The sequence below is a fragment of the Nonomuraea sp. NPDC052265 genome, assembly GCF_044547985.1.
In the GTDB taxonomy this organism is placed as follows: domain Bacteria; phylum Actinomycetota; class Actinomycetes; order Streptosporangiales; family Streptosporangiaceae; genus Nonomuraea.
The window spans coordinates 1-54805 of record NZ_JBIUBJ010000031.1 but is presented as its reverse complement, the minus strand read 5'-3'; the positions used below and the strand labels follow the sequence as shown (position 1 = coordinate 54805).

The 54805-nt window shown below is 72.3% G+C and carries 56 protein-coding genes and 1 pseudogene (1 of these 57 cut by a window edge); 32 read left to right on the top strand and 25 right to left on the bottom strand.

All coding sequences use genetic code 11. From position 1 onward, the window contains the following. The 4 genes in view from ACIHAD_RS44720 to ACIHAD_RS44705 are tightly spaced (each overlapping or abutting the next) and all read right to left on the bottom strand, a layout consistent with a single transcriptional unit that may run on beyond the window. On the bottom strand, positions 1-781 hold the 5' portion of the coding sequence (locus tag ACIHAD_RS44720) for a S41 family peptidase (protein ID WP_397360936.1). Its footprint begins 638 nt before the window's first position; 781 of the gene's 1419 nt are visible here — the first part of the coding sequence; its start codon is at positions 779-781; its stop codon lies beyond the left edge, outside the window. Beyond that, positions 778-1824, bottom strand: a complete 1047-nt coding sequence (locus tag ACIHAD_RS44715; RefSeq protein ID WP_397360935.1) for an ABC transporter permease — start codon at positions 1822-1824, stop codon at positions 778-780. The genes ACIHAD_RS44720 and ACIHAD_RS44715 overlap by 4 nt, the downstream gene beginning before the upstream one ends. Continuing rightward, complete coding sequence (locus tag ACIHAD_RS44710; protein WP_397360934.1) at positions 1821-2708, bottom strand: ABC transporter ATP-binding protein; 888 nt, start codon at positions 2706-2708, stop codon at positions 1821-1823. The genes ACIHAD_RS44715 and ACIHAD_RS44710 overlap by 4 nt, the downstream gene beginning before the upstream one ends. Continuing rightward, on the bottom strand, positions 2705-3109 hold the full coding sequence (locus ACIHAD_RS44705) for a GntR family transcriptional regulator (RefSeq protein WP_397360933.1): 405 nt from the start codon (positions 3107-3109) through the stop codon (positions 2705-2707). Before ACIHAD_RS44705 ends, ACIHAD_RS44710 begins: the two co-directional genes overlap by 4 nt. A 484-nt stretch (positions 3110-3593) precedes the next feature. On the opposite strand from ACIHAD_RS44705, the gene ACIHAD_RS44700 reads away from it, so the two are divergent. Then, positions 3594-4184: a hypothetical protein gene (locus ACIHAD_RS44700; RefSeq protein ID WP_397360932.1), complete on the top strand. Its 591-nt coding sequence runs from the start codon at positions 3594-3596 to the stop codon at positions 4182-4184. A 305-nt stretch (positions 4185-4489) separates the two neighbouring features. Here ACIHAD_RS44700 and ACIHAD_RS44695 read toward each other — a convergent pair whose 3' ends face one another. Next, on the bottom strand, positions 4490-5779 hold the full coding sequence (locus ACIHAD_RS44695; RefSeq protein ID WP_397360931.1) for a hypothetical protein: 1290 nt from the start codon (positions 5777-5779) through the stop codon (positions 4490-4492). Positions 5780-6047: 268 nt separating this feature from the next. Here ACIHAD_RS44695 and ACIHAD_RS44690 point away from each other — a divergent pair, with 268 nt between their 5' ends. Further along, on the top strand, positions 6048-6818 hold the full coding sequence (locus tag ACIHAD_RS44690; protein WP_397360930.1) for a class I SAM-dependent methyltransferase: 771 nt from the start codon (positions 6048-6050) through the stop codon (positions 6816-6818). A gap of 152 nt (positions 6819-6970) precedes the next feature. On the opposite strand, the gene ACIHAD_RS44685 is transcribed toward ACIHAD_RS44690, so the two are convergent. Both ACIHAD_RS44685 and ACIHAD_RS44680 read right to left on the bottom strand, forming a co-directional pair. Further along, positions 6971-7867, bottom strand: a complete 897-nt coding sequence (locus ACIHAD_RS44685; RefSeq protein WP_397360929.1) for a polysaccharide deacetylase family protein — start codon at positions 7865-7867, stop codon at positions 6971-6973. A gap of 35 nt (positions 7868-7902) precedes the next feature. Then, positions 7903-8094 (bottom strand): hypothetical protein, encoded by a 192-nt coding sequence (locus ACIHAD_RS44680; RefSeq protein WP_397360928.1) that lies wholly within the window; start codon positions 8092-8094, stop codon positions 7903-7905. 423 nt (positions 8095-8517) lie between these two features. Here ACIHAD_RS44680 and ACIHAD_RS44675 point away from each other — a divergent pair, with 423 nt between their 5' ends. From ACIHAD_RS44675 to ACIHAD_RS44660, 4 genes and pseudogenes are all read left to right on the top strand, one after another. Beyond that, positions 8518-9012, top strand: a complete 495-nt coding sequence (locus ACIHAD_RS44675) for a hypothetical protein (RefSeq protein ID WP_397360927.1) — start codon at positions 8518-8520, stop codon at positions 9010-9012. Continuing rightward, a pseudogene (locus tag ACIHAD_RS44670) lies at positions 8948-9169 on the top strand (cytochrome P450); the annotation flags it as partial. The gene ACIHAD_RS44675 and the pseudogene ACIHAD_RS44670, both read left to right, overlap by 65 nt. A 104-nt stretch (positions 9170-9273) precedes the next feature. After that, entirely contained in the window at positions 9274-11070 is a 1797-nt protein-coding gene (locus tag ACIHAD_RS44665) for a CocE/NonD family hydrolase (protein ID WP_397360926.1), read from the top strand. 237 nt (positions 11071-11307) lie between these two features. Next, positions 11308-11697 (top strand): PPOX class F420-dependent oxidoreductase, encoded by a 390-nt coding sequence (locus ACIHAD_RS44660; RefSeq protein WP_397360925.1) that lies wholly within the window; start codon positions 11308-11310, stop codon positions 11695-11697. Positions 11698-11710: 13 nt separating this feature from the next. Here ACIHAD_RS44660 and ACIHAD_RS44655 read toward each other — a convergent pair whose 3' ends face one another. Then, a complete protein-coding gene (locus ACIHAD_RS44655) occupies positions 11711-12292 on the bottom strand; it encodes a TetR/AcrR family transcriptional regulator (RefSeq protein ID WP_397360924.1) in 582 nt (193 codons plus the stop codon). A gap of 116 nt (positions 12293-12408) precedes the next feature. Here ACIHAD_RS44655 and ACIHAD_RS44650 point away from each other — a divergent pair, with 116 nt between their 5' ends. Further along, entirely contained in the window at positions 12409-13557 is a 1149-nt protein-coding gene (locus tag ACIHAD_RS44650; protein WP_397360923.1) for an FAD-dependent oxidoreductase, read from the top strand. A 16-nt stretch (positions 13558-13573) separates the two neighbouring features. Here the strand turns inward: ACIHAD_RS44650 and ACIHAD_RS44645 are convergent, their stop codons facing one another. Beyond that, positions 13574-14344, bottom strand: coding sequence for a methyltransferase domain-containing protein (locus tag ACIHAD_RS44645; RefSeq protein ID WP_397360922.1), 771 nt, complete (start codon positions 14342-14344; stop codon positions 13574-13576). Positions 14345-14793: 449 nt separating this feature from the next. Between ACIHAD_RS44645 and ACIHAD_RS44640 the strand changes: the two genes are divergently transcribed. The 4 genes from ACIHAD_RS44640 (at position 14794) to ACIHAD_RS44625 (ending at position 18660) form a co-directional block, all read left to right on the top strand. Beyond that, on the top strand, positions 14794-16431 hold the full coding sequence (locus ACIHAD_RS44640; RefSeq protein ID WP_397360921.1) for an ABC-F family ATP-binding cassette domain-containing protein: 1638 nt from the start codon (positions 14794-14796) through the stop codon (positions 16429-16431). Positions 16432-16547: 116 nt separating this feature from the next. Then, positions 16548-16688 carry a hypothetical protein gene (locus tag ACIHAD_RS44635; protein WP_397360920.1) on the top strand — a complete coding sequence of 47 codons (141 nt, stop codon included), beginning with the start codon at positions 16548-16550 and terminating at the stop codon, positions 16686-16688. Beyond that, positions 16685-17968, top strand: a complete 1284-nt coding sequence (locus tag ACIHAD_RS44630; RefSeq protein ID WP_397360919.1) for a sensor histidine kinase — start codon at positions 16685-16687, stop codon at positions 17966-17968. Before ACIHAD_RS44635 ends, ACIHAD_RS44630 begins: the two co-directional genes overlap by 4 nt. 20 nt (positions 17969-17988) lie before the next feature. Next, a complete protein-coding gene (locus ACIHAD_RS44625) occupies positions 17989-18660 on the top strand; it encodes a response regulator (RefSeq protein ID WP_397360918.1) in 672 nt (223 codons plus the stop codon). Between the two features lie 2 nt (positions 18661-18662). On the opposite strand, the gene ACIHAD_RS44620 is transcribed toward ACIHAD_RS44625, so the two are convergent. Further along, a complete protein-coding gene (locus ACIHAD_RS44620) occupies positions 18663-18941 on the bottom strand; it encodes an antibiotic biosynthesis monooxygenase family protein (protein WP_397360917.1) in 279 nt (92 codons plus the stop codon). A 58-nt stretch (positions 18942-18999) separates the two neighbouring features. Between ACIHAD_RS44620 and ACIHAD_RS44615 the strand changes: the two genes are divergently transcribed. Together ACIHAD_RS44615 and ACIHAD_RS44610 are read left to right on the top strand one after the other, a co-directional pair. Beyond that, positions 19000-19596 carry a TetR family transcriptional regulator gene (locus ACIHAD_RS44615; RefSeq protein WP_397360916.1) on the top strand — a complete coding sequence of 199 codons (597 nt, stop codon included), beginning with the start codon at positions 19000-19002 and terminating at the stop codon, positions 19594-19596. 277 nt (positions 19597-19873) lie between these two features. Beyond that, a complete protein-coding gene (locus ACIHAD_RS44610) occupies positions 19874-20617 on the top strand; it encodes an SDR family oxidoreductase (protein WP_397360915.1) in 744 nt (247 codons plus the stop codon). Between the two features lie 33 nt (positions 20618-20650). Here ACIHAD_RS44610 and ACIHAD_RS44605 read toward each other — a convergent pair whose 3' ends face one another. Continuing rightward, positions 20651-22141 (bottom strand): FAD-dependent oxidoreductase, encoded by a 1491-nt coding sequence (locus ACIHAD_RS44605; RefSeq protein WP_397360914.1) that lies wholly within the window; start codon positions 22139-22141, stop codon positions 20651-20653. A 48-nt stretch (positions 22142-22189) separates the two neighbouring features. On the opposite strand from ACIHAD_RS44605, the gene ACIHAD_RS44600 reads away from it, so the two are divergent. The 3 genes from ACIHAD_RS44600 to ACIHAD_RS44590 all read left to right on the top strand — a co-directional run bounded on the left by ACIHAD_RS44600 (position 22190) and on the right by ACIHAD_RS44590 (position 26200). Further along, positions 22190-22807, top strand: coding sequence for a TetR/AcrR family transcriptional regulator (locus ACIHAD_RS44600; protein ID WP_397360913.1), 618 nt, complete (start codon positions 22190-22192; stop codon positions 22805-22807). Between the two features lie 178 nt (positions 22808-22985). After that, entirely contained in the window at positions 22986-25373 is a 2388-nt protein-coding gene (locus ACIHAD_RS44595; RefSeq protein WP_397360912.1) for an ATP-binding cassette domain-containing protein, read from the top strand. Further along, complete coding sequence (locus ACIHAD_RS44590) at positions 25370-26200, top strand: SDR family oxidoreductase (RefSeq protein ID WP_397360911.1); 831 nt, start codon at positions 25370-25372, stop codon at positions 26198-26200. The genes ACIHAD_RS44595 and ACIHAD_RS44590 overlap by 4 nt, the downstream gene beginning before the upstream one ends. A gap of 17 nt (positions 26201-26217) precedes the next feature. Here ACIHAD_RS44590 and ACIHAD_RS44585 read toward each other — a convergent pair whose 3' ends face one another. From ACIHAD_RS44585 to ACIHAD_RS44575, 3 genes are all read right to left on the bottom strand, one after another. Continuing rightward, on the bottom strand, positions 26218-26631 hold the full coding sequence (locus tag ACIHAD_RS44585) for a VOC family protein (RefSeq protein ID WP_397360910.1): 414 nt from the start codon (positions 26629-26631) through the stop codon (positions 26218-26220). A gap of 94 nt (positions 26632-26725) precedes the next feature. Beyond that, complete coding sequence (locus tag ACIHAD_RS44580) at positions 26726-27268, bottom strand: hypothetical protein (RefSeq protein WP_397360909.1); 543 nt, start codon at positions 27266-27268, stop codon at positions 26726-26728. A gap of 131 nt (positions 27269-27399) precedes the next feature. Further along, positions 27400-27714, bottom strand: a complete 315-nt coding sequence (locus ACIHAD_RS44575) for a hypothetical protein (RefSeq protein WP_397360908.1) — start codon at positions 27712-27714, stop codon at positions 27400-27402. 258 nt (positions 27715-27972) lie between these two features. On the opposite strand from ACIHAD_RS44575, the gene ACIHAD_RS44570 reads away from it, so the two are divergent. From ACIHAD_RS44570 to ACIHAD_RS44555, 4 genes are all read left to right on the top strand, one after another. Beyond that, the gene (locus ACIHAD_RS44570) at positions 27973-29130 is read left to right on the top strand and encodes an AI-2E family transporter (protein ID WP_397360907.1); all 1158 of its coding nucleotides are present in this window, start codon (positions 27973-27975) and stop codon (positions 29128-29130) included. Positions 29131-29231: 101 nt separating this feature from the next. Next, positions 29232-29705, top strand: coding sequence for a hemerythrin domain-containing protein (locus ACIHAD_RS44565; RefSeq protein WP_397360906.1), 474 nt, complete (start codon positions 29232-29234; stop codon positions 29703-29705). Between the two features lie 75 nt (positions 29706-29780). Continuing rightward, complete coding sequence (locus tag ACIHAD_RS44560; RefSeq protein WP_397360905.1) at positions 29781-29966, top strand: hypothetical protein; 186 nt, start codon at positions 29781-29783, stop codon at positions 29964-29966. Positions 29967-30089: 123 nt separating this feature from the next. After that, positions 30090-32285 (top strand): SulP family inorganic anion transporter, encoded by a 2196-nt coding sequence (locus ACIHAD_RS44555; RefSeq protein ID WP_397360904.1) that lies wholly within the window; start codon positions 30090-30092, stop codon positions 32283-32285. Positions 32286-32324: 39 nt separating this feature from the next. Here the strand turns inward: ACIHAD_RS44555 and ACIHAD_RS44550 are convergent, their stop codons facing one another. Continuing rightward, positions 32325-33284, bottom strand: coding sequence for a YbgA family protein (locus tag ACIHAD_RS44550; RefSeq protein ID WP_397360903.1), 960 nt, complete (start codon positions 33282-33284; stop codon positions 32325-32327). A 72-nt stretch (positions 33285-33356) separates the two neighbouring features. Between ACIHAD_RS44550 and ACIHAD_RS44545 the strand changes: the two genes are divergently transcribed. Further along, positions 33357-33878: a hypothetical protein gene (locus ACIHAD_RS44545; RefSeq protein WP_397360902.1), complete on the top strand. Its 522-nt coding sequence runs from the start codon at positions 33357-33359 to the stop codon at positions 33876-33878. Between the two features lie 18 nt (positions 33879-33896). Next, a complete protein-coding gene (locus tag ACIHAD_RS44540; protein WP_397360957.1) occupies positions 33897-34112 on the top strand; it encodes an ester cyclase in 216 nt (71 codons plus the stop codon). Here ACIHAD_RS44540 and ACIHAD_RS44535 read toward each other — a convergent pair. The 7 genes from ACIHAD_RS44535 to ACIHAD_RS44505 all read right to left on the bottom strand — a co-directional run bounded on the left by ACIHAD_RS44535 (position 34109) and on the right by ACIHAD_RS44505 (position 39305). Further along, positions 34109-34801 carry an SDR family oxidoreductase gene (locus ACIHAD_RS44535; RefSeq protein ID WP_397360901.1) on the bottom strand — a complete coding sequence of 231 codons (693 nt, stop codon included), beginning with the start codon at positions 34799-34801 and terminating at the stop codon, positions 34109-34111. The genes ACIHAD_RS44540 and ACIHAD_RS44535 overlap by 4 nt on opposite strands. Before the next feature lie 130 nt (positions 34802-34931). Further along, entirely contained in the window at positions 34932-35930 is a 999-nt protein-coding gene (locus tag ACIHAD_RS44530) for a TIGR04500 family putative peptide maturation system protein (RefSeq protein WP_397360900.1), read from the bottom strand. Next, positions 35927-36886 (bottom strand): MvdC/MvdD family ATP grasp protein, encoded by a 960-nt coding sequence (locus ACIHAD_RS44525; RefSeq protein ID WP_397360899.1) that lies wholly within the window; start codon positions 36884-36886, stop codon positions 35927-35929. Before ACIHAD_RS44525 ends, ACIHAD_RS44530 begins: the two co-directional genes overlap by 4 nt. A 52-nt stretch (positions 36887-36938) precedes the next feature. Beyond that, positions 36939-37088 (bottom strand): hypothetical protein, encoded by a 150-nt coding sequence (locus ACIHAD_RS44520; RefSeq protein WP_397360898.1) that lies wholly within the window; start codon positions 37086-37088, stop codon positions 36939-36941. 102 nt (positions 37089-37190) lie between these two features. Next, positions 37191-37361, bottom strand: coding sequence for a hypothetical protein (locus ACIHAD_RS44515; RefSeq protein WP_397360897.1), 171 nt, complete (start codon positions 37359-37361; stop codon positions 37191-37193). Between the two features lie 109 nt (positions 37362-37470). Continuing rightward, on the bottom strand, positions 37471-38133 hold the full coding sequence (locus ACIHAD_RS44510; RefSeq protein WP_397360896.1) for a response regulator: 663 nt from the start codon (positions 38131-38133) through the stop codon (positions 37471-37473). Next, positions 38130-39305 carry a sensor histidine kinase gene (locus ACIHAD_RS44505; RefSeq protein WP_397360895.1) on the bottom strand — a complete coding sequence of 392 codons (1176 nt, stop codon included), beginning with the start codon at positions 39303-39305 and terminating at the stop codon, positions 38130-38132. The genes ACIHAD_RS44510 and ACIHAD_RS44505 overlap by 4 nt, the downstream gene beginning before the upstream one ends. A 301-nt stretch (positions 39306-39606) precedes the next feature. Here ACIHAD_RS44505 and ACIHAD_RS44500 point away from each other — a divergent pair, with 301 nt between their 5' ends. The 8 genes from ACIHAD_RS44500 to ACIHAD_RS44465 all read left to right on the top strand — a co-directional run bounded on the left by ACIHAD_RS44500 (position 39607) and on the right by ACIHAD_RS44465 (position 49201). Further along, complete coding sequence (locus tag ACIHAD_RS44500) at positions 39607-39945, top strand: hypothetical protein (protein ID WP_397360894.1); 339 nt, start codon at positions 39607-39609, stop codon at positions 39943-39945. A 39-nt stretch (positions 39946-39984) separates the two neighbouring features. Next, entirely contained in the window at positions 39985-40233 is a 249-nt protein-coding gene (locus tag ACIHAD_RS44495) for a hypothetical protein (RefSeq protein ID WP_397360893.1), read from the top strand. Between the two features lie 267 nt (positions 40234-40500). Beyond that, positions 40501-42579 carry a hydantoinase/oxoprolinase family protein gene (locus ACIHAD_RS44490; RefSeq protein WP_397360892.1) on the top strand — a complete coding sequence of 693 codons (2079 nt, stop codon included), beginning with the start codon at positions 40501-40503 and terminating at the stop codon, positions 42577-42579. Further along, positions 42576-44291: a hydantoinase B/oxoprolinase family protein gene (locus tag ACIHAD_RS44485; protein WP_397360891.1), complete on the top strand. Its 1716-nt coding sequence runs from the start codon at positions 42576-42578 to the stop codon at positions 44289-44291. Before ACIHAD_RS44490 ends, ACIHAD_RS44485 begins: the two co-directional genes overlap by 4 nt. 40 nt (positions 44292-44331) lie before the next feature. Beyond that, complete coding sequence (locus ACIHAD_RS44480; protein ID WP_397360890.1) at positions 44332-45660, top strand: MFS transporter; 1329 nt, start codon at positions 44332-44334, stop codon at positions 45658-45660. Then, on the top strand, positions 45657-46841 hold the full coding sequence (locus ACIHAD_RS44475; protein ID WP_397360889.1) for a glycine C-acetyltransferase: 1185 nt from the start codon (positions 45657-45659) through the stop codon (positions 46839-46841). Before ACIHAD_RS44480 ends, ACIHAD_RS44475 begins: the two co-directional genes overlap by 4 nt. Further along, positions 46838-47632: an SDR family NAD(P)-dependent oxidoreductase gene (locus ACIHAD_RS44470; protein ID WP_397360888.1), complete on the top strand. Its 795-nt coding sequence runs from the start codon at positions 46838-46840 to the stop codon at positions 47630-47632. The genes ACIHAD_RS44475 and ACIHAD_RS44470 overlap by 4 nt, the downstream gene beginning before the upstream one ends. A 75-nt stretch (positions 47633-47707) precedes the next feature. Then, positions 47708-49201 carry a CoA-acylating methylmalonate-semialdehyde dehydrogenase gene (locus tag ACIHAD_RS44465; RefSeq protein WP_397360887.1) on the top strand — a complete coding sequence of 498 codons (1494 nt, stop codon included), beginning with the start codon at positions 47708-47710 and terminating at the stop codon, positions 49199-49201. A 59-nt stretch (positions 49202-49260) separates the two neighbouring features. Here the strand turns inward: ACIHAD_RS44465 and ACIHAD_RS44460 are convergent, their stop codons facing one another. After that, entirely contained in the window at positions 49261-50031 is a 771-nt protein-coding gene (locus tag ACIHAD_RS44460) for a GntR family transcriptional regulator (protein ID WP_397360886.1), read from the bottom strand. Positions 50032-50138: 107 nt separating this feature from the next. Between ACIHAD_RS44460 and ACIHAD_RS44455 the strand changes: the two genes are divergently transcribed. Further along, complete coding sequence (locus ACIHAD_RS44455) at positions 50139-51311, top strand: pyridoxal phosphate-dependent aminotransferase (protein WP_397360885.1); 1173 nt, start codon at positions 50139-50141, stop codon at positions 51309-51311. Between the two features lie 31 nt (positions 51312-51342). Here ACIHAD_RS44455 and ACIHAD_RS44450 read toward each other — a convergent pair whose 3' ends face one another. Then, the gene (locus ACIHAD_RS44450) at positions 51343-51762 is read right to left on the bottom strand and encodes an ATP-binding protein (protein ID WP_397360884.1); all 420 of its coding nucleotides are present in this window, start codon (positions 51760-51762) and stop codon (positions 51343-51345) included. Between the two features lie 315 nt (positions 51763-52077). Between ACIHAD_RS44450 and ACIHAD_RS44445 the strand changes: the two genes are divergently transcribed. Further along, a complete protein-coding gene (locus ACIHAD_RS44445; protein ID WP_397360883.1) occupies positions 52078-53928 on the top strand; it encodes an endo-1,3-alpha-glucanase family glycosylhydrolase in 1851 nt (616 codons plus the stop codon). Between the two features lie 54 nt (positions 53929-53982). On the opposite strand, the gene ACIHAD_RS44440 is transcribed toward ACIHAD_RS44445, so the two are convergent. Further along, positions 53983-54417: a nuclear transport factor 2 family protein gene (locus ACIHAD_RS44440; protein WP_397360882.1), complete on the bottom strand. Its 435-nt coding sequence runs from the start codon at positions 54415-54417 to the stop codon at positions 53983-53985. Between the last annotated feature and the right edge of the window lie 388 nt (positions 54418-54805).

The following is a 54805-nucleotide window of genomic DNA, read 5'->3' as shown; positions in this document are numbered from 1 at the left end:
GCGTCACGTTCCAGCGGCGGCCGGTGCTCTGCCGCAGGAGCCGCAACCGTACCGGGCGCGCCCGCGGGTACGCCGGGTAGAGGGCGGCGATCGCGGGGGTGGCCTTCCCGTCGATGAAGGGCGCCGATCCGTTGACCGACTCGATGACGTCGCCCGGCCGCAGCCCGGCCGCCCGCGCCGGGCCACCCTGCACGGCGGTGACGAACAGCGGGGGGAGGGCGACGCCGGGGTTGCCGTCCACCTGCGGGCCGTAGACGTTCGCCAGGAGGCCCAGGCCGTAGCCGTCGCCGTCGTAGTGGTCGAGGGGCTGTTCGATGTCGTGCGCCCAGCGGGCGTGGTCGTCGCCGAGGCCGGCCACGATGGCCTCAAGGGTGACGACGGCCAGTTTGTCGCGAAGGTCGGGGACCCGATCGGTGGTCCTGCGGTAGGCGGCCTCGAAGGCGGCCCAGTCGGCTTTGCGGTCGCCGGTCAGCGCCGGCATGGTGGCCTCGGGCAGGTCGCGTCCGTTGCGGTTGAGCTCTTGGACCAGGGCGGCGAATCCGGCGCTCAGCAGCGAGCGGGCGTCCAGCGTGGCGCCGCTGTAGTAGGTGCCGAGGATGCAGAAGTAGGCCTGTTCGATGACGTCGATCGTGGTGGCCGTCTCCGGCCCGGGAGCTCCCTGGGGCGGCGCGCAGACCGCACCGCCTGCCGTCCTCGCCTCGCCGCGCGGCGGCGTCGGGGCCGTGCAGGCCGCCGCCAGGAGGAGGGCCAGCCCGGCGGCCGCGATCCTGGTGACGGTCATGACAGGCGCCTGCGGATCCACCAGAAGCAGAACCACGACAGGACGAGGGTGAGCAGGGCGTAGATCCCGGTCTCGATCCACTGGAAGGGCCAGAAGCGCTCAAGGGGCTGGTAGGTCGCCCGCTGCCGATAGCCGAGCCGGTTGATCTCGACCATGCAGCCGTCCCCGGCGCCCGCCGACGGCGCGCAGGGCCCCGACGTGGTGGACACCCGGGCGGCGCCGAAGCCGCCGTCGCCGCCGAGCACGCGCCCGGACGGATCGAGCAGGTCGGTGGACAGCACCCAGGCTCCCGCGTGACCGGGAACGGCCGACCTCAGTTGGATCTCCACATATCCGCCTCGGTCCCGGTTGATGCCGATACCGTCCACGTTCGCCTTGCCGAGTTCGAAGGTCGCGGTGATCGGGGGCATCAGGTGGGGCCGGACCAGCAGCGGCACGGCGAACTGGAAGGCGGCGAAGACGGCCAGCGTGAGCGCCATGGCGGGCAGGGTGCGGCGTACCAGCATGCCCACGGTCACGCCGAGGACGAAGGTGAAGGCCGCGTACCCCATCGGGGTGATGCCGCGCGCGCCGAACACCAGGGGAGCCATCATGGCCAGGTTCTCGGCGGCCGACTTGTCCAGAGGGCCGGACCACCAGGTCACCATGAGACCGCACAGGCCGGCGACGGCCACGGCGGTCAAGCCCATGAGCCCGAGCTTGACCGCCAGCCAGCGGCCGCGGGTGATGCTCTGGTTCCACACCATCAGGTGCGTGCCCGCCTCCAGCTCGCGGGTGATCAACGGCGCTCCCCAGAAGAGCCCGGCGAGGGCGGGCAGGAGCAGCACGACCAGGGTCAGGGCCATGAACGAGGTCTCGTGCCCGCCGAAGAAACGGTTGTAGAAGCGGTCGCAGGTGTCGTCCTGGACGCAGGCCGCGATCCCGGCGGAGTAGTCGGAGGCCAACCCGGGGCCGGTCAGGGCCAGGACGACGCCGAGGACGACGAGCAGGGCGGCCGTCGCCGCGGCCGAGCCGCGGAACTGGCGCCAGGTCAGCCAGATCATCGCCGCACCTCCAGGGCGACTCGCCGGTCGGCGGTGCGCTTGTCCATATAGGCCAGGACGAGGTCCTCCAGACCCAGTGGGGTGACCGTCCAGGCGGGGTCGTGGATCGGGGCCTCGGTGCGGATCACGTACGTGCTCTGGCGGTCGGTGTGGCGCGCGCAGACCACGTGCTGGTCGGCGGGCAGCCGGTCGGGATCGCGGCGCGGGCCGGTGAGCCGGTGATGGGTGGCCAGCAGGTGCTCGACCTCCCCGGACACCTGGACGCGGGAGTCGACCAGCACGATCAGGAAGTCGCACACCCGTTCCAGGTCGGAGACCAGGTGGGAGGAGAGCACCACGCTGAACTCGTGCTCGACCGTGGCCTCCATCAGTCCCTGGAGGAACTCGCGGCGGGCCAGCGGGTCGAGCGAGGCGACCGGCTCGTCCAGGATCAGCAGCTCGGGCCGCTTGGCCAGGCCCAGGGTGAGGGCGAGCTGGGCGCGCTGGCCGCCCGACAGCCTGCCCGCCCGATGGGCGGGATCGAGACCGAGCCGCGCGATCCGGTCCCGCGCCATGGCGGCGTCCCAGCGGGGGTTGAGCCGCGCGCCCAGCCGCAGGTGGTCGGCGACGCTCAGCCCGGCGTAGACGGGGGTGTCCTGGGCGACGAACCCGACCTTGGCCAGTTGCGCCGGGCCGCCGGCGGGACGGCCGTCCAGCACGGTGATGCCGCCCGCCGACGGCTCCAGCTGGCCGCTGGCCAGCTTCAGCAGCGTCGTCTTGCCGGCTCCGTTGGGACCCACCAGCCCCACGACGTGGCCCGCCGGGACGTCGACGGTGCACTCGCGCAGCGCCCAGCGCCTGCCGTACTTCCGGCCCAGTCCCTGGGCCTTCAAGACACTGTTCACGCTATGTCCTCCTGAGTGGCGGTCCGAAAGGTGGTCATGAAGAGGGCCTCGATGCTCTCGTCGTCGAGGCCGGCGCGGCGGGCCTTGGCGAGCCAGCGCCGCAGTTCCAGCCGGAGCGGGCCGTGCGCGGCCAGCGAGGCGTCGGTGAGCGTCGCCGTCACGAACGTCCCCACCCCCGGCCGGGCGGCGACCAGGCCCTCGTGCTCCAGTTCCCGGTAGGCCTTCAGGACGGTGTTGGCGTTGATCGCCAGGTGGGCCACGACCTCCTTGACGGTCGGCATCTGGTCGCCCTCGCGCAGCACGCCGAGCCGCAGCGCGTGCCGTACTTGGTGGACCAGCTGCAGGTACGGCGAGACACCCGACCTGCTGTCCAGGTGGAACTCGATCACCGGCTTCTCCATTTATCTAGCCTGCTAGCACTTTAGAGTCCCAGATGTTAAAGGATCATAAGGAGCGCTGTACAGGCGGCGTGGAGCGCTGGTCGGGAGGCGAGGAAGTCGAAGCGGAAGCCGAGGAGGAACAGTGCCAGCGCGACCCGGCGCAGCGCGTGAGCCGGGCGTGCTGAGCACCGGCATGTGGCCGACGAAGGCCACCGGGTTGTCCACCGGGACGAAGAATTAACCGCATGTGCCGGAAATCGGCCCCGGCTGAGCGGGCGCCCATAATCGGCATATCCAGAAAATTCCTCTTTGTCATAAACGCGCTTGGGCTCTTTTGTTCGACCATTCTTTGTCATTGCCTATTCTGTTCGCGTGCGATGGAACTATGATTTGATTTACCGCATTCCGGCCGGGATGTTTGGCGACAGATTTGCGACATGAATGGACATGTCCGTTTCGTGTCTACGGGATCGACATTTCGCTCAATCGACGGAGGAAGATCGCCATGTTCAAAAAACTGTTGCGTTTCCTTCCCATCGGCCTGGCGGCGGGCTCGCTGCTGGCCTCCGTGGCCCTGTCCGCTCCGGCATCGGCGTCAGCCTCTCCGGCCAGGACGCGGCAGAACGTCGTCACCGTCCTCGGCTACAACAGCACCGACTGGAAATACCTCCAGGTGCCGCCCGCGGACAACGCCCCGCTCTTCTACGCGCCAAACTTCGACGACAGCGGCTGGTCGACCGGGCAGGAGGGCTTCGGCACCACCAACGGCATCTGCGCCTGGAACAACTCCACCAACGTCAAGACGTCCTGGGCGGTGAACACCGACATCCTGGTACGCCACTGGGTGCACATCCCGCGCGACGCACGACTGGTCCGCATCCAGGGAACGATCGACAACGACGCGCAGGTCTACTTCAACGGCCGCCTCGTCCAGACCGTCAAGAGCGGCGGCTGCGCGGCGGGCGCGATCAACGTCGTCGTCCCCGCCAGGGCCATGGAGCGCTGCAACCTCCTGGCCATCCGCGGCCACGACTACGGCGTCGGGACGTACCTGAACGTCGAGGTCAGCTACATCAGGCGGACCCCTTCCGCCTGAACGAGCACCCCAACACCGCCGCGAGCCCCCGGCCCCCCTCGAACTGCGAGGGGCCGGGGGCCTTCTCCACGCCCGGAGAACCTGCATGACGGGTTTGTCGGTGCGCGGCGGGGGTCAGGTCGCCTGTGATCCGCAACCCCGTTCGGCCCCCCGTCAAGGAGTGACGGGCTCGAACGGCGCGTGGTGGACCTCGGCTCGACTGCGGGATCTCTGAGAAGACCGAAGCCATGGACGCCGGGACGCCGCGGCCGGCGCCTGCCGGGACATGGCCCCTGCAGATCGGAGGGCGGGTTCGTCGCCCGGCCTCACCGCTTCGGCCGGAAGTAGTGCCTGACCATGTACGCGGTGACCTGGGCGCCGATCTTGGCGCCCTGCACGTCCGCCGCGCGGGTGTGGATGCCGCCCCAGATGCGGGCCTCGACAACCTCGGCCAGGGCATGGGAGAAGCCGCGGAAGTTCCTGGTGGTGCCCGAATCGGAGCTGTAGCCGCTGAAGGGGATGTCGTCCCTGCCGAAGAAGGAGGCCAGCGCCGACATGCTGGCCGCCGTGAAGCACGTGTGCCCGGAGGTGTAGTCGGGGTGCGGCGGGGTGACGAGCAGCGGCGTCCAGGCCGGGTCGGCCACGGTGCCGGGGTTGCCGTCGGTGTCGGCCAGGCGGATCGCGGTGATCGGCCGCCAGCGGGTCCACGCCGCCTTCTCGTTGAAGCAGGCGGTCGTGGCGTCGGCCTCGGCCAGGTCGACCATGGCGAACATCCGGGCCGCCTGAAGGGGGTTCAGCCGCCGCGTCGTGGCGAGCCGGCGTTTGATCTCCCATTCGGCCAGGTGCCGGTCGTGCCACCAGATCGCGGCCTCGGTCTGGTCCTGCGTCCTGACCGTGCTGTTCGCCGCGCCGATCCGCTTGAGCTCGTTGAGGTCCTTGGCGTAGCGGGAGCTGGTGAGCGCGGGCGGGCCCGAGGTGCGGAACATGGACGCGCCGGGGATGAGGAACGGCTTGAGGTGGCCGACCCAGGCCCCGTCCGAGGCGGACGTGGGCGGCGTCGGCCGCCACTGGCCGGGCTGGTCGCCGATGGGCCAGGTCTGGTCGCCGAACGCCCCGTCGTTCTCCCTGGCGGCGATCATCGCGGCCGCCGCCTGCTCGCCCACGGCGATGCCGCGCCGTTTCGCGCCGCCGTCGGCGATCGTGGTCAGGTACTCGTCGTACTGGGTGGTCAATCGTGCTTGCTGGGCCGGGAAGAGCTTGCTCAGCACGCGGAAGGCCGCGGTGGCGACGGCGGCCTCCGTCGATTCCCCGCCGTCGGCCGAAGGCGCGGTCAGGTACGGCTGGTAGGGGGTGCCGGCGATCGCGTTCACCGCGTCGTAGACGGCTCCGTGCACCATGGCGAAGCTGCGGGCCTGGACTTGCGGCTGCTGGCCGGCGACGTCCCAGATGGCGGTCTGGGCGTTGCGGTCCCAGACGATGACGGCGTTCTCGGGAGGTTGTGAGTGCGACGCGTGCGCGGCTGACAAGCCCGGTCCCGCCTGGATGCCGGCGGCGATGACGAGGACGGCCAGCCATCGTGCGATGACCGGCCGGCGCCTACCACGTGATTGAGGCATTGGAGCAAATTACTATGTCCCGCCATGGCCGTTAAGTGGCTTCGTAATCGAAAAATCGATATCGACACAGCCGAAAACCGTCCGTTCCAAGGGCGGCACAGCCGAAGGGGCGTGCCGGGACGGCGGCACCGCCGCCTCCTGCCCCGACTGCTCCCGGCGCCACTCACCTGAAACCCGGCACCCGCCCGATACGGCCTCGGCGCGCGACTCCCGACCGGCCATGGCGGGCGGGCCGTATGCCTGCGCATCCCGTAACGGACGGGCCAGAATGGGTCGCATGACGACTATGCCGGAGAACCCTATTAAGAGCGCACATTCGTCCCGACTCAACGACTACGACAGCATCGCCGAGGGGTACACGGCCGAGAACGAGACCAGCCTCCTGAACGCGTACTACGAGCGTCCCGCGATGCTGGAGCTCGCCGGGGACGTGACCGGCCGGCGGATCCTCGACGCGGGCTGCGGCTCGGGTGTCCTGTTCGCCGAGCTGGTCGACCGAGGCGCCATCGTCACCGGCATCGACGCGAGCGCCGGGATGCTGGAGCCGGCCCGGCGGCGGCTGGGCGCCGACGCGGACCTGCGGGTCGCCGACCTCGCCGACCCGCTGCCCTTCCCCGACGACGCGTTCGACGACGTCATCGCGTCCCTGGTGCTGCACTACCTGGAGGACTGGGGGCCGACGCTGGCCGAGCTGCGACGTGTGCTGCGGCCTGGCGGCCGGCTCCTCGCCTCGGTCGAGCATCCTCTCGCCATCACCATCACGCAGCACACGGCCGGGGAAAGGCCCAGCTACTTCGGAGTTCGTGAGCGGATCGAGGAATGGACCATGGGAGGGCAGACCGCCCGGCTCGGCTTCTGGGACCGGCCGCTGCACGCGATGACCGAAGCCTTCACCGCGGCGGGCTTTCGCATCAGCGTCATCAGCGAACCGCCGTTCGTGCCGGAAGCCCGCGAGCTGTTCCCCGAGGAGCTCCGCGAGATCGAGCCCACCCGCACGAGGTTCCTGGCCTTCCTGTTCTTCGTCCTGCAAGCGGACTGACGGCGTGCAGGAGGCCGGCGGGGGCGGGTGGGGGCGGGCGGTCCGCGGCAGCGGGCATGAGCGTGGGGTCGCCACCCGGGCCCGTTCGCCATCCCGTGGACGACCATGGCGACCCCGATGAGCGCGGGACCGACCCCCGGCCGCGCCTGAGGTCAGAGACGTTCCCCGCGCTGCACCGCCCGCAGGTCCAGCCAGCCGATCAGCTTGACGTCCTCGCCGTCCAGGACCTCGCGGACGTCGGGGTCGGTGAACAGGGCGAGCTCCCAGCCGCGCTTGGCCGCGCCCGGCATGATCGCGCGCAGCTCGTCGGTGTCCTCGAAGGGGTGGATGTAGATCTCCGTCACGCCCGGACGCAGCGAGCGCAGCAGCCCGATCATGTCCTTCTTGAGCGAGTCGTAGTCGTCGCCGTCGGCCTGCTGGAAGGGCAGCGACCACAGGCGGTCGAGGATGACCACCCCGGCCTCGTCGGCCATCGCGGCCAGGGCCCGCGCCACGGGCTCCAGCTCCTCCGGCGCGCCGGTGCCCTCCAGCGAGCGGGGCAGGCGGAAGGGCAGGCCGAACTCGGCGCACACCGGCAGGACGACGTCCAGGAAGTGGCGGCCGGTGGCCAGGCCGTACAGGCTGCCCATGTGGTTGTCGGCGTGCGAGGGGTCCAGGCCGAGAGCGACGGCCTTGCGGATCTGGTTGACGATCTCCACGCGGACCTCGTCGGGGTCGGCGGACCGTTCGAAGGAGGCGCAGTCGCGGGGGAAGTAGCCGGTCTCGTCCACCAGCGTGGAGACGGGGTGGTCGCGGGTGACCGGGCCCCAGCGGTAGCCCTCCCACTCACTGGTCAGGGTCAGGTGCACCCCGACGTCGAAGCCCGCGGCCTCGGCGGCGGCCTGCGGCGCCCACGGGCAGGGCGTCATCACCGTGGCCGAGCTGATCGCCCTGGCGCGCAGGAGGGAGGTGATGCCGAGGTTGGCCGACCGGCTCATGCCGTAGTCGTCGGCGTTGACGATGAGCAGCCGGTCGTCGGGGGCGTGGCCGAGCCGGGAGGCGAGCGTCATCAGGGGACCCTTCGTAGGTGGAGGCCGGTGGACGGTCAGGGGGCTGTGGCGACGGCGGTGCTGAAGGAGGCCTCGCGGGCGAGCACGGACCGGACCGGATCGAGCAGGGCCGGATCGCCGGACGGCCCGCCGATCACGACGAGCTCAGGCTCGATGACCAGCGCGATGGACGCGATCACCACCGCCAGCCGCTCCGCCACCTGCACCAGGACCCGCCGCGCCCGCACGTCCCCTCACGGGCCAGGGCAGCCCAGCGGCCCCTCGTGGTCGATCGCCTCCAGGACGGCCCGCGCGTTCAGCGCCCACAGCGCCCGCTGGGCGCCCGCCTGGTACCGCTGGCTCAAAGGACCTCACGCGCCGTAGGCCGGAAAGCTTCCTACCGATCGTGCAGCAGCAGAACAACCTCCGTCAATGGCGATCGCCGCGCCGGGGACGCGAGGCCGCGCCGGGTCCGGGTGGCGTACTTGCCGGGCGGGCGTGTGCGCGAGACGGCGGCCGGGTGGCTGACATCCCCGGTCCCCCTCCCGCGGCAGACGGCGGACTGAGCGCCATCGCGGCCGCCGGCGGCCTGCACACCTACCAGCTCCGGCTTCGTCACCCTGGCCACCGAGCCGGCCGACCGCTGGGAACGCCGCGCCGCCGACGGCCCGGTGACGTTCCAGCAGGACCTGAGCGAGCTGTCCCTGCGCATGATCGCCCAGTACGCCCTGGGCGGCGGCCTCGCCGACCCGGCCCGGGTGGTCAGCGCGTTCGAGACCGTGCTGACCATCCACCTGGGCCGCCTGTACGAGCGCGACGACGACCCGGCGCGCGGCGAGCGGGCGCTGGCGTATCTGCGCGAGGTCGTGGACGGGGTCCTGGCCCGCGGCGGCAGCGAACTGGTGACCGCCCTGGCGAAGGCGGACATGTCACCCGCCCGGATCCGGGTCACCGTACTCATGATCATGCTCGCGGCCCACCACACCGCCGGCGTGGCCGTCTCCTGGACCCTGCACCTGCTCGCACGCAACCCCGGCCCCGCCGCGCCACTGGCCGGACCCGCACGCGTTCAGACCCGCCAGGTTCACCCACGAGGAGCAGGCCGCCCGCCACCGCTACGCCTACATCCCCTTCGGCCTCGGGCCGCGCGGCTGCGAGGGCGCTAGCCTGGCCATGGTCGAGGCCGAGCTGGTGCTCGCCGTGCTGCTCAGGAGGTTCGCCTTCGAGCCGGTCGAGGACCACCCCGTGACGCCGGCCGAACGCTTCGTGCTGTGGGCCGAGCACGACATCCGCATGCGCCTGACCACCCGCCGCCCCCTCTGACACTCCGGACGGATGTGGCGGGCCTTGCCTCGGCGTGCCCGCTGGCATATGAGTGATGCACGCTCGTTCGGACGCCGCCCGCACACCGATGCACGGGAGAGTCGATGAACATCCGCGGAAAGGCGACGGCCACTGTGGCGGCCGCCGCCCTGGTCACCCTCACCGCCCTCACCACGGGCGGCCCGCCCGCCTCGGCCCTGACCGCGGCGCCGGGGGTGACGCACGAGGAGAACCCCCGTGTCCCCGTGGGCGCAGCCTGGACCGAGGCGTACTTCCCCTCCTCCGACGGCAGCGGCGTCGAACTCCACGCCGACGTGCTGCGCCCGGCGCACCTGCCGGCCGGCGCGCGGACGCCGGTGATCGTCTCGGTCGGCCCCTACTTCGCCCACGCCGGGCAGACCGGCCCCGAAGGATGGGACCGGGTCGGCCCGTCGGCGCGTTTCCAGGACTTCGTCGACGGCGCCGGGCTGATGGCCCGCGGCTACACCTTCGTGATGGTCGACCTGCGCGGCTTCGGCGGCAGCACCGGCTGCCTGGACTGGGTGGGCCCCGGCGAGCAGGCCGACGTGCGGGCCGCCGTCGAGTGGTCGGCCGCCCAGCCCTGGTCCACCGGCAAGGTCGGCATGTACGGCAAGTCCTACGACGCGGTCACCGGCCTGGTCGGCAACAACCTCAGGCTGCCGGGCCTGAAGGCGGTCGTCGCCCAGGAGCCGGTCTGGAACATGTACAACTACCTGTTCAGCAACAAGGTCCCGCGGCCCAACGTCACGGGCACGCCGGAGGCGTACAACTCGATCGCCACGATGCCGCCGATGGCCGGCGACAGCGACCGGTACAAGGCGAACGCGCAGTACGAGGCCGCCCACCCCGCCTGCCTGACCGACAACATCACCAACAACAACAATCCCGACCTGCGCTCGGCCTACTGGAGGGCGCGCAACCTGGCCGACCGGGCGGCCGGCACCAGCACGCCGCTGCTGGTCACCCAGGGCTTCATCGAGCCCAACACCAAGCCCGAGGACATGGAGGTCTACCTCGCCAACCACCGGGGCCGCGAACGCGGCTGGCTCGGCCAGTGGGAGCACGTGCGCGGCAACGACACCGACGCCCAGGGCCGGCTGTTGCAGGGGCGCGCGGGCTGGTTCGACGAGGTGATGCGGTTCTACGACCAGTACCTGCGCGGCGTGCGTCCCTCGGTGGCCGACCCGGCGTACGCGATCGAGGACAGCCTCGGCCTGTGGCGTGCCCAGCCGGCCTGGCCGGTGGTCACGACGTCGTACGAGGCCCGGCTGTCCGCCGGCGCGTACGTGGACGACGGCGGCGGCGCCGCGACGGCGACCTCGACCCCCTCGGGCCGCTGGGACATGGAGCACGCGCCGCCGCTCGAACCGCTCTCCACCGCCGAGAAGAGCTCGGCCAGGCAGAGCGCGTCCGCTTCGAGCAGCTACTGGACCTGGTCCACGCCCGCCGCCGAGAAGCTCAGGCTCACCGGCACGCCGAGGATCAGGCTGGACGCGAGCACGAACGGGAACGTCATGGTCCGCCTGTGGGACGTTGCCCCCGACGGCCGGGCGACCATGTTCGACGAGAACGTCGCCCTCCTGGAGCGCGGCGGCCCGGTCGCGTTCGACCTGAAGTCGCCCGACTGGACGTTCGAGCGGGGCCACCGGCTGGGCGTCCAGATCGGGACCATCGAGTCCAACGGCTGGCTGGACGTGCCCTCGGGCAACACGATCAAGGTCTCCGGCGCGCGGCTGAGCCTCGACCTGTTGTCCGCGCGGCCCGACGTGCCCACCCAGGGGGACCGCTCGCCGTACCTGGACCGGTACCTCGCGGCCTACACCACCACGCTCGGCGGCGTCGGCGCGGGCACCTTCCCGCTGCGGCCGTCCCGCCGCTGACCGGCCCGGGCCGGTCAGCGGCAGAGGGCCGGAGGCCGAAGCGCTCCGCGGCGTCCGGCCTTCGCCCGGCCGCCGCGGAACCGAGAGCTGGGTTGGAGACCCTCGGCCGCGGGCCGTCACGCCTCGACGTCGTGCCGGTCGCACAGGAGATGCCGGTCACCCGGCGCCTGTGACAGTGATCCACGCCACATGGGGCGATTTGGGGTGACGCCGGTGTCAAGGTTGCATACTTTCCGCATGATTTTCACGCAGGCAGAGCTCGACTACCTGGCCGGACAGCACCTCGGCCGCCTGGCCACCGTCTCCCCGTCCGGAGACGTGCAGAACAACCCCGTGGGCTTCTTCGTGGACGCCGCCTCCGGCACGATCACCATCGGCGGGCACGCGATGGGGGCCTCCAAGAAGTTCAGGAACGTCCAGCAGGGCAGCACGGTCGCCCTCGTCGTGGACGATCTGGCCTCGGTCGACCCGTGGGTGGTGCGCGGCATCGAGATCCGGGGCACGGCGGTGGCCTCGGCCGACCATGAGCCGCCGGTGCCGTACTTCTCGCGGGAGGTCATCACGATCACCCCCGTGAGGATCATCTCGTGGGGGATCGACGGAGGACGGTCGTCCCGGATCGTCTGAGAAGCGCGGGCCGTCAGCGCGGCGGGCGCCAGCCGTGCGCGAGGAGGTCGAAGACCTGCTCGACGGCCCCGCGAAGATCCTTGCGCCCCCGCGTGAGCGCCGGCGTCTCCAGGACGAACCGGGCGAGCGCGTGGCAGGCGACGTCGTCGGGGTCCACGCCCGCGTCCTCGGCGACGGCCGCGCCGAGGGCGGCGGCGTGCCGGGTCCACATCCGTTCGTAGTACTCCAGCAGCGCCGGCGTGGACTCCACGAGCGCGGTGAACTCGGCCCGCAGCGGATGGCCCGCGACCGGCGGCCAGGACGCCAGCACGTGCGCGCGCAGCGCCTCGACGACGCTCTGCCCCTCGGGACGCCCGCGCACCGCCGCCACCAGCTCCGCCTCCCGGTCCTCCTCCTCGTCGAAGACCAGCGCCTCCTTGCTCGGGAAGTGCTTGAACAGCGTGGTGGTCGACACGTCGGCCGCCTCGGCGACGTCCCTGACGCTCACCCGGTCGTAGCCGCGCTCGAAGAACAGCCGCAGGGCGGCGTCGGCGATGGCCTTGCGGGTGGCGGCCTTCTTGCGTTCGCGGCGGCCGGTGACGGGTGGCGTGTCCATGCCGCCCACCCTAGCAAAAGGTGGCATGAGGCAATAAGTGGACCTGTTGCACTTTTGTATTCGTTCTGGTTTTCTGGGTCCGTACCCACCCGGAACCGTGAACGAGAGGTTCAGCCATGCGCTCACCCGCACCCGCCGCCGCGCGGATCCACGTCGTCGGGGCAGGCCCCGGAGGGCTCACCTGCGCCCGCGTCCTGCAGCGGCACGGCATCCCCGTGACCGTCCACGAGCGCGACCCCCACCCGCGGGCGCGCGACCAGGGCGGCACGCTCGACCTGCACGCCGACGACGGGCAGGTGGCCCTGCGCGAGGCCGGCCTGCTCGACGACTTCTTCCTGCTGGCACGCCCGGAAGGGCAGGAGATGCGCCTGCTCGACCCGGCCGGACGGCTGCTGGACCACCACGTCCCGGCCGAGGACGAGTTCTTCAAGCCGGAGATCGACCGGGGCGCGCTGCGCGACCTGCTGCTCGGCTCGCTAGAGCCGGGGACCGTGCGGTGGGGCCGGGCCGTCGAGCGGGTCACCGGCCCGGCCGGCGGCCCGCGACGGGTGCACTTCACCGACGGCACGTCCGTCGAGGCGGACCTGGTCATAGGGGCCGACGGCGCGTTCTCCCGGGTGCGGCCGGCGGTCTCGGCGGCCGTGCCGCGCTACACCGGGGTCACCTTCCTGGAGGCGTGGTTCCAGGACGTCGACAACGCGCACCCCGACCTCGCCGCGCTCGTCGGCCAGGGCGGCGCCACCGCGGCCGACGGCGACCGCGCCCTGTTCGCCCAGCGCAACGGCGGCGACCACATCCGCGTCTACGTCATCCAGCGCCTGCCCGCCGGCTGGCTCGCCGCGAACGGCCTGAACGCCGGCGACACCGACGGGATCCGCTCCTGGCTGCTCGACGCCTTCTCCGGCTGGTCGCCGTCCCTGCTGCGGATGATCACCGGCAACGACGGGCCGTACGTCGATCGTCCGCTGTTCGCGCTGCCCGTCCCGTACGCGTGGGAGCGGTCGGCGAGCGTGACCCTGCTCGGCGACGCCGCCCATCTCATGCCGCCGCTCGGCGTCGGCGCCAACCTGGCCGTGCTGGACGCCTGCGAACTCGCCCTCGCGCTGGCCGGCTCCGCCACGGTGGCCGAGGCCGTGGCCGCGTACGAGACGACCATGCTCCCGCGCGCGGCGGACGCGGCCCGGGCCCTTGAGCACGGCGCCGAGGCCCTGCTCGAACGGCACCAGAGCGGCGAGCTCGCCACCCTCGCCCCGCCCCGCCGCTGACCCCGGCGCCCATGGGCTAACGCGTGGCCGCGGTCACGAACATCGGCAGGGCCAGGAACAGCCGCCCGGTCCGGCCCCGCTCGCGCTGCTCGGCGAGCCAGCTCTCGGCCTGCGCGTCGGTGACCGCCCCGGCCGCGCTCGCCTTCCCGGCCAGGTCGGCCAGCGCGGGCACCATCGTCGCGTCGGTGCACACCCTGGTGCGGACCTCCACGGTGACGTCGGTGAGGCCCGCGTCCAGCAGGAGGTTGCGGGTGCGGCGGACGACGCGCGGGGATCTGACGAGGTCGGCGCGGGCGTGCACGATCCGGCGGGTGAGCCCGGCGTCGCCGGAGTCGATGACAAAGGTGTCCCAGTCCTGCCCGAGCAGCACGATCCGCCCGCCGGGGGCGAGCACGCGCCGCGCCTCGGCGACGGCGCGGGCGGGGTCGTCCAGGACGTGGTACACCTTCTCGGCCCGGTAGCCGCGCAGCTCGCCGTCGGCGAAGGGCAGCTCGTACGCCTGCGCCACCCGGAACTCGGCGTCGGGCCAGCGCCCGCCCGCCACGCTGATCATCCGCTCGTCGGGGTCGATGCCGATCGCCCGCGCGCCCCGCTCGGCCATCTCCGCCACCGCGCGGCCGGATCCGCAGCCGACGTCGGCCACCGCCGCCTCCGGGACGAGGTCGAGCAACTCGTAGGAACGCGCACGCAGCTCGCTCGCCCCGGGCATGCCGTCCCCGATGTCGAGCAGGGCGATGAGCGCGTCGGTCTCCTCGCCGGTGCGGCCTGTCGTCTGGTTCTTGGTCATGTGCGGCATCCTGCGGCTTCAAGTCCGCTTGAAGTCAAGCGGCCGTCCCTAGGATCACCGGTCCTGGGAAGAGTGCTCCGCTCCTCCGGCGGCCGAGGTGCGGGCATGGCGGGGTGCGGCCGGTCCGAGGACCGGTCCCGACGAGGAAGAGCGGTGATCACGCGATGAAGGCTGTGCGGTTCCACGAGTACGGCGGGATCGACGTCCTGCGGGTGGAGGAGGTCGAGCGGCGGCCGCCGGGGCCGCGTAGGCTACGGGGGAATCTTGGTGATCCACGGTCAGGAGACCAGACATGGCAGGTGACGACGACATCTCCGGGTGACACCGGAGGGTGATCGGCCCCGGCGTGAGCGCTTGAGCGCCGCCGGCGTGGCCCTGTTCGTCGTCCCCGAATCCCTGTTCCCCTTCCGGGCGGCTTCGGCGTGCCCGCTTCCTCCTCCGAGGTTCACATGGTCTCCAACCCCTGCCCGCCGGTCAGCGACGCGCTGCTGGCCCACGATCTCGTCCGGACGCTCGGCACGCGCCGCGTGCTCGACGGCCTGTCGCTCACCGCCGCCCCCGGCCGCCGGATCGGGCTCATCGGCGAGAACGGCGCGGGCAAGTCGACGCTGCTGCGCCTGCTGGCCGGCGTGGACGAGCCCGACTCCGGCACCGTCGTACGCCCCGCCGACCTGGGCTTCCTGCACCAGGAGTTGCCGTTCGCGGCCGGTGACACGCTCGCCGGCGTGCTCGACGACGCCCTACGGGAGGCGCGGGCGGACCTGGCCGAGCTCGACCGGCTCACCGGCGAGCTGGCGATGTCGCCGGACGACGCCGCTCTGCTCGAAGCGTACGGGGCCCGGCTCGACCAGGCGCAGCAGCGCGAGTCCTGGGACGCCGACCGGCGCGCGGAGATCGTCCTCGACCGGCTGGGCCTGGGCGGCGTGCCGCTGACGCGGGCGCTCGGGTCGTTGTCCGGCGGGCAGCGCGGCCGGCTCGCCCTGGCGGCGCTGCTGGTCAGGCGGCCCGCCGCGCTCCTGCTGGACGAGCCGACCAACCACCTCGACGACGACGCCGCCGTCTTCGTGGAGGAGGAGCTGCGCGGGATGACCGGCGTGGTGGTCGTGGCCAGCCACGACCGGGCCTTCCTCGACGCGGTCTGCACGGACCTGCTCGACCTCGACCCCGCCGTGGACGGCCCCGTCCGGTACGGCGGCGGCTACAGCGCGTACCTGACCGGGAAACGCGCCGAGCGCGAACGCTGGGAACGGCGTCACGCGGCCGAGCAGGAGGAGCTCGGCGAGCTGCGCCGCGCCGTCGCCGTGACCGCGCGGCGGGTGGCGCAGGACGGGCTGCGCCGCGACAACGAGAAGATGGGCTACGGCCACCGCGCCGGACGCGTGCAGCAGCAGATCTCCCGGCGGGTGCGCGAGGCCGCCCGCCGGCTCGCCGAGCTGGAACGCGAGCAGGTGCCCGCCCCGCCACCCCCGCTCCGCCTCACCGCCCCCCTCCTCATAGCGGGGGAGGACCGTGGTGACGAGCCGTTGTTGTCGGTGCGGGGCGTCGAGGTGGCCGGGCGGCTCTCGCTCGACCGGCTCGACCTGCGCTCCGGCGACCGGCTGCTGGTCACCGGACCGAACGGCGCGGGCAAGTCCACCCTCCTCGCGGTCCTGGCCGGCGACCTGGAACCGGCTGGGCGGGTACGGCGGCGGCCGGGGCTGACCGTCGGCCTGCTGCCTCAGGACACGGCGTTCGAGCACCCCGGCCGCACGGTGCGGGAGACGTACGAACAGGCCCTCGGGCCGGAGTTGGCCGGGTCCGTGCCGCTGCGCTCGCTCGGCCTGATCCGCCCGCGCGACACGAACCTGCGCGTGGGGGAGCTGTCGGCGGGCCAGCGCCGCCGTCTCGCGCTGGCGCTGCTGATCGCCGATCCGCCCGACGTCCTGCTGCTCGACGAGCCCACCAACCACCTGTCGCCGGGCCTGGCCGACGAGCTGGAGGCCGCCATGGCCGAGGACGGTCCCGGCGCGGTCGTGGTGGCCGGCCACGACCGCTGGTTGCGTGCCCGCTGGAGGGGCCGCCACCTGCGCCTGCCCGCGGACGGCTGAGGTACATCCCGTAGTACCCGAGAGCTACGCGGGAAGTGAGCTCCCCAGCGGGAGGCCCGCGAGCCGGGGGGATCCGTAGCGTCGGGGGACCGTCCCCCAAACCGGAAGGACCCCTCATGGGCACCCGCGGCCACAGCGACTACCTGGCGGCCGGATCGACGGCGCTGGCCAACCTCGCGCGGATCGTGACCGGCCGACCCGTAAGCTGGACCAAGGGTGCAAGACAGGGCAGAAGGAACGTGGGCGAGGGCGGATGAGCAGGCTGCGGAAAGCCCTCGCGACCCTGCGCGCGGACCTGTGGACGACGGCCCGCGACCCCCTGCCCCGCATGGGCGGGCCGCGCGGCCTGTCCCGGCTCCCGCACGTCCTCGTCGTCCTGTACGCGCTGGCCATGGGCATGTACCCCGCCGGGGAGGGCATCGACTCGACCGTCCCGCTGCTGGCCATGGCCATGGCGGGGGCCCTGGTGCTGGCGATGTGGCGCCCGCTGCCCGCCTGGTGGGCGACGATCGTGCTCATGGTCGCCGGGGCGCGGTCAGGGATGACGTACGTGTCGCAACAGCTCAGCTTCCCCTGGACGGTGCATCCCGAGGCGTACGAGAGGCTGCCCTTCACCTACGACAACCCGCTCGCCTTCCCGTGGACCGGCTCCGGCGTCGCGTTGCAGTCCGGCGTGCTGTTCCTGCTGGCGCTGCGGGTACGCCCCCGCGTCGCCGTCGAGGCGCTGGCGATGACCGCGCTGACGGTGGTGGTGATCGTGGTGCTCATGCCGGAGGCCAACGGAGGCGGCCTGGGGATGACGGCCCTGCTGGCCGACGCGGTCGCGGTCGCCGTCGGGTCCGGGGTGCGCCAGCTCAGGACGACCCGTACCCGGCTGGAGGCCCAGGAGGGGTTGACGGCCGAGGAACGGGCCCGCCGCACGCTGCTGGAGGAGCGCAGCAGGATCGCCCGCGAACTGCACGACGTGGTCGCCCACCACATGTCGGTGATCTCCATCCAGGCGCAGGTCGCGCCGCACCTGGTGGACGACCCGCCGCAGGAGCTGAGGGAGAACCTGGCGGGCATCCGCGAGAACGCCGTCGAGGCGCTGACCGAGCTGCGCCGGGTCCTGGGCGTGCTGCGCGCGCAGGACCAGCCGGCCGACGCGCCGCAGCCCACCCTCGACCGGCTGGAGGAGCTGGTGGCGAACGTGCGCGGCGCGGGCGTCACGCTCTCCGCCGAGATCGCCGGGGAGGCGCGCCCGCTGTCGCCGGGCGTGGAGCTGTCGGCGTACCGGATCGTGCAGGAGGCGCTCAGCAACGCCATGCGGCACGCCCCGGGTGCGGCGGTGGCGGTCCGGCTGGCGTACCGGCCCGGAGCCCTCGCCATCCGGGTCGTCAACGATCCGCCCGGCAGGCCGGCGCCGTCCTCGCCCGGCGCCGGGCACGGGCTGCTCGGCATGCGCGAGCGCGCCGCCATGCTGGGCGGCGACCTGGTCGCCGGGCCCACGCCGGAGGGCGGCTACGAGGTCAGCGTGTTCCTGCCGGTCGATTCATAGAAAGGCATCCAGACCACCTCATGACGAGCATCCGCGTGCTCATCGCCGACGACCAGATCATGGTCCGCCAGGGCTTCACCGTGCTGCTCAACGCCGAGCCCGGGATCGAGGTCGTGGGCCAGGCCGTCAACGGGCTCGACGCCGTCGCCAAGGTCGCCGAGCTGGACCCCGACGTCGTCCTCATGGACGTGCGCATGCCCGAACTCGGCGGCATCGAGGCCACCCGCCGGATCGCCGCCCGTCCGGACGCGTCGGCGAAGGTGCTGGTCCTGACCACGTTCGACCTCGACGACTACGTCTACGAGGCGCTGCGCGCCGGGGCGTCCGGATTCCTGCTCAAGGACGCCTCGGCGGCCGAGCTGGCCCACGCGGTGCGGGTGGTGGCGTCCGGCGACGCGCTGCTGGCCCCGAACCTCACCAAGCGCCTGATCGCCGAGTTCACCCGGGTCAGCGGCTCGCGGCGGGTGCCGCTGAAGGAGCGCGTGGGCGACCTGACCGAGCGCGAGACCGAGGTGCTGTCGCTGATCGCGCAGGGCCTGTCGAACGCCGAGATCGCCGAGCGCCTGGTGGTCGCCGAGCAGACGGTCAAGACCCATGTGAGCCGGATCCTGGTCAAGCTCGGGCTGCGCGACCGTACCCAGGCGGCGGTCTTCGCGTACGAGACGGGGCTGGTCCGCCCCTCGGGCTACTAACCTCAGGCGGCGGCCAGCCGGACGATCTCGCGCGGCCGGGCCTCGCGCTCGTCGAAGGCCACGTCGACGTCGGCGGTCCCGAGCGCGGCCAGCGACGCGGCGAACGCCTCGTCGGACTCCCAGCGCACGATGGAGACCACCGCGTCCTCCGACAGCCAGCACTCGGCCGACAGGCAGCCGGGCATGCCCCGGAACACCTCGGCCACCTTGCGCACCCGCTCGACGAACTCCTCCCGGTAGGCGGCGTGCGGGTAGTGCGAGGCGATCATGGCGACGTTCACGGAACTCTCCTCTGTGTTGGCCAACATAGAATACGATTGTTAGCACAGAGGGGGTGGCGTGACAACGCGACGGGAACAGACCAGCAACGAGAGCCGCGAGCTGATCCTCAACGCGGCGGCCGAGCTGTTCGCCGAGAAGGGCTACCGGCAGACGACGTTCCACGACGTGTCCCAGCGTTCGGGCATCAGCCGCGGCTCCATCCCGTGGCACTTCGGCAGCAAGGAGGGCCTGCTGCTGGCCGTGCTCGAACGTTCGGTGGCCAGGGTCCGCGACGGCCTCGCCGCCGTCCCCGAGTCCGGCGATCCGGGCTTCGGGCCGTTCGACCTGGGGGTCGGCGCGATGTTCGCCCTGCCGACCACCAAGCTCTTCGTCACCCTGCTGGTCGAGGCGCTGGAGCCCGGCTCGCCCATCCGCGACCGCTACGTCGAGATCCACGACACGCTGCGCGACCACTGCAGGCGCTGGCTCGAACGCCTGCCGCTGCCGCCGGGCCTGTCGGCGGAGGCCCTGGCCGTCGCGCTCGTCGGTGCCGGCATCGGCATCCACCAGCAGTGGCTGCTCGCCCCCGACCGCGTCGACGCCCCCGAGGCCCTGGCCGCCCTCCGCACCCTGGTCGCCGCCCTCCTGCCCCCGGCCGACCGCGGCGCGGGCTAGTTGTCCTCGGCGCGGTCGGCCGCGATGCGGTCGAGCAGGCCGGTGCCGTGGATCGCGGAGGGGCGTGCCACGGCGCTCGGGCTGAGCCGGCTTCGGGTCGCGTACGCGTCGCTCAAGGCGGGTCCTTCCGGGCTGGGGTCTTTCGTCCCGATCATCTCCCGGGGCGCCCGGACAGGACAGGACATCGACGGGTAATGGACGCGTCACGGCCGGTGCCGCCGGGGCGCGGACTGGACATGTCATCAGAGGGGGTGCCCCGGGTGAAAGGGAGGTCGTGATGAAGGTTGTCGTGGTCGGCGGGACCGGCCTGATCGGGTCGAAGCTGGTGAAGAAGCTGGCCGGGGACGGGCACGAGGCGGTCGCCGCGTCCCCGAGGACCGGCGTCGACACCCTCACGGGCGAGGGGCTGGCCGACGTCCTGGAGGGCGCGCAGGTCGTCGTGGACGTCTCCAACTCGCCGTCGTTCGAGCGGGCCGCGGTGCTGGAGTTCTTCGAGACCTCCACGGGCAACCTGCTGGCCGCCGAGGCCGCGGCGGGCGTCGGTCACCACGTCGCGCTGTCGGTCGTGGGCACCGATCGCCTGCCCGACAACGGCTACTTCGCCGCCAAGATCGCCCAGGAGCGGCTGATCGAGAAGTCGGGGCTCCCGTACTCGCTGGTGCACGCGACGCAGTTCTTCGAGTTCGTGCGCGGCATCGCCGACGAGGCCACCGTGGACGGCGAGGTGCACATCGCGCCCGTGCTGTTCCGGCCGGTCGCGGGCGACGACGTCGCGGCCGCGGTCGGCCGGGTCGCGACCGGGACGCCGCTGAACGGCCGGACCGAGATCGCCGGCCCCGAGCAGTACCGCATGGACGAGTTCTTCCGCCAGGCGCTGGCCGGCCTCGGCGACCCGCGCCAGGTGGTCGCCGACGAGCGCGCCCGCTACTTCGGCAGCGAGCTGACCGAGCGCTCGCTGGTGCCCGGCGACGACGCCGTCCTGGGGCGGATCACGTACCACGACTGGGCCGCCGCCCAGTAGGCCGCACGTCATGACGGTCCGCTCGGGTGGCGGTCAGAACCAGGCGGCCAGGGCCTCCTCCAGTGCCGCGTCCGGCGCGTCGCCCGCCCAGGCGACGACGCCGTCGGGCCGGACCAGCAGGCCGCCGAACTCGCGGACGTCCACCGGCTTGGCCGCCAGCATCGGCACGCGCGGGTCGGCCGCCAGGCCGGCCCCGAGATCCAGCAGCAGCCCCCGCCCGTCGTGGAGGTGGTCGGCGACCCGGCTGGCGTCGGCCAGCTCCAGGTCGGGGACGCTCCGGCCGACCAGCGGGTGGTCGCCGGGCAGCTCGTAGCGCTGCCAGACGCCCGAGAGCCGCTTGACGAAGTACGTGGTGCCCTCGGTGGTGCCGATCAGGTCGGACACGACGGCCCGCAGCGCCCAGGGACCGGCCTCGGGCCGCATGAGCTGCACCTGGGCGCGGGTCCAGTCGAGCACCCACGCGCCGATGGGGTGGCGTTCGGCGGTGTAGGTGTCGAGCAGCGCCTCGGGCGAGCGGCCCCGGACCACGGCGGCGAGCTTCCAGCCGAGGTTGACGGCGTCGCCGATGCCCAGATTGAGCCCCTGGCCGCCGAAGGGGGAGTGGACGTGCGCCGCGTCGCCGGCCAGCAGGACCCGGCCCAGCCGGTAGGTGGTGGCCTGGCGGGCGTTGTCGGTGAAGCGGGTGGCCGTCTTGACGCCGGTGACGGTGACGTCCACGCCGGAGACGGCCCGCAGGCTGGCCTGCAGTTCCTCGGCGGTGACCGGCGTGGTGCGGTCCTCGGGCGGTCCGTCGAACTCCACGGTGAGGATGCGGCCGGGGACCGGCCCGTTGGCGTAGGTGCCGGTGTCGGTGTGGTTCCAGCCGACGGCCAGCCCTTCGCCGCCCTCCATCGACACGACGGCCTGGTGGCCGGTGATCAGCGGGGGAGTGCCGGGGAAGTCGAAGCCGGCCAGGCGGCGCACCGTGCTGCGGCCGCCGTCGCAGCCCACCAGCCATCCGCAGCGGAACTCGCGCTCGCCCGCCCGCACGACGACCCCGTCGGCGGAGGGCTCGAAGCCGGTCAGCTCCACCCCGCGCAGCACGTCCACGCCGAGTTCGGCGGCGCGTTCGCCGAGCACCCGCTCGATGTCCTGCTGCCGGATGCCGGTGAGGCGGGACGCCGGTCCGCGGTCGGCGAAGTCGGGGTCGCTCTCGTCCACCAGCTCGTTGAGCAGCCACAGCCCGGCGAAGTGCCCGGCGAAGGAGGACACCTTGGGCCGCTCGCCCGCCGCCGCCCCGCCCCGCTGCGCCATGAACGCCTGGAACGCCTTCATGGTCTCGGCCTGGGCCTCCTCCAGCACGGGGAGCAGCCCGCGCCGGTAGAACGCCTCCGCCGTGGGCGTGTTGACCGAGCCGGCCTTGACCGTCTGGTCGATGTCGGTCAGCCGCTCCAGCACCGCCACGCGGACGTCGTGCAACCGCAGCTCGCAGGCGAGCATCAGCCCCACGGGACCGCCACCGGAAATGATCACGTCGTAGTCCATGGCGAAAACTATACCCGACTAAATTTTAAGTGCGATACACTTTTTTCTGTGAAAGAGATCCCATCGCTCCGCGAACGCAAGAAGGCCGAGACCCGCAAGCGCATCTCCGACCACGGCTCGATGTTGTTCTACGCACGCGGTTTCGACGAGGTGACCATCGGCGAGATCGCCGCGGCGGCGGACGTCTCCAAGGTGACGGTGTTCAACTACTTCCCCCGCAAGGAGGACATCTTCTTCGACCGCATCCCCGAGCTGGTCGACCTGATCACCGAGACCGTCCGGGGCCGCCGGCCGGGCGAGCCGGTGCTGTCCGCGCTGCGGGGCATGCTCGTCCGGCACGCGCGGGAGGGCCATCCGCTCGGCGGGATCGACGACCGGTTCGTGCACTTCTTCCGGGTGGTGACCGGCTCCGCGGCGCTGCGGGCGCGCGCCAGGGAGATCGCGGACGAGCTGGAGGCCGTGCTCGCGACCTTGATCGACAAGTCCGGAGAGGGGCTGCCCGGCCGGTTGACCGCGGCCATGCTCGTCGGCGCCTTCCGCTCGGCCTACCTGGCCGCCGCGGCCCGCCAACTGGCCGGGGAGAGGGCCGCCGACGTGCTCGCCGACCACGTCGCCGCCGTGGACCTGGCCTTCGACGTGCTGGAACGGGGGCTGGCGGGCGGGTAGGCGGCTTCTGGCGAAGCACCCGTCCCTGAACGCCGTCTCCGCGGGCGGGCGGGCGCACCGGTCAGGAACGGAGAAGCGCCCGCCCCCGGACCCCGTTACCGTGAGGCCGTACCCTCGTAGCTGGTCGGATCCGGCCAGGCGACGCCGGCGGGGGCCCCGCGCGAGAGATGGAGAAACGATGAGCACGCACACGCCGCCCGAGCGGCAGGTCGCCGACAGCCACGATCTGATCCGGGTCCACGGCGCGCGCGAGAACAACCTCAAGGACATCAGCGTCGAGATCCCCAAGCGCCGGCTGACGGTGTTCACCGGCGTGTCCGGCTCGGGCAAGAGCTCCCTGGTGTTCGCCACGATCGCCGCCGAGTCGCAGCGGCTGATCAACGAGACCTACAGCACGTTCGTCCAGGGTTTCATGCCGACGCTGGCCCGGCCCGAGGTCGACGTGCTCGAAGGGCTGACCACCGCGATCATCGTCGACCAGCAGCGCATGGGCGCCGACCCCCGCTCCACCGTCGGCACCGCCACCGACGCCAACGCGATGCTGCGCATCCTGTTCAGCCGGCTCGGGCAGCCGCACATCGGCTCGCCCAACGCCTACTCCTTCAACGTGCCCTCGGTCCGCGCGACCGGCGCGATCACCGTCGAACGCGGATCGAGCAAGACGGTCCGGCAGAGCTTCACCCGCCTGGGCGGCATGTGCCCCCGCTGCGAGGGCCGCGGCACGGTCTCCGACATCGACCTCACCCAGCTCTACGACGACTCCAAGTCGCTGGCCGCCGGCGCCTTCACCATCCCCGGCTGGAAGTCCGACAGCTTCTGGACCGTACGCGTCTACGCCGAGTCGGGGCTGCTCGACCCCGACAAGCCGATCCGCGACTTCACCAAGCAGGAGATGCAGGACTTCCTCTACCGGGAGCCGACCAAGGTCAAGGTCGAGGGCGTCAACCTCACCTACGAAGGGCTCATCCCGAAGATCCAGAAGACGTTCCTGTCGAAGGACAAGGAGGGCATGCAGCCGCACATCCGCGCCTTCGTCGAACGGGCGGTCACCTTCACCACCTGCCCCGAGTGCGACGGCACCCGGCTCAGCCCGGAGGCCAGGTCCTCGAAGATCGACGGCGTCAGCATCGCCGACGCGTGCCGGATGCAGATCACCGACCTGGCCGCGTGGATCCGCGGCCTCGACCGGCCGTCCGTGGCGCCGCTGCTGGCCACCCTGGGCCGTACGCTCGACTCCTTCGTCGAGATCGGCCTCGGCTACCTGTCGCTCGACCGGCCGGCCGGGACGCTGTCGGGCGGCGAGGCGCAGCGCGTCAAGATGATCCGCCACCTCGGCTCCTCCCTCACCGACACCACGTACGTCTTCGACGAGCCCACCATCGGCCTGCACCCCCACGACATCCAGCGGATGAACGGCCTGCTGGCCAGGCTGCGCGACAAGGGCAACACCGTGCTCGTCGTCGAGCACAAGCCGGAGGCCATCGCCGTCGCCGACCACGTCGTCGACCTCGGCCCCGGCGCCGGCACGGAGGGCGGCACCGTCTGCTTCGAGGGCACCGTCGAGGGGCTGCGGGCCAGCGGCACCGTCACCGGCCGCCACCTCGACGACCGCGCCCGCCTCAAGGAGGAGGTGCGCAAGCCCACCGGCGCGCTGGAGATCCGCGGCGCGAACAGGCACAACCTGCGCAACGTCGACGTCGACATCCCGCTCGGGGTGCTGGTCGTCGTCACCGGCGTGGCCGGTTCCGGCAAGAGCTCGCTCGTGCACGGGTCCGTCCCGGCCGGCGCGGGCGTGGTGTCGATCGACCAGAGCCCGATCCGCGGCTCGCGGCGGAGCAACCCGGCGACCTACACCGGCCTGCTCGACCCGATCCGCAAGGCGTTCGCCAAGGCCAACGGCGTCAAGCCGGCGCTGTTCAGCGCCAACTCCGAGGGCGCCTGCCCCAACTGCAACGGCGCCGGCGTCATCTACACCGACCTGGGCGTGATGGCCGGCGTCGCCACCGTGTGCGACGAGTGCGAGGGCAGGCGGTTCCAGGCCGAGGTGCTGGAGTACCGCCTCGGCGGCCGGGACATCAGCGAGGTGCTGGCGATGCCGGTGACCGAGGCCGAGGAGTTCTTCGGCGCGGGCGAGGCGCGCACCCCGGCCGCGCACGCCATCCTCGGCCGGCTCGCCGACGTCGGGCTCGGCTACCTGAGCCTCGGCCAGCCGCTCACCACGCTGTCCGGCGGCGAGCGGCAGCGGCTCAAGCTGGCCACCCAGATGGCCGAGAAGAGCGGCAGCGTCTACGTGCTCGACGAGCCCACCACCGGCCTGCACCTCGCCGACGTCGAGCAGCTTCTCGGCCTGCTCGACCGGCTCGTCGACGGCGGCAAGTCGGTGATCGTCATCGAGCACCACCAGGCGGTCATGGCGCACGCCGACTGGATCATCGACCTCGGTCCCGGAGCCGGTCACGACGGCGGCCGGGTCGTCTTCGAGGGCACCCCCGCCGACCTCGTCGCCGCCCGCTCCACACTGACCGGCGAGCACCTGGCCGCCTACGTCGGCGCCACCACCCCATGAGGCTGCTCGTCGTCGGCGGCAGCGGCTTCCTGGGCGCCGAGCTCGTCCGGCAGGGCGCGGCGGCCGGGCACGGGGTGACCGCGACCTGCCACACCCGCCCCGGCGAGGCGGCCGGCGTCGCGTGGTCGCCGCTCGACGTGCGCCGGCGCGCCGACGTCGAGGCGCTGGTCGCCGCGGTCCGGCCGGAGGCGGTCGTCAACGCCGCCTTCCGCCAGCACGACTGGGCGACCACGGCCACCGGGGCCGCGAACGTCGCCCTGGCCGCCGCCGCGGCGGGCAGCCGCCTGGTCCACGTCTCCAGCGACGCGGTCTTCTCCGGGGCCGCGACCCGCTACGACGAGACGTGCGTGCCCGACCCGATCACCCCGTACGGCGCGGCCAAGGCGGCCGCCGAGACGGTCGTGGCCGCGGTCGCGCCGGACTCGGTGATCGCCAGGACGTCGCTGATCATCGGCGACGGCGGCTCGTCGCACGAGGCCCGGGTGCACGCCCTGGCCACCGGCGGGACCGAGGGCGTGCTGTTCACCGACGACGTGCGATGCCCGGTGCACGTCACCGACCTCGCGGCGGCCCTCCTCGAACTGACCGCCTCCGGCCGGTCCGGCGTCCACCACGTCGCCGGGGCAGACGCGGTGAGCCGGTACGAGCTGGGCCTGCTCATCGCCCGCCGCGACGGGCTCGACCCGGACCGGCTCCCGGCGGGCCTGCGCGCCGGGTCGGGCGTGCCGGGCCCGCTGGACGTGCGCCTGGACTGCGCCGCCACCCAGCGGCAGCTGCGGACCGTGCTGCGCGGCGCGCGCCGGTTCCTCGACCGCTCCCGTCCCTGACCTGGCCGCCCGGCCGGTCAGGGACGCTGGTTGATGCGGATCAGGTTGCCCGCCGGGTCGCGTACGGCGCAGTCGCGCACCCCGTACGGCTGCTCGGCCGGCTCCTGGACGATCTCCGCGCCGCCGGCCGCCAGCCGGTCGAAGACGGCGTCGAGGTCGTCCGTGGCCAGGTTGATGCCGGCGAAGGTGCCCTTGGCCATCATCTCGATGATCGTGCGGCGCTCGTCCTCGGTGATCCCGCACCCGTCGGGGACCGGCGGCTGCAGCACGATCGACGTGCCGGGCTGGCCGGCGGGGCCGACGGTGATCCAGCGCATCCCGTCGTAGCCGACGTCGCCGCGCACCTCGAAGCCGAGGGCGTCGCGATAGAAGGCCAGGGAGGCGTCCGGGTCGTCGTGCGGGAGGTAGCTGGAGTGGATGCTGATGTCCATGCCCGTCACGCTAGCCGCGCCCCGCCTGGCGGCGCTTCTCCGTTCCTGACCGCCGTCCGGCGACGCTCTCAGGAGGAAGCCTGGCGAGACCGGGTCAGCTGTGGCCCGGGGCGGGCGTGGTCCCCGGTTCCAGCGGCAGCACCGGGATGCGCAGGGTGGTCGTGCCGGTGGTCAGGCGGAAGGTGACGTCGATCGGCGTCGCGCCGAGCGGACGGTCGATGTCCAGCATCTCCAGGTGCGGACGGCTCTGCCCCTCCTGGAGCGAGACGGTCGAGCGAGCCGGGACCGTCACATGGACGTCCTCCTGCGGCGCGCCGGGCCCCGCGCGGTAGACGACCTTCCTGGCGTGCACGGTGCTGACGCCGTCGAGCTTCTGGGGCTGGTCGCTCTCGTTGACCAGCGTCAGGTACAGGCCCAGGTCGTCGCCCGCCTTCTGCCGGTCCATGGGCGGGGCCAGGATGTGCACGTGCAGCAGCCGCATCGCGCCCACCTGCCCGTCGACCAGCCCCTCCCGGGACGTGCCCTGGGGCAGGGGCGACTCCCGCTGCCCCGGGTTGCAGGCCGGCAGCAGCGCCAGCACGCACAGGGCCGACAAGAAGGGCAGCAGCGCTCGCGAGCCCCGTGGTGATGTCCTCATGTTCGTGCCTTCGTGTGGTGTGAGGCCGGTGACGAGGGCCACAGTGCGGGCCCGCTCGCGCGAGCGCCGCCTGCGGGGGGTTGACCGCAAGCACGATGTACCCGCCTGACCGGACGCCATGCCGGACGCGTTCAGGCGCCGGAGTCGCGGTAGAAGCTCAGACCGGCGTGCTCGGGATCGGTGTACACCTTCACCGTCCCGTCCGGGTACGCGGCGAACGGCAGGACGACGCCGTCCGGGCACGGGTGCAGGAACATCAGCGTCGGTCCCACGACGACGAACGAGCGGGCCCGGGGCGTGGCGTGCTCGGAGCCGTGCTCGGCGCGCCACCGGGCCACCCGGTCGGCCGCGCCGGGCTGCCGGGCGACGTCCTCGACCTTCCCGATCAGGTCCTCCATGGCGACCCGGTCGAGGATCTCGATCTGCAACTCCTGCGGTTCCCCCATGCCGTTCTTCCTTGGCTCGTGTCTTCCGTGGTTTCCGCGACGCGGACGCCGGCCGGCCGGTGAGCCCGCCGATCCCGGGATGAGCGGCCTACCCCCTGCCCGGTCCGGCGAAACGGCGCAGGTCAGCGGCTTGATCGCGTGGCGCGCGCGGCACGGCGTCCCCGCCTGGGCCACCGGACGGGTCACCGGCGGCGGCGGTGACGATAGACCGCGCCCCGGCCGGGCAGAGAAGGGGGTTTCTCAGGTTCAGGAGCCCCCATGTCTGGTGATCAGTTCACGTCCTCCGCCCTGCCGGGCGAGCCCGGCGCGGCGTCCGCGGCACGCCGGGACGGCCACGCGTCCGGCCCGCGACCGGACCCGCCGGGCCTGCCCTTCGGCAGGCCCGGACGGCCGTTCGGCAGCACGCCCTTCGTCTTCGGGTTCACCGCCGCGCTCGGCGTGCTGACCGCCTGGCTGCTGGTCCAGGCGCTCACCGCCAGCGCCTCGATACTGCTGCTGATCGTCGTGTCGTTGTTCCTGGCCGTCGGCCTGGACCCCGCCGTACGGTGGCTGGAGGAGCACGGCCTGCCGCGCTGGGGGGCGATCACCGCGGTGTTCACGGCGGTGATCGTGCTGTTCGCCGGGTTCGCCATGGCGGTCATCCCGGCGTTGTCGGAGCAGGCGGGCCAGTTCGCCGACCAGTTGCCCACCTACATCCAGCAGTTGCAGAACAACCCCCAGATCCGTGACCTGGACCAGCGCTACCAGCTCCTGGAACGGCTGCAGGCGTACCTGACCAGCGGCGACCTGGGCCGGCAGGTGTTCGGCGGGCTGCTCGGCATCGCCTCGATCGTGGTCAGCGCCGTGTTCTCCACGCTGACCGTGCTCATCCTCACCCTGTACTTCCTGGGCGCGCTGCGCTCCATCACGCGTACCGGCTACCGGCTGATCCCGCGCAGCCGCAGGGACCGGGCCCGGCTGCTCGGCGACGAGATACTCAACCGGGTCGGCGGCTACGTGGCCGGCAACCTGATCATCTCCCTGATCGCGGGCGTGACCACGTTCGTCTTCCTGTGGATCGCGGGCGTGCCGTACGCGCTCGCCCTGGCGATCATCGTGGCCCTCACCGACCTCATCCCGCTCATCGGCGCGTTCATCGGCGCGGGCATCGCCACGCTGGTCGCGCTGTTCGCCTCGCTCCCGGTGGCCATCGCCACGCTCATCTTCTTCGTCGTCTACCAGCAGATCGAGAACTACCTGATCGCGCCCAAGGTGATGAAGTCGTCCGTGGACGTGCCGGCCGCCGCCACGATCGTGGCCGCCCTCATCGGCGGCGCCCTGCTCGGCGTGGTGGGCGCCCTGCTGGCCATCCCGGTCGCCGCCGCCGTCCAGGTGATCGTCAACCACGTGGTGCTGCCCCGTCAGGAACGTCACTGAGGACGCCGCGTGTGAGCGCCTGACCTCGGGGTACCTGTGCCGGACCCGACGCCCGGCAATCTTCGTCCCCGCCGGGCGCCCCGACCCCAGGGAGGCCGTCCATGGACGCGATCGTGCTGCTCAAAGAGGACCACAAGACGGTGGAGAAGCTGTTCAAGGAGTTCGAGAAGGCGGGTCCCGACGCCCACAAGACCAAGCAGAAGATCGTCGCGCAGGTCATCGAGGAGCTGACCGCGCACACCTACATCGAGGAGACGATCTTCTACCCGGCCGCCCGCGCGGGCACCCCCGACACGACCGACCACATCCTGGAGAGCGTCGAGGAACACCATGTCGTCGTCTGGATGTTGTCGGAGCTGAAGGACCTCGACCCGGCCGACGAGCGCTACGACGCCAAGATGACGGTGCTCATGGAGAACGTCCGCCACCACGTCGAGGAGGAGGAGAAGGAGTGGTTCCCGCAGGTGCGCGAGTCCATGGGCCGCAACCGGCTGCAGGAGCTGGGTGAGGAGATGGCCAAGGCCAAGGCCGAGGCCCCCCGCGACCCCCTGAAGATCCCCAGCGCGTCCTCCTAGGCCACGGCGCGGGATGGAACGGCTTGGAACGCCCCGACAGGTGCAGGACCATCCATCCCGACCCAAGGGGAGACCATGACGTACCTGAGGAGAAGACTGCCGGCGGCGCTGGGCGCGGCGGTCCTGGCCGGCGCCCGCTCGAACGCGCTGCGCCACGGGTTCGCGGCGGGCGAGGTGTTCGAGTCGGCGCTCTCCCAGGACGCGCGCACACACGTGTTCTTCGCCCTGGTCACGGTGAGTTGCGAGGACGCGGCCCGGTAGCGGTCCGAGGTCGGGTGACGCGCCGGGCAACCGGACAAGTCCGGCGCGTTTTACCGTCGTCCGACGTGGGGTTGATCTGGCACTAAGGTGTGCCGCATGAATATAACTACGGAGAGTAGCGTCATGCGTACTCTCAGACACGATGTGCCGGCATCGCTGGTGGTGTTCCTCGTCGCGGTGCCCCTCTCGCTCGGCGTCGCCCTGGCCGCGGGGGCGCCGCTGGCCGCCGGGCTCGTCGCCGCCGCCGTGGGCGGCATCGTCGCCGGGCGCCTGGGCGGCTCGGTGGTGCAGGTCAGCGGCCCGACCGCGAGCCTGACGGTGGTGATCGCCGGTCTGGTGCAGACCTACGGCTGGCGCGCCACCTGCCTGATCACGATCGTGGCCGGCGCCCTTCAGGTGCTGCTCGGCGCGATCAGGGCGGCGCGGGCCGCCCTCGCGGTCTCGCCCGCCGTCGTCCACGGCATGCTCGCCGGGGTCGGCATCATCATCGCGCTCGCCCAGCTGCACGTCGTCCTCGGCGGCAGCCCCGAGCAGTCGCCGTGGGCCAACCTGGCCGCGCTGCCCAGCCAGATCATGGACCTGCACGGCCACAAGGTCATGGTCGGCATCCTCACCATCACGGTCCTGCTGGCCTGGAGCCGGATGCCCAAGCCCGTCCGGGCGATCCCCGCGCCGCTGGCCGCGCTGCTGGCCGCCGCCGTCACCGCCGCGGTGTTCGGCTGGAACGTCACCCGCATCGACCTGTCCGGCGCGATCACCGCGTGGGCGCCTCCGGTGCTGCCGGCCGGCGACTGGCAGCACATCGCCATGGGCGTGGTGCTGGTGGCGCTGGTGGCCGGGGCGGAGTCGCTGCTGTGCTGCGTGGCCACCGACAGCATGCACACCGGCCCCCGCTCCGACCTCGACCGCGAGCTGACCGGCCAGGGCGTGGCCAACATGGTGAGCGGCTTCCTCGGCGGGCTCCCGGTGGCCGGCGTGATCGTGCGCAGCACCACCAACATCCAGGCGGGCGCCCGCACCCGCTGGTCGGCGGTCCTGCACGGCGTCTGGGTCCTGCTGTTCGCCCTCTGCCTGGGCTGGACGATCAAGCTCATCCCGATGGAGGCGCTGGCCGCGCTGCTGGTCTTCATCGGCATCAAGACGATCAGCCTCGGCCACCTCAGGAAGGTCCACGGCCACAACGAGGTGCCCGTCTACGTCATGACCATGTCAGGCGTGATCCTGGTCGGGCTGGCCGAGGGCGTCCTGGCCGGGCTGGCGCTGGCCGCGCTGCTCGCGCTGCGGCGGCTGACCCGCGTGACGGTGGACAAGCGGCAGGAGCCCGGCGGGGTCATGCACGCGACGGTCTCCGGCTCGCTCACCTTCCTGGGCGTGCCCCGGCTGACCCAGGAGCTGCGCGCCATCCCACCCGGCGTCGCCGTCGACCTCGACCTGAACATCGACTTCATGGACAACGCCGCCTTCGACGCGATCCACTCCTGGCGGCTGGACCACGAACGCCTGGGCGGCACGGTCATCATCGACGAGCTGCACGACGAGTGGTACACGATGGCGGCCAGCGGCGGACGCATGTTCCCTGCCAAGAGCCCGCCCAAGGCACCCGGCCGCTGGTGGCTGCCGTGGACCCACCGCGGCCGTCCGCTGTCGGCCACGGCGGCGATCGAGTGCCGGCTCGCCCAGGGCGCGGACGAGTTCCACAAGCGCACGGCCCCGCTGCTGCGGCCCATCTTCACCCAGCTCGCCACCCAGCAGCGGCCCTCCCACCTGTTCATCACCTGCGCCGACTCCCGGGTCGTGCCCAGCCTGATCACCTCCAGCGGGCCCGGCGACCTGTTCACGGTCCGCAACATCGGCAACCTGGTGCCGTGCGCCGGCTCCGAGCCGCACGACGACTCGGTGGCCGCCGCCATCGAGTACGCCACCGGCGTGCTGAACGTGCACACCATCACCGTCTGCGGGCACTCCGGCTGCGGCGCGATGGCGGCGCTGCTGAAGGGCCCGGCCACCACCGAGGGCCTGCCGCAGCTCAGCCGGTGGCTCCGGCACGGCCATCCCAGCCTCGACCGGCTCGGCGAGGGCGGCCACGACACCTCCGCCGAGGACGCCTCGCTCGACGCGCTGTGCCGGCTCAACATCCAGCAGCAGCTGGAGAACCTGCGCACCTACCGCAAGGTCGACGAGCAGGTCAGCGCCGGGCAGCTGTCGCTGGTGGGCCTGTACTTCGAGATCGGCTCGGCGCGGGTGCACCACGTGCCGCCGCGCACCCCCGACGCCCCCGGGTCCGACGGCCCGTTGCCGAGCGAGCCGACCCCGCTGTAGGCGCGTCCCCGCCGCGCCGGTCGGTTCGGCGCGGCGGGATCACACGACGTGGTTGCGCAGGCCCAGTTCCTCCGGATAGGGGGAGAAGTACGTCTGGTCCTCCACGTACGTGGCCGCCTCGCCCCTGGCGTGGTGGCGCAGCAACGTGAGCGGCACGCTCAGCGCCACCCGGTGCGCCGCGTACGAGCCGATGACCTCGACCAGGTCGGCGCGGCGCACCGGGTCGAGCTCGTCCCCGACCATGCCGAGACAGTGTTGCAGCACGTTGACGTTGCGCCCGATCGACGCCTTGACCGCCATCGCCTTCCGGAACGCCGTGCCGTACTCCTCGGCGAGCTCCTCGCGCGGCCGGGTGCCCGCGGCGGCGACCAGGCGGCCGGTCTCGCGGTAGCCGTCGGGAGAGTGGGCGAGCAACTGCATCTTGTGCCGGGCCTGGAAGGCGACCAGGTCGCGGGGCCGCCAGTCGCTCTCCAGCAGCTCGCGCAGCCGCGCGTGGGCGAAGATCCGCTCGACGAACGCCTCCCGCAGGACCGCGTCGTTGAGCCGCCCCTCGTCCTCGACGGGCAGCAGCGGGTGGCCCTCGATCACCGCGTCGGCGAACAGGCCCCGGTTGTTCCGGGTCACCGCGTTGTCCCCGGCGTAGAGCGGGATGCCGTGGATGCCGCAGCTCGGGCTCTTGGCCTTGAACACGTAACCGTCGGCCGCGAGGCGCGGGGAGCGTTCGGCGGCCAGCTCGTCCATGGCGGAGGTGAGGTCGCGGCGGCTCTGCCGGGTCATCAGGCGGGGGCCGGCGGGGGATCGTTCCAGGCGCAGCGTCTCGCGGGGCGCGCCGAGGCCGATCTCCATCTCGGGGCAGATCGGCACCCAGTCCACGAACGGCGCCAGCTCCTGCGTCAGGAAGCGGGCGCGGCTGTGCCCGCCGTTGTGCCGTACGGGCTCGCCGAGCAGGCAGCTCGACACCGCCACCCGCGGCCTGCCCCAACCATGCGCCTCAGCCATTCCTGACAGATGCCCACCACAGGCGTCCGCACGCCACGGAGATTTGTCGCAACCAGGGCGTAGCGTTCAGGCATGACGAATGCGCACATTCCGCTTGATGGCGAGCAGTGGCAGCCTGGGGACCTCGTCGTCGACGCCGACGGCGGCCTGTTCACGCGCGCGAGTGCGCAGGACCAGGCCGACGGCGTGCCGTGGGGGCGTCCGCGGCACACCGCCCGGCACGCCGACGGGAGCACCCACGTGCCGGAGGGCGAGGCGGGGGAGCAGGTGCCCGCCCGTCCGCTGACGCTGTTGCTCCGGGACGGGCGGCCGGTGCTGCCCGCCGTACCGGCCGACGCGGCGACGGTGCTCGGCACGCAGGCCCGGCAGACCGCCGCGCTGGCCGGGGTCGGCGGCCTGTTCCTGGCCGCCACCGCCTTCGACCCGGACGGCGCCGGCGACCCGAGGGCGGCCCGGCTGCGCGCGGACCTGCTGGATCACGTGGTGGTGGTCGACGACGCGGAGGAGCTGGCGGCGATGTTCGGCGGCGCGGCCGACGGGCTGCTCGTCGAGCTGGCGGAATGGCACCGGCGCAGCGTGGGCGAAACCGCCTGACCGACGCCCCCGGCCGACCTGCTGGTCACCGGCGACAAGATCACCGCGCGGCTGGTCTTCCGCGGCCACTTCACCGGCACGTTCGACGGCGTCCGGGGCAAGGGGCAGAGCGTCGACTTCAACGCCATCGACATCCAGCACGTCGGCGCCGACAAGATCGTCGAGGACTGGCACATCGAGGACAACGAGACGCTGCTGCACCAGCTCGGGGTCAACTCCCCGTCGAAGCGCTAGTTCTCGTACGGGCCGGAGGGGTTGAGTGCGGCCACGACCTGGTCGTAGTCGCCGCGCGCCTCGCCGTACCGCAGGAACTTCACCCGCTCGACCTGGATCTCCTTCGCGTCCGGCCGGCTCTTCAGCAGCTCCACGACCTCCGCCACGAACTCCTCCAGAGGCATCGCGGACTCGACGAACTCCGCGCCGGGCAGCAGCGAGGTGCGCACGGCCGGCGGTTCGAGCTCCACGACCTTCACCGACGTGTCGGCGAGCTGCAGCCGGATCGACTCGCTGAGCATGTGGATGGCCGCCTTCGAGGCGTTGTAGCTCGGCGTGATCTTCAGCGGCGCGAACGCCAGCCCCGAGGAGACGGTGATGATCGTCGCGTCCGGACGCGTCCGCAGGTGCTCGATGAACGCGGCGATGAGCCGGATCGGTCCCAGCACGTTGGTCGTCACGGTCTCCTCGGCCGTGGCGAGGAAGGTCGCGGGGGCGTGCCAGTCCTCGACGCGCATGATCCCCGCCATCGTGACCAGGACGTTGAGATCAGGGTGCCTGGCCAGGAGCTCCTTCGCGGCCGACTCGACGCTCGCGGCGTCCGCGGTGTCGATCCGCACGGTGTCGATGCCCGGGTGCTCGGCCGCGATCCGCTCCAGCAGGTCGGCGCGCCGCCCGCCGACCATGTCACCGGCCAGCCTCGAAGTCATGCCCCGTCTCCCGCCATCGTGCTCGGCACGGACAGTTGATCAGGGTACAGCCGCCGTCATCGGTGCATGCCCTTTCGCCGCACCCGGTGCGGAGACGGCGAGGCGGGGCTTCTCCCGGTACGGCAGAGCCTCACCTGCCCGCCGTCCGTTCCGCGACCCCCCAGAACCACTCGATCTTGGCCGCGTTCCTGCGCTCCTCGATCCATTCGCCGAAGATCCGGCGTTCGACGAGGTCGCGTACGGTGTCGTCGAGCACGGCCGGCCGCACCGCCAGGACCTTGACCAGCAGGTGCCCGCCCTCCACGGGGAACGGCCCGGCGACCGTCCCGGGAGGGGCCCCGAAGATCCGTTCCGCCGTCTCCCCGTCGAGGTCGCCCCGGCGGAGGGTGGCGAACACCTCGCCCGGACGGGCGCTGCCGTCGGCGAAGGCCCGCTCGACCGTGTCGAGGAACCCGGCCGCGTCGGGCACGGCCGGTTCCGTGACGAACACCGCCCGCGCGACGCGGGCGACGTCGAGCTCGCGGCCGTGCTCGGCGAACCAGTCCTCCACCCGGTCCGCGGCCACCCGCGAGCGCAGCGCGGCGACGGCGGCCTCAAGGGCGACCAGCTCCTCCAGCTCCTGGTGGGAGATGTGGTTGCGGTCCATCCAGGCCCGGGTCGCGTCCCCGGTCAGCAGGCCGCGAGCGCGGCGGAAGGCGTCCATCGCCTCCTGCAGCGCGGCGTCGCTCAGCGGTTCGCGCGTCTCCTCCAGTTCCTCGCGTACGAGGCTGTCGGCGACGAGCCGGTCGGTCAGCGCGGACTCGTCCCAGATGAAGTCCAGGCAGGCGATCGCCCTGGCCACGGGCGTCTCGATGCCGTTGACCCGGAGCAGCAGGTGCTCGCCCGCGCGGTGCACGCCGCGCAACGGCCACGGCAGGGCCCGGTCGGCGCACCAGGACAGCGAGATCGTGGCGCCGTCGCCGTCCTTGATGAGCAGGGCGTGGTGCAGCGATCCGTCGAACTCCTCGCGCTGGGCGACCAGGCGCGTCCGGGCGCGAGGGTACGCCGCGCGGAACCCCTCCAGGCCGCGCTCGGGCGCGCCCGAGCTGAGCAGGCCGACCGCGTCGGCGAGCATCGGCCCGTACGTCATCGTTTCACTCCGCTCTTGAGCAGTTCGCCGATCGCCGCGCTGATCGGCAGCCCGGTCGCGTCCTCGATCCACAGGAACTGGCCGTTCGGGTTGATCTCCAGGAAGACGTGGCGGCCGTCCGGCGTGACGATCAGGTCGATCGCGCCGTAGGTCAGCCCGAGCCGCTCGACCAGCTCCAGGCAGCGCCGGGCCACCTCGCCGGGCAGGTCGTGCGGCAGGACGGGCGTGGCGCCCGGGTCGTAGTGCCGCCAGTCGTAGCGTGTGTGGTTGCTGACCTGCGAGTGGATCTCCGCCGCGAAGAGCTCGCCGCCCACCACCGTCACCCGCACCTCGACCCGCTTGGGGACGTACGCCTGGACGATGATCGGGCACAGGCGCAGCGCGTCGGCATGGGCGAGGTCCGCCGGGGTCACGGGCGCGGCGAACCGCCCGAACCGCTCACCGCCCGCCTCCAGCTGATTGCCGTGCACGGGCTTGGTGATCACCCGGCCTTCGTGCCGGTCGTAGAAGTCGAGGAAGGACTCGGGATCGTTCGTGATCAGCGTCTCGGGCAGTTCGAAGCCCAGCTGCCTGGCCACTTCGAGCTGGTACGGCTTGCGCCCCGCCCGGTCGATGACCGGCCTGGATGCCGGGACCTTGAGGCATCCCAGGCCGTCCCACAGACTCTCGGCCATGACGCGGCACTCCTCCTCGACGTGGTCGCGGGCGACGGTCAGAGGGTGGGTCACCGGATTCCCCGGACGGCGGTACCAGATCGCGGTCAGCTCGTCGAGGACGAGACGGCGTCCGTCGCGGCTGAGGGTCCGGACGGTCGAGCCGTCCCCCGGGTGGCCGATCTGCAAGGTGGCGGCGGTGGGGAACCGCGCGGGGTCGAAGACGGTGACGTCCGCCCCGGCGAGCGTCCCCACGACTCGTTCGGCGTGCTCGTCTCCGTCGCAGGTCAGTACGAGGATCATCAGCGTGGTTCCGGTCGGGGGGCGCGACCTGGGGCACGCCCCCCGCGGCGCACTAGTTGCTGTCGCCGGAGGTGTGCGAGTGGCCACCGTGGATCACGATGACCTGGCTCTTGGCGCCGCCGCTCACCTGGAGCAGCTGGCCCTCGTCGAGCTCAGCGCCCAACGCCGCGATGTCGTCGAGGCTGGTGCGCGTCTTCCCCATGTTCATTCCCGCCCTTTTGTCTGCATGGGGAGCCGGATGCGCCCCATCGCGTGGAACACGTTAGAGAGGCGGTTCCCGGGGCGTCGTCCGTCGCGTGGATGATCAGCTGTCATCCTGCGGGCGGAGAAGGGTGCACGACGACGCTCCCGCGAGGTTCGCCCGTGCCCCGGCGCGGTAGTCGTCGACGAGTCGTTCGCCCGTGGCATGGGCCGTCGCCGTCCAGCCGAGCAGGACGGCGACGAACACACCGCCGAGACCGAGGAGGCAGGTCACACGAGGAAGGCGTAGACGTGGGGACTGCACGACGTCGAACCTAGGCCGGGCGTCGCCGGCCGACATCACCCCAAGGTGTGAGACGGCACCCACCCGGCGGGATGGAATCCTAGCCGGGCAGATCGTTGCGACCCACGAGCCCGTTCTCGTAGGCGTGGATCACCGCGTGCACGCGGTCGCGCAGGTCCAGCTTCTGCAGGATGGCCCGGACGTGCGACTTCACCGTGTTCTCGCTCAGCACCAGCTCCGCGCAGATCTCGCTGTTGGACCTGCCGCGGGCGAGCAGGCCGAAGATCTCGACCTCGCGCGGGGTGAGGCCGTCCAGGGCCGCCGTCCTCCGCATCGGCACCTGGCGGACGAGGTCGAGGATCGTCGCGGCCACCCCCGGGGCCAGCGCCGACGTCCCCGAGGCGACGTCACACACGGCCTGGGCCAGGGCGGCGGGCCGGACGTCCTTGGTCAGGTAGCCGCTCGCGCCGGCCCGGACGGCGGCCACGACCAGTTCGTCGTCGTCGAACGTCGTCAGCATGAGCACCCGGGTCGCCGGTGCGATCCTGACGATCTCCGCCGTGGCGGCGACCCCGTCCATGCGCGGCATGCGGATGTCCATCAGCACCACGTCGAGGCGGTGCCGACGGACGACCTCGATCGCGTCGCCGCCGTTCGCGACGTCGTGGGTGACCTCGATGCGTTCGTCGGCCGACAGCACCGTACGGAGCGAGGCCCGCAGCAGCTCCTGGTCGTCGACGAGCATGACGCGGATCCCGGTCATGCGCCCTCCTTCGTGGGGAGCCGCGCCCGCAGCACCCATCCGTCGTCCCCGTCGTCGATCGACAGGGTGCCGCCCGCGGTACGCACCCGTTCCTCGATCCCCATCAAGCCGGTCCCCTGGTTGCCGGCGTCCCGGAGCGCCTCGCCGCCGTCGTCGCGCACCTCCACGGCCAGCTCGGCCGGGGTCCAGCGCAGGCGCACGGTCACTTCGACCGGCGGTTCGAGGTGGCGCAGCGCGTTGGTGATGCCCTCCTGCACGGTGCGGACCGCCGCGACCTCGGCACTCAGGCTCAGCGGCCGTCGCTCACCCACCTCGGCGTACGTCACCGCGTGGAGCGGGCTCGCCGCCGAGGCCACGAGGTCGGGGAGGGCGTCGAGCGAGATCGGGACCTGCCCGGGCCGGGCACCGGCGCGTAGCGCCGCGCTGGACGGGCCCAGGGTGGCCAGCATCGCCCGCAGACCTTGGTGGGCGTCCCGCCCGGCCTCGGCGATGTCGCCCAGTTCGCGGCGGGTCGCCGGATCCGCCGTCGTCACCGCCGCGGCCTCGATCCGCGCGACCATGACGGTGACCGTGTGGGCGATCACGTCGTGCAGGTCGCGGCGGATGCTGGCGCGTTCGTCCGCGACCGCGGCGGCCAGCCGTCCGCTCTCGGCGCGCCGGTCGGCCTCGTGCCTGCGACGTACCAGCAGGGCCGCGAGCCACACACCGCCGACCACGAGCATCAGCAGCCCGCCCTCGACCAGGCGCGTCCACACGGGGGTGTCAGGGGGCAGCCGGGCCCAGGTCACCAGCTCGGTGAGGACGATCCCGAGCACGGCGACGGCCAACGCGACCACCGAGGACCTGACCGGGACCAGGCCGGTCAGCCGCCACAACGCGAGCGGGAAGCAGACAGCCGAGGGCAGCATGCTCGGTGACCAGGCCAGGGAGGGCATCAACACCAGGACGAGCATCGCCAGCGCGCCGATCGCGTACCCCACCCACGGCCGGCGATGGACCACCAGCGCTCCCACGTGGAGCAGGACGGCAGCGCCCACCGCGGCGACGATCTGCCACAGGTCCGCGCCGAGGTGCCGTACGCCCGCCAGGATGATCAGCGTCAGGAGCGCCAGGACCGCGTGCACCGCCACCGTCGTCGGCGGCCACGTGCTCCGGAGCTGGGAGGCTGTCACGGTCGTCGCCTTCCGGTGGGCTCGTGGTGGGGAGCCGTGCCCGGCTCGACGTGCCACAGGATAGGCCAGCGGCGGGCAGGGCGATCCTGTCGCCCCACCGAACCCGCCGCCGCCCCGTCGGCGAGCTGCTCCGCCGCGACGCCGGTGCGGGATCGCCCCGCCGTCGCGGCCGCGACGACCTCGCCCGACCGGGCCGAGCATCGAGGTGGTTTGTGCCCCAACCCGGTGAGTTCTCCGGATCAGTACGATCCTGCTAGCCTGATCGCCGTTTCTGCCGGAAAGCGGCAGCCGAGACGATCGTGTGACCGGGGGCCGACTGACGATGGGCGCGGAAGAGGACTTCTTGCAGGTCGGCGCCGAGCTGGCCGACCTGGGTGTGCAGATCTCCAGGATGATGGGCCGCCCGGCACTCAAGGATCAGGCGGGGAAGGTGTTCGCGAGCCTGCAGCGTGACGGCGCGATGGTGTTCCGGCTGGTCAGGGACACCCCTGAGCACGCGGACGCGCTCGCGCTGGCGGGGGCGTCCCTGTTCGACCCCACGGGACGGGGCAGGGTCGTCAAGGACTGGGTGGTCGTGCCGCACTCCTCGGCCGAGCAGTGGACGGATCTGGCCGAGGCCGCCCTCAGCCGTCCCCGCTGACCTCCAGGTCGCAGGCGTGGTTTCCCGGCGTACCCCACGTTGATCTTCTTCCACATCGACAGCGCCAGGAAGTACCTGGTCGACGCGAAGAAGGAGAACGACGACGCCGCGGTGCGGCAGGAGTGCGTCGGGCAACTGCGACTCCTCCGGAGCCATCCCGATCTCCAGAACGAGGCTCACACGATCAGCCTGCTGATCACGCGGGCCTGGATGTACGAGATCACGACGGCGGACCTCCAGCGGGAGGTCAGGAACTGGCAGGAGAAGGCGGACAAGACCAGGACGTGATCCTGCCCGCTCCTCGGCCGTAGCCGCCCCGGGCCACGACGCCCCGGGCGAACAGCCATGCCACCGATCACGGGCGGTCGGGGCCGCCGACCGAGCGGCCCCGACCGCGTCGTGCCCCAGCCGCGCCAGACCGTGCCTCCCGTCCGAGCGGCGTGTCCACCGACGGTAGTCATATCACCTGACTCGATAAAAATGACAACGAGGCATTGCTGATATCTTAGCTCGCTCGTACTGTGATCCCAGTCGCTGTTGAACGAAGGAGATCCAGTGCCCCCCAGTCACGATCCTCGACCGGCCGGCTGGCGAGTCGGCGCCGACATCGGCGGCACCTTCACCGATGTCATCGCGCTGGGCCCGGGCGGCGAGGTCGTACCGATGAAGGTCCTGTCCACCCCGCCCGACTACGGCGCCGGCGTGGTGGCGGCGACCACCGGCGTGCTTGCCCTGGCCGGGGCCCGGCCGGCGGCCGTGGTCGCGATGTTGCACGGCACGACCGTGGCGACCAACGCGATCCTGTCGATGAACGGCGTCCGCACGGCGGTCGTCACCACCCGCGGGTTCCGCGACGTGCTGGAGATCGGGCGGCTGCGCCGGCCGGTGCTCTACGACCTGTCATGGTCCAAGCCCGAGCCCCTGGCCCGGCGGCGGCACCGGTACGAACTCGGCCAGCGGATCACCGCCGACGGCCGCCTCGACCCACCGGCTGGCGACGACGAGGTCCGCACGCTGGCCGCGCGCCTGCGCGCGGACGGGATCGAAGCGGTGGCCGTGTGCCTGATCAACTCCTATGTCCGCCCCGACGAGGAGCGGCGGGTCGCCGGCCTGCTGCGGGCCGAACTGCCCGGCGTGTACGTCACGGCCTCGGTCGACGTCTCGCCGCAGCCGCACGAGTTCGAGCGCATGAGCACCGCGACGGTCAACGCCTACGTCGGCCCCACCGTGCACGGCTACCTCACCCGTCTGGAAGCGGGGTTGCGGGCCGAGCAGGTGAGCGCGCCCCTGCTGGTCATGCAGTCCAGCGGCGGGCTGCTGGACGCGGCCTCCGTCGCGCGGCGCCCGGTGCAGATCATCGAGTCCGGTCCCGCGGCCGGCGTCACCGCCGTGCAGAAGCTCGCCCAGCTGATCGGCCTGTCCACGGTGGTCGCGTTCGACATGGGAGGGACCACGGCGAAGGCGTCCCTGATCGAGCACGGCGAACCGTTCGTCTCGGCCGACTACGAGGTCGGCGGGGGCATGAACGGCGCCCGCGGCCTCAGCTCCGGCGCCGGGTACCCGGTGCGGGCGCCGTCCATCGACATCGCCGAGGTCGGATCCGGAGGCGGCAGCATCATCTCCGTCGACGCGGCGGGCGCGCTGCACGTGGGGCCCGTCAGCGCGGGCTCGCGCCCCGGCCCCGCCTGCTACGGCCAGGGCGGTGAGCTGCCCACCCTGACCGACGCCAACGTGACGCTCGGATACCTCAGCCCGGACGCGCTCGCCGGCGGACGCGTGCCGATTCACCCGCAGCTCGCCGTGAAGGCGCTCTCGCCGGTGGCCGAACGGCTCGGTGAGGACGTGGCGGGCGCCGCGCGCGGCGCGTACCAGGTGGCGGTGTCGAGCATGACGACCGCGGTCAAGGCGGTGACCAGCGAACGGGGCCGTGACCCGCGGGAGGCCACCATGGTCGCCTTCGGCGGCGCGGGCCCCCTCTACGCCGCCGCCCTGGCCCGCGAGCTGGGCATCTCGACCGTGATCGTGCCCGTGTACCCGGGCCTGTTCAGCAGCCTCGGCCTGCTCGTGGCCGACACCGAACGCCAGGAGCTCACCCCGTACCGGCCGGGGTTCGCCGACGTGAGCGCGCTCGCCGCGGAGTTCGCGCGGCTGTCCGCCCAGGTGCGCGAGGAACTGGGCGCGGAGGCCGTCGTGGACCGGCTCCTGGACATGCGCTACCGCGGCCAGCGCTTCGAACTGCGGATCCGGGTGCCCGACGGCGACCTCACCGAGGACCTGCTCGCCGAGACGCGGGCCCGTTTCCACGCCGAGCACCGGCGCACCTACGGCCGGGCCGGCACGGACGAGCTGGTGGAGCTGGTCAACCTCCGGGTACGCGGCCGGCTCCCCACCCCGGTGTCCATCGCCGACGTGCTGAGCCTTCCCCTCGCCGCCGCCGGTGAGCCCACCACCCGCGAGTGCCGGTTCGCCGAGACCGTGCCCACGCTCGTCGTGGGACGGTCCGACCTCGGCCACGAACCGGTCGAGGGGCCGATGGTCATCGAGGACATGGACGCCACCACCCTCGTCCCGCCGGGCGCCCTGGTACACCGCGACCGGCTCAACAACATCGTCATCACCTGGAGCGCCTCATGATCCGCGACGCCGTGACCTTCGAGGTCTTCCGCAACGCCGTCACCGGGATCGCCGACGAGATGGCGATCACGATCCTGCGCACGGCGCACTCGCAGCTCGTCGCGTCCAGCATGGACTTCTCCGCCGCGCTGTGCGACGCCCGGGGCCGGGTGATCGCCCAGGCCAACACCCTGCCGGTGCACCTGGGGTCCATCCCGGACGCGATGGAGGCGATCCTCGACGAGTTCGGCGACCGGATCCGGCCAGGGGACGTCTACCTGCTCAACGACCCGTCCCTGGGCGGCATGCACCTGCCCGACATCTTCGCCGTCGCCCCGGTGTTCACCGGGGAGGCCCTCCTGGGGTTCGCGGTCACCGTCGTCAACCACACCGACGTCGGGGGCTGGGCGGCCGGTTCGATGGCCGTGCAGTCGACGAGCATCTTCGCCGAAGGGGTGCAGATCCCGCCGTCGTGCCTGGTCGAGGCGGGCACCGTGAACGAGACGTTCCTGGGGCTGATCCTGCGCAACGTCCGCGAACCCGAGTTGCTGCGCGGCGACCTCGAATCCCAGCTCGCGGCCTGCCACACCGGGGCCGAAGGGCTGCGCGCGCTCGCGGCGCGGCACGGCGTCGAACGGCTCGCCACCCTCATCGACGAGCTGCTCGACTACTCCGAGACCCTGCTGCGCGCCGCGCTCGCCGAGGCCGTGCCCGGCGCCTACGAGTTCCTCGACCACATCGACGACGACGGTCTCGGCTCCGGGCCGATCCCGATCCGGGTGAAGGTCACGCTGTCCGGGTCCGGGATCGAGCTCGACTTCACCGGCTCCTCGCCGCAGGTCGACTCCGCGCTCAACGCGACGGCCTCCTTCACCCGTTCGGCCGCCTACGCCGCGCTGCAGGGCGTGCTCGCCTCCGACATCCCGGCCAACAGCGGCTTCTACCGGCCGTTCACGTTCGTCATCCCGGAAGCCTCCATCCTCAACGGGCGGCGTCCGTCCGCGCGCGGCGCCCGCGGGCTCGTCGGCTTCCGGATCATCGACGCGGTGCTCGGGGCGCTCGCCCCGGTGTTCCCCGCCCGGGTGCCGGCCGCCGGGGAAGGCGGACCCGACGGGATCGCGATCGGCCTCGTCGGGCCGGACGGGGAGTCCATGGTGTTGTGGGACCCCCTGGCCGGGGCGTGGGGCGCCCGTCCCGACCGCGACGGCGTGGACGGGATCAGCTCCCTGGGCGCGAACCTGACCAACACGCCGGTCGAGGAGCTGGAACGCTCCGGCCACATCCGCATCGACGGTTACGGCTACCTCCCCGACAGCGGCGGAGCGGGCCGCTGGCGCGGTGGCCTGGCGACCTTCCGCGACATGACGCTTCTGGCGCCCGAGGCCAGGGTGCAGATCAGGTCCGACCGGCGGAAGTTCCTGCCGTACGGGCTGGACGGCGGCGCCCAGGGAACCCCCTCGCTGAACGTGCTCGACCGCGGCGGCCCCGGTGAACGCGTGCTGGAGTCCAAACCGCACTTCGTGATGACCGCCGGAACCCGCCACCGGCACGTGACCGCCGGCGGCGGCGGGCACGGCGTCCCCTTCGAGCGCCTCCCGGAACTGGTCCTCGAAGACGTCCTCGACGGCAAGGTGACCCCCGAGGGCGCCGAACGGGACTACGGCGTCGTGATCTCCGCGGACGGCCTGATCGACGCGGACGCCACAGCCGGCCTGCGAGGCCGGGCGCGCTGAAAGACCGCCACCCCACCCCCCAGATCGATTGGAACCCCCCATGAGTTCGAACCTCGCGACCCCCGAGAGCACCGTCCCACCCCGCACCTGGCGCAAGGTGGGCATCCGGATCATGCCGCTGGTCGGCCTCGCCTACGTGGCGAGCTACATCGACCGCGCCAACGTCGGTTACATCGCCGCCCCCATGTCCCGCGACATGGGCCTCAGCAGCAGCCAGATCGGCCTGGCCGCCGGACTGTTCTTCATCGGCTACGTCCTGTTCGAAGTGCCGAGCAACATGATGCTCAGCCGGTTCGGCGCGCGGAAGTGGATCGCGCGGATCATGATCACGTGGGGGCTGGTCACGGCGGCGACCGCGGCCGTCAACTCCCCGGCCGCGCTGTTCGTCGCGCGGCTCCTGCTCGGGTTCGCCGAAGCCGGCCTGGCCGCCGGGATCCTGCTCTATCTGACGTTCTGGTTCCCGCGCCGCCAGCGTTCCTGGGCGCTGTCGGCCTTCATCCTGATGATCCCGCTGTCCTCGATCATCGGCTCTCCGCTGGCCGCCGCGCTGCTGCAGTGGGGGCAGGGCGTGTTCGGTATCGCGGGCTGGCGGGCGCTGTTCCTGGTCGAGGGCGTCCTGACGGTCGTGGTCAGCGTCCTGATCTTCGTCTTCCTGCCCGACCGTCCGGCCGACGCGCGCTGGCTCGACGACGAGGAGAAGGCCGCCATCAAGCACATCCTCGCCGCCGAGGCCGCCGAGCAGCGCGCCCGCGGCGCGCTCACCGGGCTGCGCCAGGCGCTGACCAGCGGCCGGGTCTGGGCGATGGCCGTGACCTGGTTCTCCATCGCGTTCGGGCTCTATCCGCTGCAGTTCTTCCTGCCCACGATGATCAAGTCCATCACGCAGAGCGTCGGTCACTCCGCCGACGTCAGCAGCGTCCTGCTGTCCGCGATCCCCTACGTGGTGGCCGCGCTCGCCATCGTCGCCTGGGCCCGCGTCGCCGCGCGCTGGACGGCGGTCACGGCCACGGCCGTGCCGATGGCCGTCGGCGCGGCGGGGCTGCTGCTGGCGACCTTCACCAGCAGCGGCACGCTGTTCGTGCTCGCCGTCTGCATGAGCGTCGCCGGGATCATCACCGCGATGCCGCAGTTCTGGCGCATTCCGGCGATCGGCCTGACCGAGGCGGCCGCCGCCTCCGGCATCGCACTGATCAACTCGGTCAGCAATGTCAGCGGGTTCGTCGGTCCCTACTTCACCGGGACCATCGCGTCCGCGACCGGCAGCTTCACGTACGCGCTGCTGGCCATCGCGATCATCATGGTCGCCGGCCTGGCCGTCCTGCTCACCACGGGACGCCGGATGGAGCGCCTGGACGGGAGCCTGTCGTGAACGCCGCGTTGCTGGACCGGCTGAGGGCCGAGCTCGGCGAACGCCGGGCGACCACCGGGCTGCGCCGCGACCTCGTGGTCTCGGGCGCCCAGGGGCCGACGCTCGTCGTGGGCGGCGAGCGGCTGGTGAACTTCGCCTCCAACGACTACCTCGGGCTCGCCGGCGACCCGGAGGTCCTCGACGCGGCCCGGCGGGCGCTGCGCGAGACGGGGCTCGGGGTGGCGGCGGGACGGGTGCTCTGCGGCACGCGGGCGATCCACGGCGAGCTGGAGGCGGCCATCGCCGAACTGGTCGGCGCCGAGGACGCCGTGCTCCACCACTCGTGCTTCGACGCGAACCTCGGCCTCTTCGACGCCCTGACCGGCCCGCGGGACGTCGTCCTCAGCGACGCGCTCAACCACGCCAGCCTGATCGACGGCATCCGCCTCACCCGCGCCCGTCGGCGCGTCTTCGCCCACGCCGACCTCGACGAGCTCGAACGCCTCCTCATCGAGTGCGCGGACGCGCGCCACCGGCTCATCGTCACCGACGGCGTCTTCAGCATGGACGGCGACGTCGCCGCACTGCCCCGGCTCTGCGAGCTGGCCGAGCGCCACGACGCGGTGCTCGTGGTCGACGACTCGCACGCCACGGGTGTGCTGGGCGCGACCGGCGCGGGCACCGCCGAGCACTTCGGGCTGCGGGGCCGCGTCGACGTGCTGACGGGCACGCTCGGCAAGGCGCTGGGCGGCGGGGCCGGAGGCTTCGTCGCCGGCGACCGTGCGGTGGTCGAGACGCTGCGCCAGGTCTCGCGGCCCTACATCTTCACCAACGCGATGGCTCCCGCGCTGGCCGTGGCGGCGCTGACGGCGATCCGCATCGCCCGGGCGCGTCCCGATCTGCGCGAACGCCTGGCCGCCAACACCGCCTGGCTCCGCGGGGCGTTGCGCGATCTCGGCTACGAGGTGCCGCCCGGACAGCATCCGATCATCCCCGTGATGCTGCGCGGCGGCACGCTGGCCTCCGACGTGGCGGCGGCGCTGCGCCGCGAGGGCGTGCTCGTCTTCGCGCTCTCCCATCCGGTCGTCCCGGCCGGCGAGGAGCGGATCCGGGTACAGGTCTCGGCCGCGCACACGGCCGGCCAGCTCGAACGGGCGGCAGCCGCGTTCGGCCGCGCGCGTGCCGTCCTGGCGGGGTCATGAGCGCCGCCGAGGGGTTGCGAGCGCCGACCGGTGCCGACGGGCGCGAGCTGGCGGGCCGGGTCGCGGTCGTGACCGGCGGGGCCGGTGGCATGGGCCTGGCGGCGGCGCACGCGCTGGCCCGCCGCGGTGCGACCGTCGCGGTGTTCGATCCCGCCGCGCCGGACCCCGGCGAGCTGGCGGCGACGCTGGAGGTGACGGCGGACCGCCTCCGGTCGGTCGCGGTGGACGTCACGGACGGGGACCAGGTCCAGCGCGCGTTCGCCGAGCTGCTGGCGGAGCGGTCGCGGCTGGACATCCTGGTCAACGCCGCGGGCGTCGCACCGCCGACCGCGTTCGAGGACATCACCCAGGCCGAGTGGGAGCGGGTGCTCGCGGTCAACGTGCTCGGGACGTTCCTGTGCTGCCGGCAGGCGCTGCCCGCGATGCGCGGCGGAGGCTGGGGCCGGATCGTCAACTTCTCCTCCACCGCCGGCAAGACCATCAGCACCGCGGGCGGCGCTCATTACACGACGGCCAAGCACGGCGTCCTCGGGCTCACCCGGCACCTGGCCAAGGACTGCGGACGCGACGGGATCACGGTGAACGCCGTCTGCCCGGGGCTCATCGACACCCCGATGGCCCGCGCCCTGCTGCCCGGCCAGGCGCTCGAACAGGCCACCCGGTCCTTCCCGGTGCCCCGCGTCGGGCAGCCCTGGGAGGTCGCCGAGCTCGTCGCGTTCCTCGCCTCGGACCGGGCGGCGTACATCACCGGGGCGGCCATCGACATCAACGGCGGCGACCTCATCGTCTGACGCGGCGCCGCCGGACACCCGCAACCAGCACTTCCACGAGAAGGTGAACCCTCTGTGAGCACAAGGACAGTCAGGATGATCCAGCACCGGATCGACGGCCGCGAGAGCGCCGGCGAGTCGATCCGCACCGCCCCGGTATGGAACCCCGCGACCGGCGCGCATCAGGCCGACGTGCTGCTGGCCGAGCCCGCCGACGTCGACGCCGCGGTGCGGGCGGCGCGGGCCGCCCTGCCGGGCTGGGCCGACACCTCCGTCATGCGGCGGTCGCGGCTGATGTTCGCCTTCCGCAACCTGGTCGACAAGCACCTGGACGACCTGGCGCGGCTGGTCTCCGCCGAGCACGGCAAGGTCCTCGACGACGCCAGAGGCGAGCTCGTCCGCGGCCTGGAGGTGATCGACTTCGCCTGCGGGATCCCGCAACTGCTCAAGGGGGAGTACTCCGACCAGGTCTCGACCGACGTCGACCTGTTCTCCTTCCGGCAGCCGCTCGGCGTCTGCGCCGGGATCACGCCGTTCAACTTCCCGGCGATGGTCCCGCTGTGGATGCATCCGATCGCGATCGCGACCGGCAACACGTTCGTGCTCAAGCCCTCCGAACGCGACCCGTCGGCGGCCAACCTCATCGCCGACCTCTACGCCGAAGCCGGTCTGCCCGACGGCGTCTTCAACGTCGTCCACGGCGACAAGGTCGCGGTCGACGCGATCCTCGACCACCCGGACGTCGCCGCGGTGTCGTTCGTCGGCTCGACGCCGGTCGCGCGGTACGTCCACGAGCGCGCGACCGCCGGCGGCAAGCGGGTGCAGGCGCTCGGCGGCGCCAAGAACCACGCCGTCGTGCTGCCCGACGCCGACCTCGACCACGCCGCCGACCATCTGGTCGCGGCCGCGTACGGCTCGGCGGGCCAGCGCTGCATGGCGATCTCGGTCGCCGTCGCGGTCGGCGACGTGGCCGAGCCGCTCGTCAAGCTGATGCGCGAGAAGGCGCAGGCGATCAAGGTCGGACCGGGACTGGAGGCCGGGTCCGAGATGGGCCCGGTCGTGTCGGCGGAGGCGCTCGAACGGATCAGGGGCTACATCGGCTCAGGCGTCGCCGCGGGCGCCGACCTCGTGCTCGACGGGCGCGCGCCCGACATCGAGGGCGACGGCTTCTTCGTCGGCCCGACGCTGTTCGACCACGTCACACCGGACATGGACGTCTACCGCGACGAGATCTTCGGCCCCGTGCTCGTCGTCGTGCGCGCCGGCTCGCTCGCGGAGGCGATCGACCTGATCAACGCCAACAACCTGGCCAACGGCACGGCGATCTTCACCACGGGCGGCCACGCGGCCCGCCTGTTCCAGCGATCCGTGCAGGTCGGGATGATCGGGGTCAACGTGCCGATCCCGGTGCCGATGGCGTTCCACTCCTTCGGCGGCTGGAAGGAGTCGTTGTTCGGCGCCCACCACATGCACGGCCCGGAGGGCGTCGCGTTCTACACGCGGGCGAAGGCCGTCACCACCCGGTGGCCGGAGGAGAGGGCGGACGGCCCGCGCCGGCGCGGCGACCTCTCCTTCCCGACGGCGGTCTGACCGCACGACCCGGCCCCCGACCGGCCTCGCGCCGCACCCCGGGGGCTCGGCCGCGCCCGTCAGACCGGCGGGCGCGAGACGGGCAGCTCGATGTGCGCCCGGCTCACGGACGTGCTCTTCGCCAGAACCTGCAGCAGGTCGCGGCGCACACGCTCGCACCGCGCGCGCATCGCGTCCCGGGCGGCGTCGGCGTCCCGCGCGCGCAGCCCCTCGAAGACGGCCGCCAGCTCGCCGGGCGGGCTCGCGATGCCGGGATCGATCAACGCGGCCATCCGCAGCACCCGTTCCAGCTCGTCGAGCACGTCGACGATCGACTTGCCGAGACGAGGGTTGCCGCTGAAGTTGGCGATGATGCCCTCGAACTCGATGCCGGCCTGGAGCGACTCCTCCTGATCGGCCTCGCCCGCCGCGAGCGCGAGGGGCACCTCGGACAGGGCCTGGAGCCGTTCGAGCGCGGGCGCCGTGACGCCGAGGCGCGCCGCGGCGGCGGCCGCCTCGCCCGACAGCAGCGTCCGCAGGGCGCACAGGGCGTCGGTGTCCTGGAGCGTGATCGGGCTGACGACGTAGCCTGCGCGCGGCAGCGCGGTCACGAGCCCGTCGCGCCTCAACCGGGCCAGGGCCTCGCGCACCGGCGTCTTGCTGATGCGCCATTGCTCGGCGAGCGACGTCTCGGTGAAGCTGCTGCCGGGAGGGAGCGTCAGGTCGATGATCTGGCGCCTGATCGCCCGATAGGCCTGGCTCGTGCGGTCGAGGCCGGTCTCGTCCCTGCCGACCAGCAGCAGCGCGGGGATGTGCGGCGTTCCGCTGACCACGCCATGGATGTCGGACATCCCGCCAGGATATCAACTGGGAGCGTTGATACAGCAGCTCGTCCGACATGTGGCGATAAGAGATATTAATTCTTGTTGTTGATATCTCAATATGTCATGCTTTGTCCATGCAGCGACGCACCTCGAAATCCTGGGTCCTCCCCGCCGCGAGCGACTTCCCGGCGCTGGGTGCGATGAGCACGCGCGCCCGCGCGGAGCGGAGCGCACGCGACGGCGTGCGGATGCTCCCGCTCGTGGGCGCCCCGATCCTGCCCATGCCCGAGCACGTACGGCGGGCGGTCGCGGGCGCGATGGACCGGCCCGACCCGCGCGACACCCGCGGCCTGCCGGAACTGCGGGCCGCGATCGCCGCCGAACTGGAGCGCGAGCACGGCCTGCGCGTCGATCCCGAGCGCCGCCTGCTGATCACCCACGGGGCGATGCAGGGGCTCTCCCTCGTGCTGCGCACGGTGCTCGCCCCGGGCGACGAGGTGATCGTGCCGACGCCCACCTACTTCTTCGACGGCGCCGTCCGCGAGGCCGGCGCGACGCCCGTCCGCGTCCCGTCCCGCGAGAGCGACGGCTGGGCGATCGACCTGGACGGCCTGGAGGCCGCCGTCACCAGCCGCAGCCGGGCCGTGCTGCTGTGCAACCCGACCAACCCGACGGGCTACCTCCCCGACGCCGCGACCCTCGCCGCCGTGGTCGACCTGGCCGCGCGCCACGGGCTCCTCGTCATCTCCGACGACTCCTGGCAGCACTTCACCTACGACGGCCACCGGTACCACCCGGTGGAGGCGTTCGCCGACCGCTGGCCGCACCTGGTCACCGTCACCAGCCTCAGCAAGTACTACGCGCTGGCGAGCTGGCGGCTCGGCTACGTCCTGGCGCCGCCGCCGATCGTCGACGCGCTCAACCGCCGCTTCGAGTGGGAGGCGGTCTGTTGCGGAGTGGTTCCGCAGCGGGCCGCGGTCGCCGCCCTCACCGGCCCCCGCGACTGGCTCGACCAGGCGCTCTCCGCCTACCAGGCCAAGCGCGACCTCGTCTGCGACGGCATCGCCGCCGGGGGCCTCACCCCGCCCGTACGGCCCATGGGCGGCGCCTTCCTGCTCGCCGACTGCTCGCGCCTCGGCGACGACCCGGCCGCCATCGACCGCGCACTCCTGCGGAACGGCATCGCGACGGTACGCGGCGCCGACATGCACGCCCCCGGCACACACGTCCGCATCACGTTCGGCTCGGACGAGCGCACGCTCGGCGAACTGGTCCGCGCCCTCGGACGGGCTCGCCGGGAGTCCTGACGTCCCGGCGCGCGCCGGGGGCACGGGCGGGTCAGGCCGTGGGGGCCCGGCCTGGGACGCGGGCGCGCTTCATGCGCAGGCGGACCTGGGACGAGGCGCTGGTCTGGGTGATGACGAACTCGTCGCAGAGCCGGCGCATCACCCACAGGCCGTAACCGCCCGGTCCCGCCTGGGGACGGACCTCGGGGCAGGCGTCGGGCCGCAGGCGGCCCGCCTGGTCGCCGACGTCGACGGTGAGGAAGTCGTCGTCGGCCCAGATGCGCACCCAACCGGCCCCGCCCGCGTGGTCGAGGACGTTGGTGACGGCCTCGTTGGCGGCGAGCGCGAGGTCGTCACCGCGCTGGGAGGCGAGCCCGGCCTGCAGCGCGTGACGGCGGACGAGATCCCGCAGCGCCGCGAGGTCGCGGCTGATCGGCCAGCTCGCCGCGGCGCCGGGGGAAGGCTCGGACATCGGCCCCTCCTACCCCGAAATCACACACCGTGTGCCCATGATGACATCGACTCGGTCGTGCGCGCAGGCCAAGCGGAGACAGAAAGGGCTGGTCCATCCTGCCCGAATCGCGGCTTCCGCGCCATGCCCGACCAGGGAAGTGTCCCGGAACCGGGCCGCTGACCCAAATCCCGCGGTGAGGGCCCGGAAATTAGCAACGTTCCAAATAGGGTGATTTATCAGAAAAGCGGGCCCGGCTGCTTGATCTTGCTCCATCGTTGGCGAGGCAACGCGGCTCCGCTGCGGCGGAGGCGCTCCGAAAGCCAAGGGAGTTCCATGCTCAACCGATATCGGGCCCTGCCGGCCGCGGTGGCGATGCTCGCCGCGCTGGCGGGCGCGGCCGTCGCCGCGCCCGCGTGGGCGTCCGCCGTCGCACCCCTCACCGTGACGTTCGCCGCCACGGAGGACGTGTTCATCAGCCAGGCCGAGCCGGCGAAGAGCTTCGCCACCGCGACCTGGGTGAGCGTCTGCGGCGCGGCGTGCGGCAGCGCGGCCGCGGGCCAGCGGGTCGGCCTGACCCGCTTCAAGGTCACCGGGATCCCGGAGGACGCCGAGGACGTCAAGGTCACGCTGGACGTCGTCTCCGCCAGGACGACGGACACCACCGTGTCGGTCCGCCCCGTCACGGGCTCCTGGACGGAGGCCGCCACGACCTGGAACACCCGTCCCGAGTTCGGCGCCGCGGCCGTGGCCTCGCACACCGGCTTCACCGCCGGGACGACGGCCAAGCTGGACGTGTCCGCCGCGGTCAAGGGCGACGGCACGTACGCCTTCGCGCTCACCGGCACCGACGCCACCGCGACCGTGCTGATGTCCTCGCGCGAGACCGGGAACCGCGGCCCGAAGCTCACGATCACCTACACCGAGGGCGGCGGTCAGCAGACCGCCGGGCCGCTGCCGTTCGTCCTGCCGGGGACGGAGACCCTGCGCGGCTCGGCCAAGAAGGTGTTCGCGCACTACTTCACCCCGTATCCGGTGTCGCTGGACAACCAGGCCCCGGCGAGTGACTACTACGCCAGGAACTACCTCAAGCCGGACGGCGAGAGCGGCAAGCACGCCGCCTACGGCGGGCTGCTGCGCGACCGGCCGATCGGGCGCGACCCGATCAGCGGCGACTACGCGGTGGCCGACTTCAAGACCGAGGTCAAGCAGGCCGTCGCGGCCGGCCTGGACGGCTTCACCGTCGACATCCTGTCGATCACCAGCGCCCACTGGACGCGGGTGCAGAACCTGATCAAGGCGGCCGAGGCCGTGGACCCCGGGTTCAAGATCGTGCTGATGCCCGACACGAACGGCCTGGCCTCGGTGGACAGCGCCGCGTTCGCCACCGCGATGGCGAAGCTGGCCGCCTCGAAGTCGGTCTACCGGCTCGCCGACGACCGCCTGGTGGTGGCGCCGTTCAAGGCCGAGGGGCGCACCGCCGCCTGGTGGGCGGCCTGGATGAAGACCATGGAGACCGAGCACGGCATCAAGGTCGCCCTGGGCGGCAACATCGACCGTGCGCACGGCATGGGCAAGATCTGGATGCAGCCGGTGTCGGTCCAGGACGAACGCCCCAACCAGGGCGTCTTCGACGAGGCGGGCAACACCGAGAACCTGCGGGCGACGTGGAAGGGCGCGATCGACGGCAAGGCCGACTGGGTCCAGCTCACGACCTGGAACGACTACTCGGAGAACACGCAGTTCGCGCCGTCCAGGAACGCCGGCTGGACGTACCTGGACATCAACGCCTACTACCTGACCTGCTACAAGCTCGGCTGCCCGAAGATCACGAACGACTCGGCGTACCTGACCCACCGGGTCCAGCCGGTCGCGGCCAAGCCGTCCTTCGCGCAGACCAAGCTCATGGCGCTGCGCGGCGGCAGCACGGCCGCGCGTGACACGGTCGAGGTGCTGACCATGCTGACGGCGCCGGGCAAGGTGTTGGTGACGGTCGGCGGCACGACGCAGAGCTACGACGCGCCCGCCGGCGTGTCGGCCAAGACGTTCCCGCTGAAGGCGGGGGCCGCGTCGGCGACGGTCACCAGGGGGTCGGCGACGGCGGCCAAGGTGGTCTCGCCGTACCCGGTCACCGCGACGCCGTACGTGCAGGACCTGCACTACCGCGCGGCCTCCAGCGAACGCTGACCGCGTGCCTCCGGGCCCGCGCCGGGGACGCGGGCCCGGACCCCGCTCGTCCGGTCAGTCGCCGCAGGCGGCGGCGACGGCCCGGGGGTCCCAGTAGAAGGGGCGGCACTCCAGCATGCGCCCGTCCCGTACGGTGATCACCTGCATGATCAGGGTGTCGACCTCTCGCCCGGTGGCGCGGGCACGGAAGCGCACCCGGTTGCGCACGACGACCGTGTCCTCGTCCCCCCAGTGCCGCTGCTCCAGGAACTCCATCGACTCCCACGTCTCGCCGAAGACGGCCAGGAACCGCTCCATCCCCGCGTGCCCCCGCCACTCCCCGGTCCCGGTGAACGGCAACCCCGGAGCCTGGTGCAGCACGACCTCGGGGTCCAGCAGGGCGGCGACGGGCGCGTAGTCCGCTCTGCCGTGACCGCCCGCGGCCACGTACGCCGCCTCGGCCGCGTAGAACCTCTCCATGACCGACCAAGCGTCGGACGTCCTCGTCATGTTCATGAGGGGAGCATCCCGCGTGTCCATGGCGGGTCGCTGGCGCGAATCGGACGTCTCATGGCGGGAATCCGGCTCGGGGAGTTGACGAGCCCGCCCTGCTGTGAAAAGCTGAAGGCGGCACCGAGGTTGACACTCATAGTAAATGTGGACATTCGTTTCTCAGTTGGGTTATGCTGCTGCCTCGCGCTGCCTCTCGACGCCCCGGATCTCGGTCCGGGCGTTTGGCGTGCGCGCAGTTCGATTCCATCCGTGCCCTCCGGAAGGACAACTGTTGGCAGCCTCGCGCAACCCCTCCGCCGTACCCGCTGGTCCCCGTCGCGTTTCTTTCGCGCGTATCCAGGAGCCCCTCGAAGTTCCTGACCTTCTCGCTCTGCAGACCGAGTCG

Bases quoted from the DNA above. Each gene is read 5' to 3' on its own strand.
- ACIHAD_RS44715 (WP_397360935.1), bottom strand. From the start codon at position 1,824: ATGATCTGGCTGACCTGGCGCCAGTTCCGCGGCTCGGCCGCGGCGACG.
- ACIHAD_RS44705 (WP_397360933.1), bottom strand. From the start codon at position 3,109: ATGGAGAAGCCGGTGATCGAGTTCCACCTGGACAGCAGGTCGGGTGTC.
- ACIHAD_RS44700 (WP_397360932.1), top strand. From the start codon at position 3,594: ATGTTCAAAAAACTGTTGCGTTTCCTTCCCATCGGCCTGGCGGCGGGC.
- ACIHAD_RS44695 (WP_397360931.1), bottom strand. From the start codon at position 5,779: ATGCCTCAATCACGTGGTAGGCGCCGGCCGGTCATCGCACGATGGCTG.
- ACIHAD_RS44690 (WP_397360930.1), top strand. From the start codon at position 6,048: ATGGGTCGCATGACGACTATGCCGGAGAACCCTATTAAGAGCGCACAT.
- ACIHAD_RS44685 (WP_397360929.1), bottom strand. From the start codon at position 7,867: ATGACGCTCGCCTCCCGGCTCGGCCACGCCCCCGACGACCGGCTGCTC.
- ACIHAD_RS44665 (WP_397360926.1), top strand. From the start codon at position 9,274: ATGAACATCCGCGGAAAGGCGACGGCCACTGTGGCGGCCGCCGCCCTG.
- ACIHAD_RS44660 (WP_397360925.1), top strand. From the start codon at position 11,308: ATGATTTTCACGCAGGCAGAGCTCGACTACCTGGCCGGACAGCACCTC.
- ACIHAD_RS44655 (WP_397360924.1), bottom strand. From the start codon at position 12,292: ATGGACACGCCACCCGTCACCGGCCGCCGCGAACGCAAGAAGGCCGCC.
- ACIHAD_RS44650 (WP_397360923.1), top strand. From the start codon at position 12,409: ATGCGCTCACCCGCACCCGCCGCCGCGCGGATCCACGTCGTCGGGGCA.
- ACIHAD_RS44645 (WP_397360922.1), bottom strand. From the start codon at position 14,344: ATGACCAAGAACCAGACGACAGGCCGCACCGGCGAGGAGACCGACGCG.
- ACIHAD_RS44640 (WP_397360921.1), top strand. From the start codon at position 14,794: ATGGTCTCCAACCCCTGCCCGCCGGTCAGCGACGCGCTGCTGGCCCAC.
- ACIHAD_RS44635 (WP_397360920.1), top strand. From the start codon at position 16,548: ATGGGCACCCGCGGCCACAGCGACTACCTGGCGGCCGGATCGACGGCG.
- ACIHAD_RS44630 (WP_397360919.1), top strand. From the start codon at position 16,685: ATGAGCAGGCTGCGGAAAGCCCTCGCGACCCTGCGCGCGGACCTGTGG.
- ACIHAD_RS44625 (WP_397360918.1), top strand. From the start codon at position 17,989: ATGACGAGCATCCGCGTGCTCATCGCCGACGACCAGATCATGGTCCGC.
- ACIHAD_RS44610 (WP_397360915.1), top strand. From the start codon at position 19,874: ATGAAGGTTGTCGTGGTCGGCGGGACCGGCCTGATCGGGTCGAAGCTG.
- ACIHAD_RS44605 (WP_397360914.1), bottom strand. From the start codon at position 22,141: ATGGACTACGACGTGATCATTTCCGGTGGCGGTCCCGTGGGGCTGATG.
- ACIHAD_RS44595 (WP_397360912.1), top strand. From the start codon at position 22,986: ATGAGCACGCACACGCCGCCCGAGCGGCAGGTCGCCGACAGCCACGAT.
- ACIHAD_RS44590 (WP_397360911.1), top strand. From the start codon at position 25,370: ATGAGGCTGCTCGTCGTCGGCGGCAGCGGCTTCCTGGGCGCCGAGCTC.
- ACIHAD_RS44585 (WP_397360910.1), bottom strand. From the start codon at position 26,631: ATGGACATCAGCATCCACTCCAGCTACCTCCCGCACGACGACCCGGAC.
- ACIHAD_RS44580 (WP_397360909.1), bottom strand. From the start codon at position 27,268: ATGAGGACATCACCACGGGGCTCGCGAGCGCTGCTGCCCTTCTTGTCG.
- ACIHAD_RS44575 (WP_397360908.1), bottom strand. From the start codon at position 27,714: ATGGGGGAACCGCAGGAGTTGCAGATCGAGATCCTCGACCGGGTCGCC.
- ACIHAD_RS44570 (WP_397360907.1), top strand. From the start codon at position 27,973: ATGTCTGGTGATCAGTTCACGTCCTCCGCCCTGCCGGGCGAGCCCGGC.
- ACIHAD_RS44565 (WP_397360906.1), top strand. From the start codon at position 29,232: ATGGACGCGATCGTGCTGCTCAAAGAGGACCACAAGACGGTGGAGAAG.
- ACIHAD_RS44560 (WP_397360905.1), top strand. From the start codon at position 29,781: ATGACGTACCTGAGGAGAAGACTGCCGGCGGCGCTGGGCGCGGCGGTC.
- ACIHAD_RS44555 (WP_397360904.1), top strand. From the start codon at position 30,090: ATGCGTACTCTCAGACACGATGTGCCGGCATCGCTGGTGGTGTTCCTC.
- ACIHAD_RS44550 (WP_397360903.1), bottom strand. From the start codon at position 33,284: ATGGCTGAGGCGCATGGTTGGGGCAGGCCGCGGGTGGCGGTGTCGAGC.
- ACIHAD_RS44545 (WP_397360902.1), top strand. From the start codon at position 33,357: ATGACGAATGCGCACATTCCGCTTGATGGCGAGCAGTGGCAGCCTGGG.
- ACIHAD_RS44535 (WP_397360901.1), bottom strand. From the start codon at position 34,801: ATGACTTCGAGGCTGGCCGGTGACATGGTCGGCGGGCGGCGCGCCGAC.
- ACIHAD_RS44530 (WP_397360900.1), bottom strand. From the start codon at position 35,930: ATGACGTACGGGCCGATGCTCGCCGACGCGGTCGGCCTGCTCAGCTCG.
- ACIHAD_RS44525 (WP_397360899.1), bottom strand. From the start codon at position 36,886: ATGATCCTCGTACTGACCTGCGACGGAGACGAGCACGCCGAACGAGTC.
- ACIHAD_RS44520 (WP_397360898.1), bottom strand. From the start codon at position 37,088: ATGGGGAAGACGCGCACCAGCCTCGACGACATCGCGGCGTTGGGCGCT.
- ACIHAD_RS44510 (WP_397360896.1), bottom strand. From the start codon at position 38,133: ATGACCGGGATCCGCGTCATGCTCGTCGACGACCAGGAGCTGCTGCGG.
- ACIHAD_RS44485 (WP_397360891.1), top strand. From the start codon at position 42,576: ATGATCCGCGACGCCGTGACCTTCGAGGTCTTCCGCAACGCCGTCACC.
- ACIHAD_RS44480 (WP_397360890.1), top strand. From the start codon at position 44,332: ATGAGTTCGAACCTCGCGACCCCCGAGAGCACCGTCCCACCCCGCACC.
- ACIHAD_RS44470 (WP_397360888.1), top strand. From the start codon at position 46,838: ATGAGCGCCGCCGAGGGGTTGCGAGCGCCGACCGGTGCCGACGGGCGC.
- ACIHAD_RS44465 (WP_397360887.1), top strand. From the start codon at position 47,708: ATGATCCAGCACCGGATCGACGGCCGCGAGAGCGCCGGCGAGTCGATC.
- ACIHAD_RS44460 (WP_397360886.1), bottom strand. From the start codon at position 50,031: ATGTCCGACATCCATGGCGTGGTCAGCGGAACGCCGCACATCCCCGCG.
- ACIHAD_RS44455 (WP_397360885.1), top strand. From the start codon at position 50,139: ATGCAGCGACGCACCTCGAAATCCTGGGTCCTCCCCGCCGCGAGCGAC.
- ACIHAD_RS44450 (WP_397360884.1), bottom strand. From the start codon at position 51,762: ATGTCCGAGCCTTCCCCCGGCGCCGCGGCGAGCTGGCCGATCAGCCGC.
- ACIHAD_RS44445 (WP_397360883.1), top strand. From the start codon at position 52,078: ATGCTCAACCGATATCGGGCCCTGCCGGCCGCGGTGGCGATGCTCGCC.
- ACIHAD_RS44440 (WP_397360882.1), bottom strand. From the start codon at position 54,417: ATGACGAGGACGTCCGACGCTTGGTCGGTCATGGAGAGGTTCTACGCG.